The sequence below is a fragment of the Pseudomonas sp. WS 5027 genome (genome assembly GCF_012985695.1).
Taxonomy (GTDB): domain Bacteria; phylum Pseudomonadota; class Gammaproteobacteria; order Pseudomonadales; family Pseudomonadaceae; genus Aquipseudomonas; species Aquipseudomonas hygromyciniae.
In genome coordinates, this window is record NZ_JAAQWU010000024.1 from 55,920 (window position 1) to 96,566 (window position 40,647).

Annotated in this window: 48 protein-coding genes, 5 tRNA genes and 2 pseudogenes (1 of these 55 cut by a window edge); 13 read left to right on the forward strand and 42 right to left on the reverse strand. The window is 59.4% G+C overall.

The genetic code is table 11. The annotated features are described in order from the left end of the window. On the forward strand, positions 1-872 hold the 3' portion of the coding sequence (locus HBO09_RS24150; RefSeq protein ID WP_169998079.1) for a DUF1835 domain-containing protein. Its footprint begins 376 nt before the window's first position; 872 of the gene's 1,248 nt are visible here — the last part of the coding sequence; its start codon lies beyond the left edge, outside the window; it ends in the stop codon at positions 870-872. Here HBO09_RS24150 and HBO09_RS24155 read toward each other — a convergent pair. The 4 genes from HBO09_RS24155 to HBO09_RS24170 form a co-directional block, all read right to left on the reverse strand. Further along, on the reverse strand, positions 856-1,743 hold the full coding sequence (locus HBO09_RS24155; RefSeq protein ID WP_169998077.1) for an alpha/beta hydrolase-fold protein: 888 nt from the start codon (positions 1,741-1,743) through the stop codon (positions 856-858). The two genes, HBO09_RS24150 and HBO09_RS24155, sit on opposite strands and share 17 nt — an antisense overlap. Continuing rightward, positions 1,743-3,974 carry a TonB-dependent siderophore receptor gene (locus HBO09_RS24160; protein WP_169998075.1) on the reverse strand — a complete coding sequence of 744 codons (2,232 nt, stop codon included), beginning with the start codon at positions 3,972-3,974 and terminating at the stop codon, positions 1,743-1,745. Before HBO09_RS24160 ends, HBO09_RS24155 begins: the two co-directional genes overlap by 1 nt. Before the next feature lie 98 nt (positions 3,975-4,072). Then, positions 4,073-5,413 carry a sensor histidine kinase gene (locus HBO09_RS24165; RefSeq protein WP_169998073.1) on the reverse strand — a complete coding sequence of 447 codons (1,341 nt, stop codon included), beginning with the start codon at positions 5,411-5,413 and terminating at the stop codon, positions 4,073-4,075. Beyond that, positions 5,413-6,111 (reverse strand): response regulator transcription factor, encoded by a 699-nt coding sequence (locus HBO09_RS24170; RefSeq protein ID WP_169998071.1) that lies wholly within the window; start codon positions 6,109-6,111, stop codon positions 5,413-5,415. The genes HBO09_RS24165 and HBO09_RS24170 overlap by 1 nt, the downstream gene beginning before the upstream one ends. A 302-nt stretch (positions 6,112-6,413) precedes the next feature. Between HBO09_RS24170 and HBO09_RS24175 the strand changes: the two genes are divergently transcribed. Continuing rightward, entirely contained in the window at positions 6,414-7,487 is a 1,074-nt protein-coding gene (locus HBO09_RS24175) for a major royal jelly family protein (protein WP_262381325.1), read from the forward strand. A gap of 199 nt (positions 7,488-7,686) precedes the next feature. Here the strand turns inward: HBO09_RS24175 and HBO09_RS24180 are convergent, their stop codons facing one another. The 14 genes from HBO09_RS24180 to thrS all read right to left on the reverse strand — a co-directional run bounded on the left by HBO09_RS24180 (position 7,687) and on the right by thrS (position 16,683). After that, positions 7,687-8,004 (reverse strand): hypothetical protein, encoded by a 318-nt coding sequence (locus HBO09_RS24180; protein WP_169998188.1) that lies wholly within the window; start codon positions 8,002-8,004, stop codon positions 7,687-7,689. 5 nt (positions 8,005-8,009) lie between these two features. Further along, positions 8,010-8,171, reverse strand: coding sequence for a hypothetical protein (locus HBO09_RS24185; protein WP_167362655.1), 162 nt, complete (start codon positions 8,169-8,171; stop codon positions 8,010-8,012). Between the two features lie 93 nt (positions 8,172-8,264). Next, a complete protein-coding gene (locus tag HBO09_RS24190; RefSeq protein WP_169998067.1) occupies positions 8,265-8,510 on the reverse strand; it encodes a hypothetical protein in 246 nt (81 codons plus the stop codon). Positions 8,511-8,535: 25 nt separating this feature from the next. Then, entirely contained in the window at positions 8,536-8,862 is a 327-nt protein-coding gene (locus HBO09_RS24195) for a DUF2388 domain-containing protein (RefSeq protein WP_169998065.1), read from the reverse strand. Positions 8,863-8,932: 70 nt separating this feature from the next. Next, the gene (locus HBO09_RS29070) at positions 8,933-9,133 is read right to left on the reverse strand and encodes a hypothetical protein (protein ID WP_262381326.1); all 201 of its coding nucleotides are present in this window, start codon (positions 9,131-9,133) and stop codon (positions 8,933-8,935) included. Between the two features lie 95 nt (positions 9,134-9,228). After that, positions 9,229-9,305: transfer RNA gene (locus tag HBO09_RS24200), tRNA-Pro, on the reverse strand. A gap of 90 nt (positions 9,306-9,395) precedes the next feature. Then, positions 9,396-9,752 (reverse strand): MerR family transcriptional regulator, encoded by a 357-nt coding sequence (locus HBO09_RS24205; protein WP_003174972.1) that lies wholly within the window; start codon positions 9,750-9,752, stop codon positions 9,396-9,398. Continuing rightward, entirely contained in the window at positions 9,733-10,035 is a 303-nt protein-coding gene (gene ihfA / locus HBO09_RS24210; RefSeq protein WP_002553164.1) for an integration host factor subunit alpha, read from the reverse strand. The genes HBO09_RS24205 and ihfA overlap by 20 nt, the downstream gene beginning before the upstream one ends. Before the next feature lie 3 nt (positions 10,036-10,038). Continuing rightward, complete coding sequence (pheT, locus tag HBO09_RS24215; RefSeq protein WP_169998063.1) at positions 10,039-12,417, reverse strand: phenylalanine--tRNA ligase subunit beta; 2,379 nt, start codon at positions 12,415-12,417, stop codon at positions 10,039-10,041. 26 nt (positions 12,418-12,443) lie between these two features. After that, positions 12,444-13,460: a phenylalanine--tRNA ligase subunit alpha gene (gene pheS / locus HBO09_RS24220; RefSeq protein ID WP_003203624.1), complete on the reverse strand. Its 1,017-nt coding sequence runs from the start codon at positions 13,458-13,460 to the stop codon at positions 12,444-12,446. 108 nt (positions 13,461-13,568) lie between these two features. Next, positions 13,569-13,925 (reverse strand): 50S ribosomal protein L20, encoded by a 357-nt coding sequence (gene rplT / locus HBO09_RS24225; protein WP_003174975.1) that lies wholly within the window; start codon positions 13,923-13,925, stop codon positions 13,569-13,571. 29 nt (positions 13,926-13,954) lie between these two features. Then, positions 13,955-14,149: a 50S ribosomal protein L35 gene (gene rpmI, locus HBO09_RS24230; RefSeq protein WP_002553160.1), complete on the reverse strand. Its 195-nt coding sequence runs from the start codon at positions 14,147-14,149 to the stop codon at positions 13,955-13,957. 60 nt (positions 14,150-14,209) lie between these two features. Next, positions 14,210-14,761, reverse strand: coding sequence for a translation initiation factor IF-3 (gene infC / locus HBO09_RS24235; RefSeq protein ID WP_169960276.1), 552 nt, complete (start codon positions 14,759-14,761; stop codon positions 14,210-14,212). Further along, positions 14,761-16,683: a threonine--tRNA ligase gene (gene thrS, locus HBO09_RS24240; protein WP_169998061.1), complete on the reverse strand. Its 1,923-nt coding sequence runs from the start codon at positions 16,681-16,683 to the stop codon at positions 14,761-14,763. Before thrS ends, infC begins: the two co-directional genes overlap by 1 nt. A gap of 351 nt (positions 16,684-17,034) precedes the next feature. On the opposite strand from thrS, the gene HBO09_RS24245 reads away from it, so the two are divergent. Both HBO09_RS24245 and HBO09_RS24250 read left to right on the forward strand, forming a co-directional pair. Continuing rightward, on the forward strand, positions 17,035-17,346 hold the full coding sequence (locus HBO09_RS24245; protein ID WP_169998059.1) for a hypothetical protein: 312 nt from the start codon (positions 17,035-17,037) through the stop codon (positions 17,344-17,346). 289 nt (positions 17,347-17,635) lie between these two features. Beyond that, entirely contained in the window at positions 17,636-17,848 is a 213-nt protein-coding gene (locus tag HBO09_RS24250) for a cold-shock protein (RefSeq protein ID WP_007905882.1), read from the forward strand. Positions 17,849-17,920: 72 nt separating this feature from the next. On the opposite strand, the gene HBO09_RS24255 is transcribed toward HBO09_RS24250, so the two are convergent. Both HBO09_RS24255 and HBO09_RS24260 read right to left on the reverse strand, forming a co-directional pair. Continuing rightward, positions 17,921-18,241 carry an I78 family peptidase inhibitor gene (locus HBO09_RS24255; RefSeq protein ID WP_169998057.1) on the reverse strand — a complete coding sequence of 107 codons (321 nt, stop codon included), beginning with the start codon at positions 18,239-18,241 and terminating at the stop codon, positions 17,921-17,923. A gap of 149 nt (positions 18,242-18,390) precedes the next feature. Then, entirely contained in the window at positions 18,391-18,696 is a 306-nt protein-coding gene (locus tag HBO09_RS24260) for a hypothetical protein (RefSeq protein ID WP_169998055.1), read from the reverse strand. Between the two features lie 136 nt (positions 18,697-18,832). Between HBO09_RS24260 and HBO09_RS24265 the strand changes: the two genes are divergently transcribed. Continuing rightward, positions 18,833-19,045: a hypothetical protein gene (locus tag HBO09_RS24265; protein ID WP_029294233.1), complete on the forward strand. Its 213-nt coding sequence runs from the start codon at positions 18,833-18,835 to the stop codon at positions 19,043-19,045. A gap of 19 nt (positions 19,046-19,064) precedes the next feature. Here HBO09_RS24265 and HBO09_RS24270 read toward each other — a convergent pair whose 3' ends face one another. Genes HBO09_RS24270 through HBO09_RS24300 form a run of 7 tightly spaced genes read right to left on the reverse strand, consistent with a single transcriptional unit; the run spans position 19,065 to position 26,031 of the window. Beyond that, positions 19,065-20,093 carry a nucleoside hydrolase gene (locus HBO09_RS24270; RefSeq protein ID WP_169998053.1) on the reverse strand — a complete coding sequence of 343 codons (1,029 nt, stop codon included), beginning with the start codon at positions 20,091-20,093 and terminating at the stop codon, positions 19,065-19,067. A 28-nt stretch (positions 20,094-20,121) separates the two neighbouring features. Then, the gene (gene rbsD / locus HBO09_RS24275; protein WP_169998051.1) at positions 20,122-20,523 is read right to left on the reverse strand and encodes a D-ribose pyranase; all 402 of its coding nucleotides are present in this window, start codon (positions 20,521-20,523) and stop codon (positions 20,122-20,124) included. Then, positions 20,520-21,437 carry a ribokinase gene (gene rbsK / locus HBO09_RS24280; protein WP_169998049.1) on the reverse strand — a complete coding sequence of 306 codons (918 nt, stop codon included), beginning with the start codon at positions 21,435-21,437 and terminating at the stop codon, positions 20,520-20,522. Before rbsK ends, rbsD begins: the two co-directional genes overlap by 4 nt. A gap of 22 nt (positions 21,438-21,459) precedes the next feature. After that, positions 21,460-22,482 (reverse strand): LacI family DNA-binding transcriptional regulator, encoded by a 1,023-nt coding sequence (locus HBO09_RS24285; RefSeq protein ID WP_169998047.1) that lies wholly within the window; start codon positions 22,480-22,482, stop codon positions 21,460-21,462. Positions 22,483-22,485: 3 nt separating this feature from the next. Then, positions 22,486-23,463 (reverse strand): ABC transporter permease, encoded by a 978-nt coding sequence (locus tag HBO09_RS24290; RefSeq protein WP_169998045.1) that lies wholly within the window; start codon positions 23,461-23,463, stop codon positions 22,486-22,488. After that, the gene (locus tag HBO09_RS24295; RefSeq protein WP_169998042.1) at positions 23,460-25,013 is read right to left on the reverse strand and encodes a sugar ABC transporter ATP-binding protein; all 1,554 of its coding nucleotides are present in this window, start codon (positions 25,011-25,013) and stop codon (positions 23,460-23,462) included. Before HBO09_RS24295 ends, HBO09_RS24290 begins: the two co-directional genes overlap by 4 nt. 58 nt (positions 25,014-25,071) lie before the next feature. After that, positions 25,072-26,031 (reverse strand): sugar ABC transporter substrate-binding protein, encoded by a 960-nt coding sequence (locus HBO09_RS24300; RefSeq protein WP_169998040.1) that lies wholly within the window; start codon positions 26,029-26,031, stop codon positions 25,072-25,074. Positions 26,032-26,098: 67 nt separating this feature from the next. Between HBO09_RS24300 and HBO09_RS24305 the strand changes: the two genes are divergently transcribed. From HBO09_RS24305 to HBO09_RS24320, 4 genes are all read left to right on the forward strand, one after another. Next, complete coding sequence (locus tag HBO09_RS24305; RefSeq protein WP_169998038.1) at positions 26,099-26,311, forward strand: hypothetical protein; 213 nt, start codon at positions 26,099-26,101, stop codon at positions 26,309-26,311. 236 nt (positions 26,312-26,547) lie between these two features. Then, on the forward strand, positions 26,548-27,636 hold the full coding sequence (locus tag HBO09_RS24310) for an asparaginase (RefSeq protein ID WP_169998036.1): 1,089 nt from the start codon (positions 26,548-26,550) through the stop codon (positions 27,634-27,636). Between the two features lie 206 nt (positions 27,637-27,842). Continuing rightward, positions 27,843-28,094 carry a DUF1654 domain-containing protein gene (locus tag HBO09_RS24315; protein ID WP_169998034.1) on the forward strand — a complete coding sequence of 84 codons (252 nt, stop codon included), beginning with the start codon at positions 27,843-27,845 and terminating at the stop codon, positions 28,092-28,094. Between the two features lie 4 nt (positions 28,095-28,098). Continuing rightward, positions 28,099-28,788 (forward strand): endonuclease I family protein, encoded by a 690-nt coding sequence (locus tag HBO09_RS24320; RefSeq protein WP_169998032.1) that lies wholly within the window; start codon positions 28,099-28,101, stop codon positions 28,786-28,788. Between the two features lie 37 nt (positions 28,789-28,825). Here the strand turns inward: HBO09_RS24320 and HBO09_RS24325 are convergent, their stop codons facing one another. Next, a complete protein-coding gene (locus tag HBO09_RS24325; RefSeq protein ID WP_240357223.1) occupies positions 28,826-29,200 on the reverse strand; it encodes an SPOR domain-containing protein in 375 nt (124 codons plus the stop codon). Between the two features lie 247 nt (positions 29,201-29,447). Between HBO09_RS24325 and csrA the strand changes: the two genes are divergently transcribed. The 3 genes from csrA to HBO09_RS24340 all read left to right on the forward strand — a co-directional run bounded on the left by csrA (position 29,448) and on the right by HBO09_RS24340 (position 30,461). Continuing rightward, positions 29,448-29,642 (forward strand): carbon storage regulator CsrA, encoded by a 195-nt coding sequence (gene csrA, locus HBO09_RS24330; RefSeq protein WP_007920550.1) that lies wholly within the window; start codon positions 29,448-29,450, stop codon positions 29,640-29,642. Positions 29,643-29,852: 210 nt separating this feature from the next. Next, positions 29,853-30,119 (forward strand): hypothetical protein, encoded by a 267-nt coding sequence (locus HBO09_RS24335; RefSeq protein WP_169998030.1) that lies wholly within the window; start codon positions 29,853-29,855, stop codon positions 30,117-30,119. 90 nt (positions 30,120-30,209) lie between these two features. Next, the gene (locus tag HBO09_RS24340; protein ID WP_169998028.1) at positions 30,210-30,461 is read left to right on the forward strand and encodes a hypothetical protein; all 252 of its coding nucleotides are present in this window, start codon (positions 30,210-30,212) and stop codon (positions 30,459-30,461) included. Here the strand turns inward: HBO09_RS24340 and HBO09_RS24345 are convergent. The 6 genes and pseudogenes from HBO09_RS24345 to HBO09_RS24365 form a co-directional block, all read right to left on the reverse strand. Further along, entirely contained in the window at positions 30,448-31,128 is a 681-nt protein-coding gene (locus HBO09_RS24345; protein ID WP_169998026.1) for an HAD family hydrolase, read from the reverse strand. The two genes, HBO09_RS24340 and HBO09_RS24345, sit on opposite strands and share 14 nt — an antisense overlap. 98 nt (positions 31,129-31,226) lie before the next feature. Then, complete coding sequence (pcp, locus tag HBO09_RS24350) at positions 31,227-31,865, reverse strand: pyroglutamyl-peptidase I (protein ID WP_169998024.1); 639 nt, start codon at positions 31,863-31,865, stop codon at positions 31,227-31,229. 7 nt (positions 31,866-31,872) lie between these two features. Beyond that, entirely contained in the window at positions 31,873-32,823 is a 951-nt protein-coding gene (locus HBO09_RS24355) for a DUF979 domain-containing protein (protein ID WP_092231387.1), read from the reverse strand. Beyond that, positions 32,820-33,545, reverse strand: coding sequence for a DUF969 domain-containing protein (locus HBO09_RS24360; RefSeq protein ID WP_169998022.1), 726 nt, complete (start codon positions 33,543-33,545; stop codon positions 32,820-32,822). Before HBO09_RS24360 ends, HBO09_RS24355 begins: the two co-directional genes overlap by 4 nt. Positions 33,546-33,807: 262 nt before the next feature. Next, positions 33,808-33,924, reverse strand: a pseudogene (locus HBO09_RS29075) (acid phosphatase); the annotation flags it as partial. Between the two features lie 97 nt (positions 33,925-34,021). Further along, positions 34,022-34,098: transfer RNA gene (locus tag HBO09_RS24365), tRNA-Val, on the reverse strand. Between the two features lie 184 nt (positions 34,099-34,282). On the opposite strand from HBO09_RS24365, the gene HBO09_RS24370 reads away from it, so the two are divergent. After that, positions 34,283-35,566, forward strand: a complete 1,284-nt coding sequence (locus HBO09_RS24370; protein WP_169998020.1) for an FAD-binding oxidoreductase — start codon at positions 34,283-34,285, stop codon at positions 35,564-35,566. 165 nt (positions 35,567-35,731) lie between these two features. Here HBO09_RS24370 and HBO09_RS24375 read toward each other — a convergent pair. The 8 genes and pseudogenes from HBO09_RS24375 to HBO09_RS28685 all read right to left on the reverse strand — a co-directional run. Continuing rightward, positions 35,732-35,808 (reverse strand) — tRNA-Asp (locus tag HBO09_RS24375). Positions 35,809-35,913: 105 nt separating this feature from the next. Continuing rightward, a tRNA-Asp gene (locus tag HBO09_RS24380) sits at positions 35,914-35,990 on the reverse strand. Between the two features lie 55 nt (positions 35,991-36,045). After that, positions 36,046-36,121: transfer RNA gene (locus HBO09_RS24385), tRNA-Val, on the reverse strand. A gap of 107 nt (positions 36,122-36,228) precedes the next feature. Continuing rightward, the gene (locus tag HBO09_RS24390; protein ID WP_169998183.1) at positions 36,229-36,993 is read right to left on the reverse strand and encodes an SDR family oxidoreductase; all 765 of its coding nucleotides are present in this window, start codon (positions 36,991-36,993) and stop codon (positions 36,229-36,231) included. A gap of 11 nt (positions 36,994-37,004) precedes the next feature. Further along, complete coding sequence (locus HBO09_RS24395; RefSeq protein WP_169998018.1) at positions 37,005-38,216, reverse strand: O-succinylhomoserine sulfhydrylase; 1,212 nt, start codon at positions 38,214-38,216, stop codon at positions 37,005-37,007. A 66-nt stretch (positions 38,217-38,282) separates the two neighbouring features. Further along, positions 38,283-39,788 (reverse strand): amidophosphoribosyltransferase, encoded by a 1,506-nt coding sequence (gene purF, locus HBO09_RS24400; protein ID WP_169998016.1) that lies wholly within the window; start codon positions 39,786-39,788, stop codon positions 38,283-38,285. 41 nt (positions 39,789-39,829) lie between these two features. Further along, complete coding sequence (locus tag HBO09_RS24405; protein WP_070995080.1) at positions 39,830-40,387, reverse strand: CvpA family protein; 558 nt, start codon at positions 40,385-40,387, stop codon at positions 39,830-39,832. 144 nt (positions 40,388-40,531) lie between these two features. After that, positions 40,532-40,647, reverse strand: a pseudogene (locus tag HBO09_RS28685) (IS110 family transposase); the annotation flags it as partial.

The following is a 40,647-nucleotide window of genomic DNA, read 5'->3' on the forward strand; positions in this document are numbered from 1 at the left end:
TCCAAGCCTTGCCCGACGAAGCCTACCGGGCGACGCGGGCGCGCTTCATCAGCCAGGCGTTTACCCTGGACATGGCAGATGCCGCTCGCCGCCTGGACGATGAATACACCCATCTCAAGGAACTGGGCAGCGCCGATCACTGCGTGTTGTGGTGCGAGGCGGATGGCTATGACCAGTTGTTTTTGATCCGTGCCCTGGCAGGTCTTGACCATACACCCACCAGGCTGGAGCTGATCGAAGTCGACCACATACCCGGCGTACAACGCTTTATCGGTATCGGCCAATTGGCGCCGCAGGTATTGGCTTGGCTCTGGCCTCAACGTCGGCCGGTCGACGAGCCAATGCGCCAGTTGGCGCAGCAGGCGTGGGCGGCCTATTGCGACAGCTCGCCCGTGGCCCTCGCGCAACTGGCCCGCGCCCCCCACCCCGCCTTGCCCTTACTGGCGCCGGCACTGCGTCGGCAGTTGCAGGAGCTGCCCGGCGCGCAGGATGGCTTGTCGCTGACCGAGCGCCTGGCCCTGGAGTATCTGGCCGAAGTCGGCCCCACGGCGTTTGCCCGGGTGTTCGCCGAGCTGATGGCCAAGCGAGACCCCCTGCCCTTTCTCGGCGACATGATGTTCCACGCCCTGATGCGGCCGCTGATCGACGGCGCCGATCCTTTGCTGACGGAGTCCGACGCCGACCGGCCATGGCCTGAACGTATATTGGCCCTGACGCCGCTGGGCGTCAGGGTGCTGAATGGCCGCGCGTACTGGCCCGATCACGCAAGCCACCCGCGTTGGGTCGGTGGCGTGCAGATCGCGCCCGGCCAACCGCACTGGACGATTGATGACAAGGGCATGCCCGCCTGGCGGGCTAACGCCCCTGGCTGAGCACCTGCAGGGTATAACGCAAGGATGCTGGCAACATCGGCCCATGCCCCAATCCGGTAAAGGTCAGGTGGTGCACGTGTAGCCCATCCACTTGATGGAGCGTGCCCAGCAACGCCTTGAACGCCGTGTCACTGGCCTCTTTGGCCGGCGACACGGCGCTCGGGCTGGCCGGTTCAAGGTCGCCACGCATCAGCAACAGGCGGGGCTGGCTGCCCTGCAAGCGTTGCGCCAGGCCGTGGGCCTCTGCCGTCATCAGCCCCGGGTGCCACCATAACGAAGGACTCGCGGCCGCGTAGTCGTCGAAGGTTTGTGGGCGCGTCAACAAGGCATGCAGCACCAGCAATCCACCGTAGGAGTGGCCCCACAGCAATTGCCGCTGCGGGGTGATGCCCAGGCGCTGATTGATCAGCGGGCGAACGGTCCCGATCAGCAGATCAAGAAACACATCCGCACCGCCACTGGGCACCGTAGTCAGCGGGTCCCGTTGTTCGGCGGCGCTGCCGACTTTCGGCGTGTAGTCGAAGGTGCGTGCAGCACGTTCAATGCGCAGCGGCGTGGCATAGCCCACGGCGATCAGCACCGGTGGCGCCACACTGTGCGCCAGTTGATCCAGGCTCTGGCTATCCAGCGCAGCCATCGCGGCGTTGCCATCGAGCAAATACGCCACCGGGGTGGCGTCACTCACCGTCGGCGGCTGCCCCAGCCAGATCCGGTAATGGCGGGCGCCATCGACCGAATCCAGCTCCAGGCTGCTGAACCTATAGGCACTGGCTTGGCGCAACACCGGCGCATCCATCAACTGATCCGGCGCGGGCCGGGCAACCGCGAGCTGGGCGGTCAGCAGCAGCGCCAGGCTGATCCAGCGCCCCATCAAAAGGACGCCGTCAGGCTGGTGTACAAAGTGCGGCCGGACTGGTTATAGGTCGCGGCGCCCGCCCCTTCGATATTGGCCACTCCCTGGGCATTGCCTTCGCGCCACAGGCGTTTGTCGAACAGGTTATCGACACCGGCCGTCAGGCTCAGGTTCTTGCTCAACGCGTATGTGCCGCTGACGCCGGCAATGGCATAGGGCGACAGTTGGTTGTTGCCCGAACCCGTCACGCGCTCGCCGTGGTAGTCGTATTTTTTCGGGGTCTGCTTGCCGTACCAGGCCACGCTCATTTGCAGGGACAGGTCATCGCTGGCCTGCCAGTCGAGCATCGAGTTCAAGGTGTACTTGGGCGCGACAGACAGCACATCGCCGGTCTGCTTGTTTTTCGATTGCAGCATGTAGGTGAAGTTGTTGGTCCAGTTCAACTGCTCGGTCAACGGCAGCGCCAGGGTGCCTTCCAGCCCTTCGACCAGGGCCTTGGGCACGTTTTCCCACTGGAAGATGCTCGCGTTGGCCGTGGTGCCGGTGCCACCGCTGGCGTTGCCGACCGGGGTCAGGCCCGACTCGATTTTGTTTTTGTAGTCGTTACGAAAGTACGTCAGGCCCGCCACGACCCCGTCATTGCGGTACTCGATCCCCAGTTCCTTGTTGACGCTGGTTTCGGCGTCCAACTCGGCATTGCCTTGCAGGTAGCAACTGGTGGTCTGCCCGTAGCAACCCTGGCCGTTGCTGTACAGCAAGTAGTTGGGGTTGAGCTGGTAGAGGTTGGGCGCCTTGTAGGAACGGGCGATCCCGGCTTTCAGGGTCAGGGTGTCGGTGAGCACCTGGGACAGGTTCAGCGATGGGCTCCAGTTATCGCCCACGATGTCGTGGTGGTCCAGGCGCAGGCCGGGGGTCAGGCGCGTGCCGGGGCGCAGTTCGATGTTGTCTTCGACGAACACCGAGAAAATCCGCGCCGAGGACGAACTGCTACGGTTGGTCCCGGCCAGCCCCGGCACGCTGCCGCCGGCGGTGGTGGTTTGCACGTTGGAGCTGGGGTCATCCAGTTGCTGCTCGACCCACTCGGTGCCCACGGTCAGTACCTGGTCCACCCCGGCATGCAAGGGCAGGCTGAGTTCGCCGTGGGCGGTCAGGTCGCGCAAGACGCTGGTATTGAAGTTGCTGCTGGAGAAGATCCCTTCGGTGCCGCCCGCCAAGCCCTCACTGATCCGGCTGTTGCGGGTCTTTTCGTATTGCAGGTAGGCCAGGCTGGTGCCCAGGTCCCAGTCGCCGCGATGGGTCACGGCGTAGGTCTGGCGGTACATCACGTTGGTCTCGTGGCCGAGCAGTTTTTTCACATTGGCGTTGCTGTTGGTGTTCTGGGTGTCACCGGTGTAGATGTTGCCCTGGCGGCTGAAGCCGGCTTCCAGGTCCAGGGTTTGCTCAGGCGTTATCTGCCAGCTCAACAGGCCGTTGACGTCCTTGTTGCGCACCCCTTCGCGCCCCGCCGGCAAGGTGCCGATCTGGTTAGCGGTACGTTTGGATTCATGGCCGCTGTTGATGTCGGCGTCGTCGGCATTGGTTTTCGCCACGTTGCCGTATACCCGGTAGCTGAGGGTGTCGGTCAGCGGGCCGTTCAGGCCGAAGTTCATGCGCTGGGTCTCGCCTTCGGCGCTGTGCTGGGCGAAGTTGTGATAGATCGTCGCTGAGCCGTGGGTCTCGGTGCCGGGCTGCTGGGTGATGATGTTCACCACGCCACCGGCGGCGCCATTGCCGTAACGGGCGGCAGCCGGGCCACGGATGACCTCGATGCGCTCGACCTGGTCGGCCGGCACCCAGTTGCTGTCGCCACGGCTGTCACGCTCGCCGCGCCAGCCATAGCGCACGGAGTTGCGGCTGCCCACCGGCTTGCCATCGACCAGGATCAGGGTGTTTTCCGGGCCCATGCCACGGATATCGATCTGCCGGTTGTTGCCTCGCTGGCCGCTGCTGGAATTGCCCGTGAGGTTGACGCCGGGCATGGTGCGGATGATGTCCGACAGGTCATTGGCCGGTGGGCGCTTCTTGATGTCTTCGGCGGTGATGATCGACACACCGGGCGCCTGCTTGATCTCTTCCTGGGCCGTGCCCAGTACGGTCTGGGTTTGCAGTTCAAGACGCGCGGGGGGCTCGGGCTCGGCGGCAAAGCTGCTGGCGGGCAGCAGGCTGCAAATACTCAGGGCTAGCAGGGACAGGGGCGGCAGGCGGTGCATGAAAGGCTCTCCGGAACGTCAAGCCCACCGATAGCGGTAGGCCAGCAATGACCGCAGATGATAATTAGATGCAATTGCGAGTAAAGAACATTAACTTTCTAAACATTTGCCGCCACCCGCAGGTGCATGCGCAAACCTTGCGTGCCGTGGCTGGCCCACAACTGGCCGCCCTGCAGTTCGATAGCCCGCCGGGCAATGCTCAAGCCCAGGCCAAAGCCGGTACCAGGCGCACCGTCCAGGCGCAGGTAGGGTTCAAAAATCCGTTCCAGGTCGGTTGCGGCAACGCCGGGGCCCTGGTCTTCGACGGTCAGCAGCCACGTATCGCCTTCACGTACGCCGCTCAAACGAATCACACCGCCTGGGGGTGAATGGCGGATCGCATTGCGCAGGATATTTTCCAGGGCCTGGGCGAAGCTGTTGAGGTGAACCCTGACTTCGCACGCACCGTCCACCTCGCACACCAGCGCCTGCAATGGCCAGTCGGTCTCGAAATGCGCATCCTGCACCAGCGCTTCCCACACCGAGGCCACCCGCACATCCTCGGCCTCCAGGCGCGGCTTTTCGGTATCCAGCCAGGCCAGGTTGAGGGAGTCATCCACCAGGCGCCGCATCTCCTCGACTTCCCGCGCCAGCCGTTGCTCCAACTGCTGGCGCGCCAAGCCGCTTTCACTGGCGATTTTCAAGCGGGCCAAAGGCGTGCGGATTTCATGGGACAAGGTGCGCAACAGCTGGCGCTGCTGCTGCAGGCTCTGGCGCAGGCGCTCGGCCATATGCTCGTAGGCACGCGCCAACTCACCCAGCTCATCACCGCGACGGGTCACGGCACTGCTGGCCAGCGGCGCCAAATCACCGGCACGCAGGGCGTTGGCGCGCTCACGCAATTCGTTCAACGGCAACACCAGGTGGCGATACAGCAACAGGCCCAGGCCCAAGGCCAACACGACCGGCACCACCCCGTGGGTAAACAGGTGCGTCCATGGCGTGAGCCCCGGGGGCAGCAGGCGCTCGGGCAGTTGCATGACCAAGCGGCCACGCTCCGGATGTTGCGCGAAGGCAATGCTGACATAGGGCAGTTCATCCTCCAGGCGCTTGCTCATGGGCCAACTGGGCTTGCGCATAAAGGTCAAATGGCTGACCTCGGCCGCCGTCAGCGGCTGTGTGCCGAGGCTTTGCAGGAATGGGTCGAGCACACCCACCCAAGTCTGCTCACGCTGTTGCAGGGCCTGGCGCCATTGCTCCACAGCCTGGGCGTCGCCGGTGGCGGCTATCTCTTCGGCCTGGGCGGCGTAGGCAGTCAGGACGTCGCGGTCGGGCTGCTCAAGAAAATAAGTGCTGCGCTCGACCTGCAAGCCCCAGCCCCACACCAGCCAGACCAGCAGCAGGCAGAAACACACTTGCAGCAGCGCCATTTTCCATAACAGTGGGTGCCGGCGCCGCATCAGCTCAAGCCTTCACACAGCAACACATACCCCTGATGCCGCACCGCCTCGATGCGCACGCCCTGCAGGTTGATCGCCGCCAGCTTGCGCCGCACATTGCACACATGCACATCCAGGCCTCGATCGAGCCGTGTATAGGCGCGATGCAGTACATGCTGATACAGGAACGCTTTGGACAGGGGTTCGCCGGCATGCTCATGCAGCGTGGACAGCAAGCGGAATTCCGAATTCGTCAGACCTGCCGGGCATCCGTTGAACATCACATCCCGAGCGCTTACATCCAGATCCAGCAGTGCTGGCCTGAAGACCCGAGTGCCGCGATCAAGGGCCACCCGCCGCAGTAGCGCGTCGATCCGTACATCCAGTTCGGCGAGGCTGAAAGGCTTGGGCAGATAGTCGTCCGCGCCCTGGCTGAATCCGCTAATGCGATCCTGCTCCGCGCCCAGGGCCGACATCAGAATCACCGGCGTGCCCCGCTCGCTGCGCAAGCGCGACAGCACCTTCAGGCCGTTTTCGTTGGGCAGCATGATATCCAGCAGGATCAGCTCGACCGCTGGGTCCAGCGCCATGTTCAAGCCTTGGTCACCACGATGAGCGCTGCTCAAGGTGAAACCACGTCGGCTCAGATGGGTACAAAGATGGGTGCACAGCTCAACGTCATCCTCGATGACCAGGATGCGCGCGGAAGAAGATGGCATAGGTAGTGGATGATAACTGTTCACAATTAGGCCAGTTTCTCACTCGTAGAAACATTGCGCAACGAACAGCGCGTGTTGTGCTGCGCGAGGGCTGATTATCAATATTTTGAAGAAACTGAATGCATCGAACCTGGGCTTTTTCAGTTAAACACCAGCAATCAAGCTATCTCCTCGTTAGGTCACTTCACCGGATGCAGGAGAATCATCATGTTCAAAGCCACCGTCAGCCAGTTCATGCAAACCCTCCATAAACGCCTCACAGAGTTATGGGATACCTGTGCCCGCGCAGGGGGTGCACGCTCATGACCCGCTTGCTGCTGGGCGCAGCCATGCTGGCACTGCTTGCCGGGTGCAGCACCGTCAAACAGCCCGAACTGGACGTCGCCGTGCAAAGCTCCGGGCAGATCTGGAATGCCGTAGCGCACTACAGCGGCCGCACATTTCTCTCGGGGCCACGCTGGACCGGGACCCAGGGGCCGCAATTAACGGCAGTTGATCAGAATGGCCAGCGCAGCGCCTACCCAAACAGTGCCTGGAACAACTGGACGCCTGGGTTGGATGCTGCCAACGCCTTTGTGAACATCAATGCCTTGCGCCTGGAAGGCAACAAACTATGGGTGGTAGATACCGGCTCGCCCGAGTTCGGTGGCAACCCCGTCCACCAGGGCGCGAAGCTGGTGTGTATCGATCTGCTTACCAATCAGGTGGTTCGGACCTACTTCTTCGGAGCGGATATCGCCACCGCCGGCAGCTACGTGGATGACGTGCGCTTCAGCGCCGGCATGGCCTTCCTCACCGATGCAGGAAATGCCGGGATTATTGTTGTGGATCTGCAAACCGGCGCTGCCCGCCGTGTACTGAACCAGCACGCCTCAGTCGTCGCCCGGCCTGACCGGGACTTGATCCTCAGCAACCAGGTGGTCAAAGCCCCTGACGGCGAACCCCTGCGCGTCAACGCCGACCCGCTGGAAGTCAGCGTTGACGGCGTCTGGCTGTATTACGGCCCGCTGCAAGGCCCGTGGTCCAAGGTACGGATCCAAGACCTGGCAAACCTGGCCCTGACCCCGCAGCAACTGGCGGCCCGGGTGGAATTTTTTGCCGATATCCCGGCAACCGGTGGGTCGGTCATGGATGCACAGGGCAACCTGTACTTTTCCGACCTGGCACACGATGCCATTCGTGTGCGCCGCACGGACGGACAAATCGAAACCCTGATCGAAGACAAGCGCCTGCATTGGGTTGACGCCCCGTTCCTGGACCCGGACGGAACACTGTGGCTACCCACACCACAAATGGACCGGGTCGCGCTGTTCAACAAGGGCCAATCCCTGGTGCAGTGGCCGGTGGGGGTTTATCGCTTATCGATACATCGCTGATCAGCGCCCATGCAAATTGCTTAGCGCTTTCACATCCCTTTCACAGTCGGGCGCCTAGGGTGGTCCCAGCTCCTAGTGAAAACCTTTAAGCCCGCACTCCCCATCGCGGGCTTTTCTTTGTCTGGGATTTAGCTGAAAGCTGGGGGCCCCTATCCACACGCCCGGCCCAGCATCTGCATGCAGGGCCAGGAAAGTGCAACTACAGCAATACCGTAGCCAGCATCCCCAGCGCGCCCAGGCAAAAGCCAATCAATGCGCCGCGCCCAGGGGCTTCATGGAACAGGGCCCAGACCACCACAGGCTCCAGCAGTAGCAAGGAGGTGACGGAGACCACGGTGACGACCCAGATATCACCGACCACCACATACCCCAGCCAATAGGCCCCTAGCAGGCAGAACCCGGCAAAGCACATCAGCAGCACCGGCATGACGAATGCCTGCCATGAACCATCGCCAGCATGGGCCAGCCGAGCGGTGACTACCTCGCTGTAGATCGCACAAAACTCACCGATCACCATCAACCCTAGAGCAAAAACTCCGAGTAGTTCTTTGGACATATCAAAAACTCCTTCGTATTCAGCGCAATGTTTTTCAGCTCCCAGCGCGCGATGCCGCTCACCAGGGAGTTGTTGCAGTGATACGAAGCAGCCTTGAACAGGCCTGAATTACCGAAGTGCTTTTCCATGCTCATGTCCTTCAACGGGTGTGAGTCGGCACGGCCCAAAAGGGCGCGAGCCTGATCATACGTGCCGTCAACCGCACTGGACAACCAGCATCTTTAGGTCGCCAGCACCGCCTCATGCGGGGTTTCAGACAGGATCGGGGGCGGCGGGATGCTGTCAGTCAGTTCGGCATCTGTAGTCTCCAGACCCCGAGCGATGGTGTAGCCCTGGATCATCTCGGTGACTGACTCACCAACCCTATGCGCGCCCAGTAACTCGCCGCTGTGCCCATGGCAATCGCCTCGGTGATCGCACTCCTGCGAAGCAACGGCGCGAGCTTCATGACCGGGGAAGTGCAGCATGTGAATGGGGGATTAAATAACCCCGTCAGCCTGCGGCTGCGATTGCCAGGGCCAGTTGCGCGTCAGACATCAGCGCAGGCTTGTAGGTCGAGCGGTAATACCTGCACGCCTGCTCGAACTGCGCACCACGGATCTCGCCATCGGAACCAATAAACGCCAACGCATCACTTTTGGATGATTTGAAAAGCTCTGGAATGTAGGACGTTCCTGCGGTGGCTCCCGAGGTGATTACGAAAGGCGCTACCGAGGTGAGCATGAGCGCCCCCTGGAACGGGTTATTGTTCTCGGCGGCCGAAGCCAGATTGCCAATCGACGCCAGGAAGGCGATTGCCAGGGGTTTGCACAAATCCATCAGTGATTGCTTCCTTGTGTTCAGATGGGTGCCACGATAACAGAGCTGGGTGGTCGTTCTACCCCACTCCTTATACGTGCCTGTTATAAAAATGGTTTAGCGCTATCAGCTCGAGTACCGCTACGAAAACACAGAGCATGACGAAGCCAGGACCGCAGACCCGCTTGCGCTTGGATGGGCCATCCCCTGACAAGATCGCACCGGTGTAGCAGGTAAACACTAAGAGAAGCCCCAGCAGGATGTAGAATCCTTGTGTTCGCCATTGGGTCATGTGTCCATGCCTGTGGTTATGGCGCGGGTTTTGCGCAGGCACAAAAAAGCCGATCTAGCTGATCGGCTTAAGTGTCTGATTTTACTCAGAAAATATGGTCGGGACGGAGTGATTCGAACACTCGACCCCTAGCACCCCATGCTAGTGCGCTACCGGACTGCGCTACGCCCCGACTAGGCGTGAAACTGGGTTCGCTTCGTAACGAAGCGATCAGGAATATACCGCAAGCATTTGAAATGTGGAAGTATTTTAAAGGCTTGTTTCACTTCTTCAAAACAACCAGCACATCTTCCAGTTCGGAGATCATCTGGCGGATCAGTTGCTTGTATTGGGTGGTGTCGTCTTTGGCTTCATCACCGGACATACGCTGACGCGCGCCGCTGATGGTGAACCCCTGGTCGTACAGCAACGCACGGATCTGTCGGATCATCAGCACATCCTGGCGCTGATAATACCGACGGTTCCCAGTGCGTTTGACGGGGTTGAGTTGAGGAAACTCCTGCTCCCAATAGCGCAGCACGTGCGGTTTTACCGCACATAGCTCGCTGACTTCACCGATGGTGAAGTAGCGTTTGCCTGGGATGACGGGTAGCTCGTCGTTATGACTTGGTTCCAGCATAAGCCTCAACTCGGGCCTTCAACTTCTGCCCTGGACGAAAGGTGACCACACGGCGAGCCGTGATCGGGATTTCTTCTCCCGTTTTTGGATTGCGGCCAGGCCGCTGGCGTTTGTCCCGCAGGTCAAAATTGCCGAAACCGGACAATTTGACCTGTTCGTTGTCTTCCAGAGCGTGCCTGATTTCTTCAAAAAACAGCTCGACCAATTCCTTGGCCTCGCGCTTGTTCAGACCCAACTCTTCGTACAGACGTTCCGCCATCTCAGCTTTCGTCAAAGCCCCCATACGTCACTTCCTTAACGTGGCGTTCAACCTTTGTTCGAGCGAGGTGAGGATATTTTGCGTAGTGGTATTCACCTCATCGTCATTAAGAGTGCGCGATGGATGCTGCCAGGTCAAGCCAACTGCAAGGCTTTTTCTATGCGGATCAATGCCTTTACCCTGATAGACGTCAAATAGCCTGAGGTCCGTCAGCCATTCGCCTGCATTTTCTCGGATTACTTCCAGCACGGCGCTGGCTGCTACATCACGATCCGCCACCAGGGCCAGGTCACGACGTACTTCCGGGAAACGCGACAGCTCGCTGAATTTTGGCATCTTGCCAGAAGCGACTTCAGCCAATACCAACTCGAAGACGAAGACCGGACGGTCGAGACCGAGGGTTTTCGACAGTTCAGGGTGGATAGCACCAACGAAACCGACCAGGCGACCTTCGCGCTCGATACGCGCAGTCTGGCCTGGGTGCAACGCTGGGTGGCTGCCTGGAACAAACGCGAAGGCATCCAGCGCACCGGCAAAGCCCAGGACCGCTTCCACGTCGGCCTTGACGTCAAAGAAGTCCACTGGGTCGCGCCCCTGTGCCCAACCTTCCGGCAAACGGCTGCCGCAGACCACACCGGCCAGCATCGGCTCTTGCTTCAGGCCATCCAATTGGCCGACAAAGCGCAGGCCGCTTTCAAACATGCGCACACGATCCTGCTGACGGTTCAGGTTGTGGGAAAGCGCTTTCACCAGGCCCGGCCAAAGGGATGAACGCATGGCCGCCATGTCGTTGGAGATCGGGTTGGCCAGCAACAGCGGCTCGACACCCGGGTTGAACAGCTCGAATTGCTTGGGATCGATGAAGCTGTAGGTCACGGCTTCTTGATAACCACGGGCGACCAGCAGACGGCGCAGCTCTGGCAGGTGCGCACGAGCTTCAGCCTTGGGCTGCGGGGCCAGGCGCGCTTGCGGGTAACGAACCGGCAGGCGGTTGTAGCCGTACAGGCGGGCTAGCTCTTCGATCAGGTCGACTTCAAGGCTGATATCGAAGCGATGGCTTGGCACTTCTACACGCCACTGCCCTGCCCCATCAGCGCTGATGCCCAGGCCAAGGCTGGTCAGCAGACGCACGATTTCCGCTTCTTCAATCACCAGCCCAAGCATTTGCTCGACGCGCTGGGCGCGCAGTGTCACCGGTGCAATCGAAGGCAAGTGTTGCTCGCTGACGGTCTCGATGATCGGGCCAGCTTCGCCACCGGTGATTTCCAGCAACAGGCCGGTGGCCCGTTCCATGGCTTCACGGGCCAGTTGCCAGTCCACGCCACGCTCGTAGCGGTGCGAGGCATCGGTGTGCAGACCGTAGGAACGAGCCTTGCCCGCCACAGCGATCTGGTCGAAGAACGCGCTCTCAAGGAACACGTCACGGGTCGTTGCGGATACACCACTGTGCTCCCCCCCCATCACACCGGCAATCGCCAGGGCGCGGGAGTGGTCGGCGATCACCAGGGTATCGCTACGCAGGGTGACTTCCTGGCCATCGAGCAAGACCAGTTTTTCGCCCTCCTCGGCCATCCGCACACGAATCCCACCGTTGATTTCGGCAAGATCGAAGGCGTGCAGCGGCTGACCCAGTTCCAGCATCACGTAGTTGGTAATGTCGACGGCTGCGTCGATGCTGCGCACGTCGGCGCGACGCAGGCGCTCGACCATCCACAGCGGAGTCGGCTTGGACAGGTCGACATTACGGATCACACGGCCCAGATAACGTGGGCACGCATGCGGTGCCAACACTTCGATCTGGCGCACTTCATCGTGCACCGCAGGCACAGCGGCAACCACTGGACGCGTGACCGGAGCGTTGTACAACGCGCCCACTTCACGGGCCAGGCCGGCCAGGGACAGGCAGTCGCCACGGTTCGGGGTCAGGTCGACCTCGATGCTGGCGTCTTCCAGGTCCAGGTAGACACGAATGTCCTGACCCACTGGCGCATCGGCCGGCAGTTCCATCAGGCCATCATTGCCTTCACCAACCTGCAACTCCGCTTGGGAGCACAGCATGCCGTTGGACTCGACACCCCGCAGCTTGGCTTTCTTGATCTTGAAATCACCGGGCAGCTCGGCACCGATCATCGCGAACGGAATCTTCAGGCCCGGGCGCACGTTTGGCGCTCCGCACACGACCTGGAAGGTTTGCGCCCCATTGCTGACCTGGCACACACGCAACTTGTCGGCGTCCGGATGCTGCTCGGTGCTCAGCACCTCGCCCACCACCACACCACTGAAAACACCGGCGGCCGGCGTAACGCTATCGACCTCAAGGCCGGCCATCGACAGACGAGCAACCAGCTCATCGCGATTTACCTGCGGGCTTACCCAGCCACGCAGCCATTGTTCACTGAATTTCATCCTGCTCTCCTAAAGGTTCGTTACGACTAGCGAAATTGCGCGAGGAACCGCAAGTCGTTGTCGAAGAACAGGCGCAAGTCGTTCACGCCGTAACGCAGCATGGCCAGACGCTCAACGCCCATGCCGAAGGCAAAGCCCGAGAACTCTTCCGGGTCGATCCCGGACATGCGCAGCACGTTGGGGTGAACCATGCCGCAACCCATGACTTCCAGCCAGCCAGTCTGCTTGCAGACACGGCAGCCTTTACCGCTGCACATCACGCATTCCATGTCGACTTCGGCGGATGGTTCGGTAAATGGGAAGTACGACGGACGGAAACGAACCGCCAGCTCTTTTTCGAAGAACACCCGCAGGAATTCTTCGATGGTGCCTTTGAGGTCGGCGAAATTGATGTCGCGATCAACCAGCAGGCCTTCGACCTGGTGGAACATCGGCGAGTGGGTGATATCGGAGTCGCTACGGTACACACGGCCAGGGCAGACGATGCGGATCGGCGGCTGCTGCGACTCCATGGTGCGGACCTGTACCGGGGAGGTATGGGTGCGCAGCAACATGTTCGCATTGAAATAGAAGGTGTCGTGCATCGACCGGGCCGGGTGATGGCCTGGGATGTTGAGCGCCTCGAAGTTGTGATAGTCGTCTTCAACCTCAGGGCCTTCGGCAATGCCGTAGCCGATGTGGGTAAAGAACTGCTCGATACGTTCCAGAGTCCGGGTAACCGGATGCAGACCGCCAGAGGTCTGGCCGCGGCCAGGCAGGGTCACGTCAATGGACTCGGCGGCGAGCTTGGCCGCAAGATCGGCCTCCTCGAACAACGCCTTGCGCGCATTGAGAACCTCTGTGACACGCTCCTTGGCAACGTTGATCAGCGCGCCGACTTGCGGGCGCTCTTCTGCCGGCAGATTGCCCAGGGTCTTCATCACCTGAGTCAATTCACCTTTTTTGCCAAGATAGTGAACCCGGATTTGCTCCAGGGCATTGATATCTTCAGCGCTTTGCACAGCCTCAAGAGCTTGAGCGACCAGCGCGTCCAGGTTTTCCATGTACAGACTCCAGATACAAAATAGGGGAAGAGCTTGAAGGCTCTTCCCCTATTTATGACGTTTACCACCTTGGACTACGGAGTAGCCCAGGGTGACTGTCGGGGGTACTTAAGCCAAGGTGGCTTTAGCTTTCTCGACAATCGCAGCAAACACCGCTTTTTCGTTCACGGCCAGTTCAGCCAGAACCTTACGGTCGATTTCGATGGACGCTTTTTTCAGGCCAGCGATGAAACGGCTGTAGGACAGACCGTTAACACGAGCACCAGCATTGATACGGGCGATCCACAGAGCGCGGAACTGACGTTTTTTCTGACGACGGTCACGGTAGGCGTATTGGCCTGCCTTGATTACCGCTTGCTTGGCAACACGGAATACGCGTGAACGCGCGCCGTAGTAGCCTTTAGCGAGTTTCAGAATTTTTTTGTGACGCTTACGGGCAATGACGCCACGCTTTACACGAGCCATGAGTTACTTCCTCTATTCTTGATCCAAAATTAACGAAGGCGCAGCATGCGCTCGACTTTTGCCACGTCAGACGGATGCAGCAAGCTGCTACCGCGCAGTTGACGCTTACGCTTGGTCGACATTTTGGTCAGGATGTGGCTCTTGAAAGCGTGCTTGTGCTTGATACCGTTAGCAGTTTTCAGAAACCGCTTAGCAGCACCACTTTTAGTCTTCATCTTTGGCATGTTCGGATACTCCGCATTCAGTTGATAAACATAATCAGAAGGCCTGCCGTGCCCTATTGATTACTTCTTCTTTTTCGGGGCGATGACCATGATCAGCTGGCGTCCTTCCATCTTAGGATGCTGTTCGACGGAACCGTACTCCAGCAGGTCAGCTTCAACCCGCTTGAGGAGTTCCATACCCAGCTCCTGGTGGGCCATCTCACGGCCGCGGAATCGCAAGGATACCTTGGCCCTGTCCCCATCACTCAGGAAACGTACCAGGTTGCGCAGTTTTACCTGGTAATCCCCTTCCTCCGTCCCTGGACGAAACTTGATTTCTTTAACCTGGATCTGCTTCTGGTTTTTCTTGGCTGCGGCAATCTGCTTCTTCTTTTCGAAGATCGATTTGCCGTAGTCCATCAGCTTGCAGACAGGCGGTACAGCATCGGCGGAAATTTCCACCAAATCGAGCTTGGCTTCTTCAGCCTTAAGAAGCGCGTCTTCAATTGACACAATCCCAAGCTGCTCACCCTCAGCCCCAATTAACCGAACCTCGCGTGCCGAGATATTCTCGTTGATCGGGGCTTTCGGTGCAGCTCGTTTATCTTGTCTCATTTCACGCTTAATAGTAATTACTCCGAATCTGGGCGACCACGCCGGGAAACCGCTTGCGCGAGGAACTCAGCGAACTGGGCGACGGGCATCGAGCCCAGGTCAGCACCTTCACGAGTACGCACAGCGACAGTCTGCATCTCGACTTCCCGATCTCCGATAACCAAAAGATAGGGAACCTTGAGCAAAGTATGCTCGCGGATTTTAAAGCCGATCTTTTCATTTCTCAAGTCGGACTTGGCACGAAACCCGCTTTCGTTGAGTGTTTTTTCCACTTCAGCGGCAAAATCGGCCTGTTTATCAGTGATATTCATGATCACTGCCTGGGTCGGAGCCAGCCACGCAGGGAACGCGCCCTCGTAGTGCTCGATCAGGATCCCGACGAACCGTTCGAACGAGCCGAGGATCGCCCGGTGCAACATAACCGGGTGTTTACGGCTGTTGTCTTCGGAGACGTATTCGGCTCCCAAACGGATCGGCAGGTTAAAATCGAGCTGCAGAGTACCACACTGCCAGACGCGACCGAGGCAATCTTTCAGCGAGAACTCGATCTTAGGACCGTAGAACGCGCCTTCGCCCGGCTGCAGATCGTACGCAAGGCCCGCACTATCTAGCGCTGCGGCCAGTGCGGCTTCGGCGCGATCCCACAATTCGTCGGAGCCGACGCGTTTTTCCGGACGAGTGGACAACTTCATTTCCACTTCGGTAAAGCCGAAATCGCGATAAACGTCCATGGTCAACTTGATGAACGCGGCGGATTCAGCCTGCATCTGCTCTTCGGTGCAGAAGATGTGGGCGTCATCCTGAGTGAAGCCGCGCACGCGCATGATGCCGTGCAGCGCACCCGATGGCTCGTTACGGTGGCAAGCACCGAACTCGGCCAGGCGCATCGGCAACTCGCGGTAGCTCTTCAGGCCTTGGTTGAACACCTGCACATGGCACGGGCAGTTCATCGGCTTGATCGCGTAGTCGCGGTTTTCCGACTGGGTGGTGAACATGTTGTCGGCGTAGTTGGCCCAATGCCCGGATTTCTCCCACAGGCTGCGGTCAACAACCTGGGGAGTCTTGATCTCCAGGTAACCGTTGTCGCGCTGAACCTTACGCATGTACTGCTCAAGTACCTGGTAAAGGGTCCAGCCGTTCGGGTGCCAGAACACCATGCCCGGCGCTTCTTCCTGGAGGTGAAACAGGTTCAAGCGTTTACCGATTTTGCGGTGGTCGCGCTTTTCGGCCTCTTCGATGCGCTGGATGTAGGCGGCCAACTGCTTCTTGTCAGCCCAGGCGGTGCCGTAGATCCGTTGCAACTGCTCGTTCTTCGCGTCACCGCGCCAGTAGGCACCGGACAACTTGGTCAGCTTGAACGACTTGAGGAAGCGCGTGTTCGGCACGTGCGGACCACGGCACATGTCGACATATTCTTCGTGGTAATACAGGCCCATGGCCTGCTCGTCCGGTATGTCTTCTACCAGACGCAGCTTGTAGTCCTCGCCACGAGCGGTGAACACGTCGATCACTTCGGCGCGCGGCGTGACTTTCTTGATGACGTCGTAATCTTTCTCGATCAGTGCATGCATGCGCTGTTCGATGGCTGCCAGGTCGTCCGGAGTAAAAGGACGCTCGTAGGCGATATCGTAATAGAAACCTTCTTCGATGACCGGGCCGATCACCATCTTCGCGGTTGGATACAGCTGCTTGACCGCATGGCCAATCAAGTGCGCGCAAGAGTGGCGAATGATCTCCAGCCCCTCTTGATCCTTGGGCGTGATGATTTGCAGGCTGGCATCGGAGGTGATCAGGTCGCTGGCGTCAACCAGCTTGCCGTCGACCTTGCCGGCTACGGTGGCCTTGGCCAGGCCTGCACCGATGGATGCGGCGACCTCGGCTACGGAAACCGAATGTTCGAATGTACGTTGACTGCCGTCGGGAAGAGTAATAGTTGGCATGGCGCCTCCTCTCCTAGTGGTGACCCCTACCAAAGGTCACGTGGGTTGGGATGAGCCAGTACAAGATCCAACACCAGGCCGCTCATTGCTGAACGCCTGCCTTACAGCGGCAGGAGCCTTTCGGCCAACCGATAATCGAACCAGAGTGACTGGAGTTAAACAAAAAGGAACCTGGCAAGGAAAAAGCCAGGTCGAGGATGCTAGCACAGATGAACGGTCATGGCGCGGCCCAGCAGCCTGGTAGCGACAAACCCCAGGCTTTTGCAGCCAAAAATGAACTTGGGCTGTACGGCAGGCCTCAAACACACTGAAAATCGCCGTCCGTCCTATCGACTCAAGGAGCATCTCACCATGCGCAGCACCTCGATCTTCGCCCTAGCCGCTTCCCTGGCCCTCTTCTCCATTGGTGCACACGCCGCCGCGCCCTCCAACTGGCCTGCGGGGGCTCGCGATGCCTTCGTTAACGACTGCAGCGCAGCCGCCAGCCAGAACGTTGATGCCAAAACCGCCAAAGACCATTGCGAATGCGGCGCGGACAAAATCAACGCGGAATTGAGCACTGCGGAAATCAAGGAACTGATGACCAACCAGAACGCCAGCCCGGAGCTTAAAAACAAAGCAGTCGCGGCTATTTCGTCCTGCAAGGTCGTGAAGAAAAAGTAAGCGCGGCGAGAAATCAGCCCACCAAAATGGCCTGAAAACCCTCTGAAAACTGCTATTTCGCACAATTTACACAGCTTTTACGGCTTTTTTTACTAGCTGATATTTCGTACCAAAGCCCCGTAAACCGGGGCTTACAGCCAGCCAAGGCACTGAAGAAAACGCGATTGATTAGCAAACGGTGCCTTGGGGGGGCTCCCAAGCCGAACATTTCGACTATGATAGCCCAGTGTGCCCAGTTGGCCTGAGCAGCACAGCACTACTGAAAATATATGTTTCTTGGAGATACACCATGTCTAATCGCCAAACCGGCACCGTTAAATGGTTCAACGATGAAAAAGGCTTCGGCTTCATCACTCCTCAAGGTGGCGGTGACGACCTGTTCGTACACTTCAAAGCTATCGAAAGCGACGGTTTCAAAAGCCTGAAAGAAGGCCAAACCGTTTCCTTCGTGGCTGAGAAAGGCCAAAAGGGTATGCAAGCTGCACAGGTTCGCGCAGAGTAATCTCTACGCCAATCAAAAAAACCCCGTCCATGTGACGGGGTTTTTTATGGGTGATGCAAAAGCGCTGTGTTATCAGCCGCAATTGACGCGGGTGATCACCAGGTTGTCATCGGTATTGAGGTTCAGGCGATCTGAGCGGTATTCGAGGGTGATCATATCGTTGGGCTTGAGAATGCGTGCATTCTGCGCACCAGCACGGGTACGGGCCTGCTCCAGCAATTGCGGCGAGGCTTTCTGGCCGACTGCAAACGCCGCAGCCTTCGATTCACAGCGTGTATGAACAGGCTCAGCCGCAGCCGTGTCTTTGGCCGGCTCAGAGGTACCCGCAGTGCTGCAGCCCGCCAGGACGGCTGCCGCCAACAAGGTACCGAATGATGCGAGCTTCCAAGGCATGAAGCCTCCTTTGATAAAAAAATGGACAGAGATCGTGCGACCGTGATTTGGCCAATTGGTTTCAGAATTGTCACAATTGGCCGTAGGCGAGTCTGCCTGACTCGGCGTCATGGCCTGACGAATCAATCGTCACCAGATATGAACAAGTGTCAGTAGATGTCGATGTAGTCAAAAGGCGGGTTTGGCCAGTTCTGTTTCAGCGCATTGTAAATCTGCATGACCCACACCTCGTCGCTGGCCGCCACGCTACCGACATAACCGGACCCTGCCGCCCAGGTCTCCAAGCGAAACCGCAACCCTTCGATATCACTCCCGCCTACCACCCCAGAAGAGATGTAGGCCAGGCCACCCTGGGTGACCCGCAGTTGCGTGTGCTGGTCGTCGCTGGCACTGGCAATCATTTGGCGAACGGCTTCCAATGTGAGGCTGTTGGGGTTGTTCAAATCGATGTACACGCGGCTTGTCCTGGCAATTAAACAGAGCGCCAGTGTCGCACAGCGCTCCCCTCATGCCTAAGTAGCAGTGCCAAACACTGCGCAAAATGGTTAACTCCCCATGCCAGTCCAGCCCTAAGCGAGCCGCGAGAACCCGATGACCATCGTTACCATCAATGCCGATATCAAAGCCAAATGGCCTCAAGGGCAAAGTTCCTACAGCCCAGGCAGCCCGGAAGAATTGGCAATCATCGGCATAGACCTGCTGGTCAAGGAACTGGGCACCCAGGCCGCACAGGCCTTTATCGGTCAGATATTCGAGAAATACCCGGCCGACCATATGGGGGTCGAAGACCCGCTGCGCGAATAGAAACCAACCGGCAGGCGTCTTACTTCAGGCGCGCCAGGCGCTCAGTGAGCAGGTCGAAAAAGCCCTGGGCATGACCATTTTCAACCCAGAATACGTTCTTATCCTGCTTGAGGCCGTCGTACCAGTCGACGATGGTCTGGCCGAACGTTGGGCCTTCGCGACTATCGACCACCATGTTGACCTGGCGTCCGGAGAACAGCTCAGGCTTGAGCAGATAGCCGATTACGGTGGCGTCATGCACCGGGCCGCCCTTCAGACCGTAGTGCTCCATATCGCCCTTAACGTATTCATTAAGAATATCGCCCACCACCTTGCTGGCGTTGTTGTTCAGGTCGGCGATCTTCTTCAGACGCGCCTCACTGGTCAGTATTTTGTGGGTCACGTCCAGCGGCAGGTAGGTCAGCTTGACGCCACTTTTAAGGACAATTTCAGCGGCGACCGGATCGGCAAACAGATTGAACTCGGCCACCGGGGTAATGTTGCCGCCATTGAAATGCGCGCCGCCCATGACCACCACTTCCTTGATGCCCTGGGTGATTTCCGGCGCCTGGGTCAGCGCCAGAGCCAGGTTGGTCTGCGGGCCAAGCATGGCGATGGTGATGCTATGGGGCTTGGCGGCGCTCAGGGTGCTGATCAGATAGTCGACCGCATTGCCGTCGGCCAGGCCTTTTTTTGGTTCGTGTACGGTGACACCGGAAATGCCTTCCTTGCCGTGAATATTCTCGGCATAGATCGGCGTGCGCAGCAGCGGCTTCGGCGCACCGGCATACACAGGAATCTCTTCACGCCCTGCCCACTCGCGAGCCAATCGCGCATTGCGCGAGGTCTTGTCCAGGCGCACGTTGCCGGCCACCGTGGTCAACGCACGAATGTTCAGCTCCTCTGGCGAGGCCATCGCAAACAGCAACGCCACCACGTCGTCGGCGCCCGGATCGGTATCGATGATCAGGTCGATTTTTTCCGCCGCCTGGGCGCTTGCAGCAGTTAGCACGGACAAAAGCAGCACACTCCGAAACAGGTGTCGCAGGGTTGGGGTTCTACGTTGCATGACGCACTCCTTGTCATTGTGGGAAATGCTAGAAAGTCACGCCAGACACCAGCGCGATATTACAGTAGGGCTGACACTCGCCAGTACGCACCACCGCGCGCGCCTTGTGACTGAGCAGCTTGAATGCTTCATGGCTGAGCAGGCGCCGCTCACCCAGGTCGCCCGGGTCCAGCGCATTGAGATCAGCCAGCGCCGGCGGCTGCTTGTGCAGGATTTCTTCGGCCAATACGTGGCTTTCAACCTGCATCTCCGTGAGCACAATGCGCAGGGTGCTGATGAAATCAGGAATGCCCTGGGTCAGCGCCAGATCGATCAACTCCACACCCGGCGGCACCGGCAGGCCGGCATCGCCGATCACCAGGATGTCGCCATGGCCGAGGGAGGCGATCAACCGCGACAGGGCAATATTGAGCAATGGGGTCTTTTTCATGGGCGAGCAAAGCCTTGAACGTCATGCAACATGGGAATGGAGGGTTGCGCCCCGGCACGGGTGACCGACAGCGCCGCCGCGACCTGGCCAAAACGGATGGCCTCGGCCTCGCCCTGCCCGTTGGCAAGTGCTGCGGCAAAGCCGCCGACAAAGGTATCGCCCGCCGCCGTGGTATCCACTGCCTGGACCTTGGGCGCCAGCAGATGCTCGAAACCCTGGCCATCGGCGAAAAGCGCGCCTTGCGAGCCCAGGGTCACAATCACCTTGCCCGCACCGGCGTTTAACAGATGCGTAGCCGCAACCTTGGCCGAGTCCAGCGAGTCAACCGGCACACCGCTCAAGGCCGATGCTTCGCTTTCGTTGGGGATCAGGTAGTCGATCGCCGCGTACCAGTCTGCCGGCAACGGCCCGCTGGCAGGCGCCGGGTTGAGGATCACCGTCTTGCCCAATGCGCGAGCGCGCTTGAGGGCATACCCCACGGTGTCCATGGGCACTTCGAGTTGGCAGACAACCACCTCGGCCGCCTGCAGCACAGCGTCAAATGCCAGCAGTGACGCGGGTGTCAGTTGGCCGTTGCTGCCAGCCACAATCACGATCGCATTCTGACTGCTGTCATCCACCACAATCAGCGCAACACCGCTGGAGCCCTCTACCTCGCTGACGGCCTGGCAGTCGATTCCCTCCACCAACAACGCGTCACGCAACTGGGCGCCATAGGCATCGCTGCCCACGCAGCCGATCATCGCCACGTTAGCCCCCAGACGCGCCGCAGCCACCGCCTGATTGGCGCCCTTGCCGCCCGGCACGGTGGCAAACGACTGGCCGACCAGGGTTTCACCGCCGCGAGGCAGCCTACTGGCGCGGGTCACCAGGTCCATGTTCAGGCTGCCTACTACCACTACTTTTGCTGGCATACATCAATACTCATCAATTTGTTCAGCGGTTTGAGGCAAACACGGCAGCCAATGGCGCCGTTGACTCACGCAAGACAATGCTCGGCGTGACAATGCGCTGGTCAGCCGGTAATTGCGGTGTCGCAATCCGCCGCAATAACAACTCCGCCGCCATTTCCCCCAATTGCAGGATCGACTGGCCCACGGTAGTCAACGCGGGGTAGACATAACGGCTCATTTGAATGTCATCAAAACCAATCACCGACAGCTCGGCAGGCACCCGCAGGTTGCGTTCGGCGGCCGCGCGCAACACACCGAAACCGATCATGTCGTTGCCGGCGAATATCGCGCTGGGCGGATTATCCGCCAGCAATTGCACCGCTGCCGTATAGCCACCGGTACTGGTGAAATCGCTTTCCAATACCCGACTGGCAGGCACAGCGACCCCGGCCTCCTGCAGCGCCCGCTGGTAGCCGGCCAGACGCATCTGTGCCACACGCGTGTGCGCCGGCCCGCCGATACAGGCGATGTCCCGATGCCCCAACTCCAGCAAATGCCGGGTCGCCAGGTACGCGCCCTGCTCATGATCGATGCGCACCAGATCCACATCGACGCCCTCCAGGCCCCGGTCGACAATGACCATGGGCGTGCGCACCGCCTTGAGGCCAGTCGCCAGGCCACTGTCATCGCCACCAACCGAGGTAACGATCAGGCCATCGACGCGCTTCTCCAGCAGCACCCGCAAATAGTTGCGCTGTTTATCGGCGTTATCATCGGAATTGCACAGGATCACGCAGTAGCCATTGCGCTCGCAGTAATCCTCGATGCCCCTGGCCAGCTCCGCGAAATACGGGTTGAGGCTGTTGGGCACCAGCAGGCCGATGGTCGCGGTGGTCTTGGCCTTCAGCGAACGGGCGACCGCGCTGGGCACATAGTCCAGCTGCTTGATCGCGGCTTCGACCTTGAGCCGCACCGGTTCGCTGACCGGGCGCGTCCTGTTCACCACATGGGAGACCGTGGTGTAGGAAATGCCCGCAAGCGCCGCCACATCCTTGATGGTTGCCATGTCTTAACCCCGCCGGCTTGCACGTTGACTGCGGTAGGTGTCCAGCACCACGGCAATCACAATAACGGCGCCGGTAATGATGCGCTTGGTCGGCTCGGTCGCGCCGATCTGCGCCAGGCCGGCTGCCAATACAGAAATGATCAACACCCCGAAGAACGTGCTGATCACCGAACCACGCCCGCCCATCAGGCTGGTACCGCCAATCACCACTGCGGCAATCACCTGCAACTCCAGGCCGGAACCGGCATTCGGGTCAGCCGCCTCCAGGCGGGAGATCTGGAACAGTGCCGCCACACCAGCCAACAGCCCCATGAGACTGAACACCAGGATCTTGTAGGGTTTTGGATTGATCCCCGCCAGACGTACTGCTTCTTCATTGGTGCCGATGCCGATCAGGTAGCGCCCAAACACAGTACGCGTCAGCACTGCCTGGGCGACGATAATCACCAGCAGCGCAATAATGAACGACGGCGAGATACCGAAGGCCACCGGGTTGGACAGCCAGGCGAAGGAGTCGCCGATATAGGCAGTGCGCGACCCTGTCATCTGGTAGGCCGCGCCACGGGCCATTTCCAGCACGCCGAGGGACACGATGAACGACGGAATACGCCAGGCCACGGTGATAGAGCCGGTGATGGTCCCGGCCAGGGCCGCACAGCCCATGCCGAGCAACGCCGCCGGGACTACGCTCCAGCCCCAGCCGAGGATCGCCACGCTGACCGCAGACGCGGCCAGGGCTAGCACCGAGCCCACCGACAGGTCGATGCCGCCAATGATCAGGATGAACGTCATGCCCACCGCCAGCACCATCAGGTCGGGAATCTGGTTGGCGATGGTGCTGAAGGTGTCATAGGACCAAAAGTGGCTGCTCAGGGCCGAGAACAGCGCAATCATGGCCAGCAACGCGCCGGCCAGGCCCAGATAAGTGCCCAGGCCGTAGAAATTGCCGCCGGCTTTTACGGGTGGAGTTGCTGTTTTCATGGGGTTGTCCTGGGCGCCGCTTCGTTGAGCAGCGCGTCACGTTTCTGATAGCCGGCAAATGCGGCGGCAAGCAATTCATCCTGGGTCCAGCTGTCCCGCTCGAAGGTCTGGATCAAGCGTCCGGCAGACAGCACGCCGATGCGGTCGCAGATCAGCATCAGTTCGCGCAGGTCGCTGGACACCACCACCAGCGCCTTGCCCTGGCGGGTCAAGTCGCCAAGCAACGCATAGATATCAAATTTGGCGCCGACGTCGATGCCGCGGGTTGGCTCGTCGAACAGCATCACCGCGCAATCGCGCTCCAGCCAGCGGCCGATCACCACCTTTTGCTGATTGCCGCCCGACAGCTCGGACACCAATTGCGCTGGGCTGGAACTGCGGATACGCATGGCGTCGATCTGCCGCTTGGCCAGCGCCGCCTCATCGCGCCCATTGACCAGACCGGCGCTGGACACCTTGGCCATATTGCCCAGGGCCGTGTTGGCACTGATGGACTGGCTGAGCAACAGACCCTCGCCCTTGCGATCCTCGGTGATCAGCGCAATGCCGTGACCTACCGCATCCACCGGCGAGCGAATGCTCACCGCCCGGGCCGGCGAGCCGAGGGCGACCGTGCCACTGTCGGCCAGGTCGGCACCAAAGATCAGGCGCAGCAACTCAGTACGGCCAGCGCCGATCAATCCGGAAATGCCGTAGATTTCACCGGCGCGCACTTCAAAGGACACATCACGGACCTTGTCCGAACGGGTCAGGCCCGTGACCGTCAAGGCAGGCGCGCCAATGGTGCGCGGGCCGAGATCGATGTGCTCGCCCAACTCGCGACCGACCATCAACGTGACCAGTTGCTCGCTGTTGTAATTGGCCATCGGCTCGACACACACCAGTTGACCGTCACGCAGCACCGCAATGCGCTGGGCCACACGGGCCAGTTCTTCCAGACGATGGGAGATGTAGATAATTGCCACGCCCCGCGCCTGCAGACGGGTGATTTGCTCAAACAGCATCTCGACTTCACGGGCAGTGAGCATCGCCGTCGGTTCGTCGAGGATCAGCACATGGCAGTCGCCGATCAGGTTGCGGGCAATCTCGACCATCTGTTGATGGCCGATACCCAGGCTGCCGACCAGGGTGTCCGGGTCGATGGCATCCAGCCCCACTTGCGCCATGGCCTCAATCGCGGCCTTGCGCAGTTGCTTGCGGCTGATCCAGCCACCACGACTGGGCAGGTTATCGAGGAACAGGTTTTCGGCTACGGTCAGGGTCGGCAGCAGATTGAGCTCCTGCATCACCATGCGGATCCCCTGCTTTTCCGCCTGGGTGCGGCTGGCCGGGGCATAGTCCTGGCCGTTGAACTGCATCTGCCCGGTGGTGGGTGTAACCAGCCCACCGATGATCTTCGACAGGGTGCTTTTGCCCGCGCCATTCTCACCGGTCAGGGCCAACACCTCGCCGCGATTGAGCGTCAGGGTGATGTCAGACAAGACGGGCTGGGCATAGGTCTTACCGATACCGCTGACCGAGAGGACAGTGGTCGGTGCGGAAGATGACATAGGAAAATCTCCAGGCGCCCGCTCGACGTGAACGGGCGCTGTAGTGCGCAGCCAGGGATTATTTCTTGAGGACGAGCTCTACGGGCGTTTCGATCACGCCATCCACGGACTCGACTTTTTCACCCTTGACCAGCTTCAGCGCGTTCTGGATACCAAACACCGCCTGCTGCGCAGCCGCCTGGTCGGCGGTGGCCAAGACGCGACCGTCTTCGAGCATCGGCTTGATCGCGGCGATGTTGTCGTAGCCAATCACCTGGACCTTGCCGGCCTTGCCCGCTGCACGCACCGCAGAAACGGCACCCAGGGCCATATTGTCATTACCGGCCAGCAGCGCCTTGAGGTCTGGGTATTCGCTCAGCATGGCGGCTGCGACCTTGTTGCCCTGGTCGATTTCCCAGTTACCGGACTGCACGGAGACAATCTTCATGCCCGCCCCCTCCATCGCATCCTTGAACCCGGCGGTGCGTTGCTGGGCGTTGGTGGTGGTCGGCACACCTTCGATAATCCCGACCTTGTCACCGCTCGCCAGTTGCTTGGCCAGGTGCTCGCCGACCAGACGCGAACCCTTGCGGTTATCCGGGCCTACAAAGGGAACCTCGAAGTTTTTGCTTTTCAGCACTTCGGGGTCGAGGCGGTTATCAATGTTGACCACCTTGATCCCGGCATCGGCGGCTTTCTTCAGTACGCTGACCAGGGCCTTGGAGTCGGCGGGCGCGATGACGATTGCGTTGACTTTGGCGAGGATCATCTGGTTGACGATATCAATCTGGGCCGAAGTGTCGGTTTCGTTCTTGATCCCGTTGGTGATCATGTCGAAATCGGCGGCATGGGCTTTCTGATAGTCCTTGGCACCGTCTTGCATGGTGACAAAAAACTCATTGGCCAGGGATTTCATCACCAGGCCGACCTTGGGTTTGGCGGCGGTGTCATCAGCGAATGCAGAGGAAAGAGGCAGGGCAGCGGATGCGGCAGCTAGGACGGCGGCAGCCAGCAAACGTCCAGCGAATGGCAGCTTCATGGGTTCACTCCGATCTTATGATTATTTTGAGCAACGCTTGCACCTTCACCTCACTCATGGAGTGCCCGTGAAACATCTCGCAAACGTTTGCGCTAAACAAACTATGAGAAGCCAGCTGAATTTTGTCAACGAAAGAAACGAGCTTTTTCCTCGCAAGCTCTACTTCCTGCCCTACAGCTCGACCACCTCATGGCTAAACATTCGGGCCGGGCGACCGTTCTCTAAAACGACAGATCTGCAGCAGCATTTCGGAAGCGTCCTGCTGATTTTTCCAGAGTGATTTTCGGACAACCGAACGCCGAAGCCGCCAGCGTTCGGAAATTCGGACGCGAGTTGAAAAAGAGAAATTTAAAAAACACAAAATAATGTTTTAAATCAATAAGTTAAAATCAAACCCCAAACAAAATCCGGCTGGTACAAATCCTGCTCTTAATCAGCACCTTGTGGCGCTCAGCGCAGCCCGGGGTGTTCTGGATGAACCTGCACACGCACTCATCAAAACTAGAGAGAAAAATAATGAAATCTGCACTCAAGAACTTTGTTCCGGGCGCCTTAGCCCTGCTGCTGCTCTTCCCGGTTGCCGCCCAGGCCAAGGAAGTTGAATCCAAGACCAAGCTGTCCAACGTGGTCGTGCTGGCCACTGGCGGCACCATTGCCGGCGCTGGCGCCAGCGCGGCCAACAGCGCTACCTACCAGGCGGCCAAGGTCGGTATCGAACAATTGATCGCCGGCATTCCGGAGCTCAGCCAGATTGCCAACGTGCGTGGCGAGCAAGTGATGCAGATCGCTTCCGAGAGCATCACCAACGAAAACCTGCTGCAACTGGGTCGTCGTGTCGCCGAACTTGCCGACAGCAAGGACGTGGACGGCATCGTAATCACCCACGGCACCGACACCCTCGAAGAAACCGCCTACTTCCTGAACCTGGTGGAAAAAACCGACAAGCCAATCGTCGTCGTGGGTTCCATGCGCCCAGGCACTGCCATGTCCGCCGACGGCATGCTGAACCTGTACAACGCCGTGGCCGTAGCCGGTAGCAAGGACGCACGCGGCAAAGGCGTGCTCGTGACCATGAACGACGAGATCCAGTCGGGTCGCGACGTGAGCAAGATGATCAACATCAAGACCGAAGCCTTCAAAAGCGCTTGGGGCCCCCTGGGCATGGTTGTAGAAGGCAAGTCCTACTGGTTCCGCCAGCCGGCCAAGCGTCACACCATGAACTCGGAGTTCGATATCAAGAACATCAAGAGCCTGCCGGATGTTGAAATTGCCTACGGTTATGGCAACGTCAGCGACACCGCCTACAAAGCCCTGGCCCAAGCTGGCGCCAAAGCCATCATCCATGCCGGCACCGGCAATGGCTCCGTACCGTCCAAGGTAGTGCCTGCCCTGCAGGAACTGCGCAAGGAAGGCGTACAGATCATTCGTTCTTCCCACGTCAATGCCGGTGGTTTCGTTCTGCGCAACGCTGAACAGCCTGACGACAAATACGACTGGGTCGTAGCCCATGACCTGAATCCGCAGAAAGCCCGCATCCTGGCCATGGTCGCCTTGACCAAGACCCAAGACAGCAAGGAACTGCAACGGATGTTCTGGGAATACTGAGTCACTGATACAACCCTTGTAGGAGCCGGCTTGCCGACGGTGGCGTCCCTGAGACCGCCATCGCTGGCAAACCGGCTCGCACAAAATCCTCGCTGCACACCAATCCGCGTAAACCGTTGTCACACGGACTTCTTGAATTTTAAGCAGTTGCGAATTTTCTCACAGTTAAATACTGTATGTTCGTACAGCTAATTAAGGACTCCTCCGTGGCCAAGCCCTCCTCCGCAGCACCGACACCTCCCGACGCCTACCAACGCCTGGCGATCCGCGTGCAAAAAGTCATCAATTCCACCAACGCCCAAAAAAACAAAGCCGCGTTGATTTTTCGCCTGCCCGAGGAACCAGAGGACGAGTGGGCACGACTACTGGAGGAAATCGCAGAAAACGACAACGTCACCCTCGCCTATCGCGATGATGGTGGCGTGCAGATTTTCTGGGTCGTACCGAAGGAAGATTGAGTCAATGAGTGTCCGTTTTATCGCCCTGTTCTGTGTATTTTTTGCCAGCGTCGCCCACGCCCAAGCCCCACGCACCTTCAGTGAAGCCAAGAAAATCGCCTGGAAACTCTACGCGCCCCAATCCACGGAGTTTTATTGCGGCTGCAAATACACGGGTAACCGGGTAGACCTGAAAGCTTGTGGCTACATCCCACGTAAAAACGCGAACCGGGCGGCGCGCATCGAGTGGGAGCATATTGTCCCCGCCTGGCAGATCGGCCATCAACGCCAGTGCTGGCAAGACGGCGGACGCAAAAACTGCACGCGTACCGATACTGTCTTCAAGCGCGCGGAGGCTGACCTGCACAACCTGGTCCCGAGCATCGGCGAGGTCAACGGCGATCGCAACAACTTCAGCTTTGGCTGGTTGCCAGTGCAGAGCGGGCAATACGGTTCATGCCTGACTCAAGTGGACTTCAAGGCCAAGAAGGTCATGCCCAGGCCATCCATCCGCGGCATGATTGCCCGGACTTACTTTTACATGAGTAAACAATACGGTCTGCGCCTGTCGAAACAGGACCGCCAGTTGTATGAAGCCTGGAACCGAACCTATCCCGTGCAGCCCTGGGAGCGCCAGCGCAATCAAACGGTGGCGTGCGTGATGGGGCGCGGCAATGAATTCGTCGGCCCGGTTAACCTGAAAGCCTGCGGCTAAACCCGAGCGGGATCGTGGATCCCGCTAAACCCTCATATTACTGGCGGGCCTTGTGCTCGATCACCAGTGACTCGGCGTCGGTCTTCTTCTTTTTCACCAGCCTTTCCTGCAACTGGACCTGGCGAGCCTCGGCCTCAGCCTTGCTGGCGAATGGCCCCAACAGCACCAGATCCTTGCCGTCTTCCTTGGCCAGATAGAACGTGAAGCCGTTTTCCAACAACCAGGCGGTCAGGTCAGTCAGCGCCTGCAATTTGTTGTCGGGCGAGCGCACCAGGATGTCCCACTGCACAGCGGCAACCGCAGGCGCCTGGGCCTTGGCGGCTTCAGCTTTGTCTCGGGGGGTGTCGAGATTGGGCCCGTCACCGCATCCTGCCAACGCCAATACCACGATTGCCATCGCTACTTTACGCACCGCCTTGCCCCTTTAATGATCAAAGAGGCAACTTTATCATTCGCCGCCTATTCTGGCCGTCATAAACGTTGGCTTAAACATTGCGAAGGATGTTTCCCAGACCTGTATGATGGCGCCATGGGAATTAATGCCGCCTCTATGCGTCCTAAAAGAGGCAGCCACAGGGAAGCGCTTCACAGTAAGCTATACATAACCGACATCCGCCCTGTTAGAACATGCGTCCTTCAAAGCAATCAAGGAGAAGTCCATGCTGATACTCACCCGCAAAGTCGGTGAAAGCATAAATATCGGTGATGACATTACGATCACCATTCTGGGCGTTAGCGGCCAGCAAGTAAGAATCGGCATCAATGCTCCCAAAGATGTTGCCGTGCATCGCGAAGAGATTTACCAGCGCATCCAGGCAGGCCTGACTGCACCGGACAAACGCGAAACACCTTGAAGCCCCCCCAGTAGCCAGCCCGCTCGTCCCCTGTAACGGCTGGCGAAAGCCCCTTGGCCTGTCTACGGTATTCCGTGATCAGCGCAGCATTCGCGCCAGGCCCAGCCACTTGCCATCCCCCCCAGCTCATCCACGGAACTTGCTGGCCGTTTAACAGACAAATCCCTCCAGGAACGTTACAAAACCTTACAGTGCCCTCGGAGCGCGTTAATGAGGCGATCCCGCAAAGAGCCCTATACCCGTAAATCCTGGATGATCGCCCTAGTGATTGCCCTGGCCTTCGTGACGATCGGGTATGGCCTCAGGGTTTACATGGAAGGCACTACCACCGCCCAGGATGCCAATTCGTGGCCAGACCTGGCGCTGTTTCTCGGTGGTTATCTGTTCTGCTTCTGCCTCAAGCCCCTCCAGGCGGCGATCCAGCGAAAACTCAGTCGTCGAGCGTTTCGCCAGGCCCGCCAGAAAAACCCCTCTTAAAGCAGCGATTGGATCCTATAGGTAAATCAGGAGGAACTATCCGCGTCGGTAGTACCCATACCCATATCCTCCATAAAAAACGTTATCGATATGGACATAGAACATAACGCCAAGAACCTACTGTCCCTGATCGCACAACTCTCAGCCGACCATCCAAAGTCTTCCACTCAATTGCACGGCAAGCACGAGGAAGTCCTCGCGGGTCTGCGCCAACTTTATCTGCTGCGACTGATCACGGGCACCATCACCCACGGACGCATCAGCGATCCATTGGGCTACCAGTGGGCGGCCGCCGAAAACATTCTGCTGACCAAGCGTGGCAAGGCATTCAAGTCGGTGTAGAGGGCTGCAAGCGCAGTAAGCCGTCGGCGTCGCACTGGACATGTACACGGTCATAACTGGCAATCGTCGGATGATCCGTCACCATCGGCACGCCATGCGTCGAGGCCACCACTATGACGTCTGCACCCGCCGCCTCACCGGCGCGGATCCCCACCGGCGCATCCTCGAACACCAGGCACTCACCTATCGGCACCCCCAGACGCTGGGCGCCCAGAAGGTAGCAAGCCGGATCCGGCTTGCCGCTGACCACATCCTCAGCCGTAATCATGACGGCCGGCGGCACCAGGCCTGCCGCGTGCATACGGCGCAGGGCCAGGGCCTTGGGCGCAGACGTGACCACGGCCCAGCGGTGCGCAGGCAAGCTCTGCACAAATGCCACGGCGCCAGGGATTGCCACCACACCCTCCACGTCCTCGATCTCGGCCTCGGTAATCCTCCGCGCCTCAGCCTGTGCGTCGACCCCTGGCAAGGCTTGGCGGCTGATCGTATCGATAGCCCGGACGCCATGGATGGTGCCCAAAAATGCCTCGACATCCAGCCCGTGGCGCCGCGCCCAGGCAGCCCAAACCCGCTCTGCGGCAGCAATAGAGTTGAGTAGGGTGCCGTCCATATCAAACAGAAATGCACGGTACTGACGATCAAATACGGCCGGTTCTTTGACGGACACTGCTGGGTTTCCTCTTGTGCTCGTTGCCCGCTGTCGGGCCCTGATGCAATCTACGGATCGGCCCAGGCCTTGTAAACGAAGGATGACGCGTCAGGCCTTCAGCAAACCTGGCCGCCGCTCTCGGGGATATCACGCGGCGTATTCCAAGCGGCCAGCAGCGCAACCCTCAGCCCTTCAACCGTAGCCTCCAACGCCATCGAGAGCTGAGACCCAGCCCCCTGCCCTGGCAGAAAAGGAACATGGATAAACCCACTGCGCACGCCAGACCCTGCCAAGGCATGCTGCAAGCTGTAGAACACCTGATTACACACAAAGGTGCCCGCCGTGTGTGAGACCGAAGCCGCGAATCCGGCCTCACGCACCGCCTTGACCATAGCCTTGACCGGCAGGGTGCTGAAATAGGCCGCCGGCCCGTCAGGGATCACCGCCGTATCGATAGGCTGGGCTCCCAGGTTGTCCGGGATTCGCGCATCGTTGAGGTTGATCGCCACTCGCTCAATGGAAATATCACTGCGTCCAGGTCCCAGGCCGGTGGCAATTACCAGTTGCGGCTGATGCTCGGCCAACAACTGATTCAAACAGACGCTGGCAGTAGCAAAGGCACAGGGCAATTGTCGGGCGATGATTGTCACGCCTTCTTGCAATTGCACCCCGTCCAACAGACGCACAGCCTCCCAGGACGGGTTGATCAGGTCTTGATCGAAGGGCTCGAATCCCGTCAGCAGCACCGTAACCATCACCACCTCACATCAGCACATAAAGAAGGACGATATTGACCAGCAACATCATCAACGCCGTGGGCATCTGTGCCTTGATCACTGCGTTTTTGTCCGGTAACTCCAGCAGCGCTGCCGGCACAATATTGAAGTTCGCCGCCATCGGCGTCATCAGCGTGCCGCAGTAGCCGGAAAACATGCCGATGGCCGCCATCACCGCTGGATTGCCGCCATAAATCCCCACCAGCACCGGTACACCCACTCCGCCGGTCATCACCGGGAACGCGGCAAAACCGTTGCCCATGATCACCGTAAACAGGGCCATGCCCAACACATAGACCATCACCGCCACCAGCTTGTAATCCAGGTTGATGTAGGTGGTGGTGACATGAGCCACGGCCGTACCAACGCCGGCCTCGTTAAACAGCAGGCCGAGCATCGCCAGCATCTGCGGCAAGACCATGGCCCAGCCCAAGGCTTCGGTCAGGCGTCGCGATTCACGCAAGGCCTGCACCGGCGTGTCGCGGGTCAGCCAGCAGGCCAGGCCCAGGGCGATCAGGCAGCCGAGGCCGAGGGACACGAACGTGGTGTTTTTCGGGTCCAGCAGCGGTACGCCGCCAATCTCGACGTTCTTGAGCAGCACAGAGCCGATCACGGTGGTCAACGGAATGGCCAGGGCCGGAATAAACAGTTTATGACCCAGCCGGCCGGCGCTGGCACGGGAGGCTTTGTCATGCAGTTCGACATGAGCGCCACGCCCCACCCCGCCGAGCCCGGCGATCAACGCCATCAGCACCACGCCGACGCCCACCACCACCGACGGCAGGTGCTCGCCCACTAGGAACGGGATGGCAAACAGCAGCCAGAACAATGCACTTGACCAGCGCTTGGGGTGCGTGCGGTCAGCCAGGATCATGCCCGCGGTAATCAGCAACAAAACCCCGGCGAGCCAATACAGATATTGGATAGAAATGATCATTGCGCGGCCTCCGGCTGAACGCTGGCGGGCGCAGAGGCTGTCAGTTCGCGGGTCAATCTTCGGTCAAAGCGGTGCAAACGTATCGCGTGCACAATGAACGCACAAATCGCCGTGGGGATGCCCCAGACCGCAATATGCAGCGGTTCGACATCGATGCCTGAGCCCAGCAGGAAGGTATGCATCAAGGCAATCGCACCAAAGGCCACGAAGATATCTTCACCAAAAAACAGCCCGACGTTGTCCGTGGCGGCACACATCGCCAGGACCTTGTGCCGCACCTTGTCCGGCAGCTTGCCGAAACGTTTCTCGGCAGCGCCTTCCGCCATGGGCGCCAGCAACGGACGCACCATTTGCGGGTGCCCGCCAAGACTGGTCAGGCCCATGGCCGCTGTGGACTCGCGAACAAACAGATAGATGATCAACAGACGCCCGACGGTGGCGCGCTCGAAGCGCGCAATCCAGTTCTGCGCGTGCAGGCGCAGGCCATGGCGCTCCAGCAGGCCGATGACGGCCAGGGGCAGCAGCAGGATAAGTTGCAAGGCGCGGGTCTGCAGGAAGCCATCGCCCATGGTGGCGAGGATTTTTTCCAAGGGGAATTGCGCGGCAAATCCGGTGGCAATCGCCGCCGCCGTCACCACCAGCAACGGATTGAAGCGCAACACGAAGCCGACCACGATGACGAGCACGCCAATCAGCGGCCAAAGGTTCACAACAGTTTGCATGGCGTTGAGTCCTTGATTGCGTGCTGCGACGCCTGCATCGCTGATAAGCAATGGCGGGGAGCCCGACGCGGATTTTTATTATTGACCGGGTAGGTCGAGGGTCATTGGCGGGCATCTTTGCTGCTTGGAGCGGAGGGTGTCCAACAAGAAAAATTGTTGCTGCAAATCAATAAAGTTTGTGAGGGGATGGCAGGCAATTACAGGCATGCCACGATTTGCTTGGTTCAAATCGTGGCATGCCCTGCCGGGTAAACCTGGTTGATCAGGGCTGCCAAGCTCTGGACGCAGCTGCGGCCTTGAATTTGGCGCTGTTTTGCGGTGTGGCTGGTGGCTCGGAATCACCAAAAATAGCTTTAAGCCAGTGCCCATCGGCAGGGTTGGCGTTTTGAGGTAGGAGCTTTGCAAATCGCACGCAACAAAAAAGGGCCCACCTTTCGGTGAGCCCTTCTAGACCGCCCAGCAGAGCGGATTTTGTTTGGTAGGCGCGATTGGACTCGAACCAACGACCCCCACCATGTCAAGGTGGTGCTCTAACCAACTGAGCTACGTGCCTGCTGTGAGGCGGCATTCTACGGAATTCCCGAGGGGTGTCAACACCTTTTTTGCAGCTAAGCCTATGAATATGCGAATTTTTTATTTTTTCCCGGCGATGCTGCTTTTTCCGGGTGGCTGGCAGGGCATTTTCAACTGAGGTAGGATCGGCGCACTCGTAAAAAATATAAAACAGAGGTTCCAGTATGGCGAACACCCCCTACCCCCAGTCGTATTACGCCGCGTCCGCCAATGCGGTTCCTCCCCGGCCAGCGCTGCAAGGTGAAGTCGAAACCGATGTGTGCGTGATCGGCGCCGGCTATACCGGGTTGTCGAGCGCGCTGTTCCTGCTGGAGAACGGCTTTCGCGTGACGGTACTGGAAGCCGCCAAGGTAGGTTTCGGTGCATCGGGGCGCAACGGCGGCCAGATCGTCAACAGCTACAGCCGTGATATCGATGTGATCGAACGCAGCGTCGGCCCTCAGCAGGCGCAGCTATTGGGACAAATGGCCTTTGAGGGCGGCAGGATCATTCGTGAGCGGGTAGCCAAATACCAGATTCAGTGCGACTTGAAGGACGGTGGTGTATTCGCTGCGCTCAATAGCAAGCACATGGGCCATCTGGAGTCACAGAAGCGTTTGTGGGAGCGCTACGGCCATACACAGCTGGAGCTGCTCGACGAGCGACGCATCCGCGAGGTGGTGGCCTGTGAGAACTACGTGGGCGGCCTGCTGGACATGAGTGGCGGGCATATCCATCCGCTCAACCTGGCATTGGGTGAAGCGGCGGCCGTGGAGTCCCTGGGCGGCACCATCTATGAACAGTCCGCCGCCGTGCGCATCGAGCGTGGCGCCAACCCTGTCGTCCATACAGCCCAAGGCAAGGTGAAGGCTAAATTCATCATCGTCGCCGGCAACGCCTACCTGGGCAACCTGGTACCCGAGCTGGCGGCCAAGTCGATGCCATGCGGTACACAAGTGATTACCACGGCACCTCTGGGGGATGAGCTGGCTAAAAACCTGCTGCCACAGGACTTCTGCGTCGAAGATTGCAACTACTTGCTCGACTACTACCGACTGACCAGCGACAAGCGCCTGATCTTCGGCGGTGGCGTGGTGTATGGCGCGCGGGATCCGGCGAATATCGAAGCAATCATCCGACCGAAGATGCTCAAGGCCTTCCCGCAGTTGAAGGATGTAAAAATCGACTACGCCTGGACCGGCAACTTCCTGCTGACCTTGTCACGCCTACCCCAGGTTGGGCGCATCGGCGATAACATCTACTACTCCCAGGGCTGTAGCGGCCATGGCGTGACGTATACGCACCTGGCCGGCAAGGTACTGGCCGAAGCCCTCAGAGGCCAGGCGGAGCGTTTTGACGCGTTTGCCGACCTGCCGCACTACCCGTTCCCAGGCGGGCAACTGCTGCGCACACCATTCGCGGCAATGGGCGCGTGGTACTACGGGCTGCGGGACAAGCTGGGCTTCTGATCGACACCCCTGTAGGAGCTGGCTCGCCGGCTCCTACAGGCCTGATGATCAAATCACAGACACAAAAAACCCCGGTCTTTCGACCAGGGTCTTTGCTATCGATCCAATCAAGCATGAAGCTTGCCTTGGCGCTCTCGGGGTGTTCAGTGGACCCCGGAACAGATATGGCGCAGCGGACGGGACTCGAACCCGCGACCCCCGGCGTGACAGGCCGGTATTCTAACCGACTGAACTACCGCTGCGTATCGCTCAGACTGCTGAAGTGTCACCTTCAACCGCCTTCAAACATCTGACTGAGTAGCCTTGGCTGTTCAATCTCAAATCCGAAACATCGGACCTGGAAAATATGGCGCAGCGGACGGGACTCGAACCCGCGACCCCCGGCGTGACAGGCCGGTATTCTAACCGACTGAACTACCGCTGCGCGTCGGTGCAACCTTTAACGTTGCGTCTTGCCCGAAGGCAAAACTCTCAAGAAGTGGTGGGTGATGACGGGATCGAACCGCCGACCCTCTGCTTGTAAGGCAGATGCTCTCCCAGCTGAGCTAATCACCCTTTGCTTCGTTGAGGCCGCGAAATTTACGCAGATAGCGGACCTAAGTCAATAGCCTGCTTGAAGTTTTTCTGAAAAAGACAAAATCAAGTCAAGACAGCTCCCCACCCTACTCGCTGTAAATCATCTTCTTGCTCATGCCGCCATCCACCACGAACTCTTGCCCCGTCACAAACCCAGCGCTGCGCGACAGCAGCCACGCCACCATGGCCGCCACATCCTCAACCGTCCCCACCCGGCCCGCAGGATGCTGCGCATGATCGACATCACTCAACGGCTCTGCGCGGCGCGCTGCAGGATCACGGGCATCGATCCAACCAGGACTGACAGCGTTGACCCGCACCTCCGGCCCCAGACTGATGGCCAGCGCATGGGTCAGGGCCAGCAGGCCACCCTTGCTCGCCGCATAGGCCTCGGTGTCCGGCTCCGACTGCCGAGCCCGCGTAGAGGCCAGGTTGACGATAGAACCACCATGGGCACGCAGATACGGTGCACAGTGCTTGGCCAGTAACATCGGCCCACTGAGATTCACCGCCAACACCCGATTCCAATAAGCCAGGTCCAGGCTATCCAAAGTGATATTGCGCGGATCAGCCACCGCGGCATTGCACACCAAGGCATCCAGGCGCCCGAACTGACCGAGCACTTCAGCGACCCCACGGGCCACCTGCTGCTCATCGGCCACGTCCATGGTGATAAACCAGGCATTATCGCCCAACACCTTGGACACTTTGGCGCCCCGCTCGCGATCCAGATCGGCCAGCACCACCTGCCAGCCTTCGCTGACCAACCAGGCAGCGATTCCCAGGCCGATACCCCGTGCCGCGCCCGTTACCAGCGCGACTCGGCCATTACTGGCGCCAGCCGCCTCCAGGGACCACTCGATCACAAGGCAGCCAGCCCGCGAGCCAGGTCAGCCTGCAAGTCAGTCACGTCTTCCAGGCCCACTGCAACGCGGATCAGGCTGTCGCGTATACCGGCCGCTTCACGCTCATGCGGCGCCAGGCGCCCATGGGAGGTGGTGCCTGGATGGGTAATGGTGGTTTTGCTGTCACCCAGGTTGGCGGTGATGGAAATCAGACGCGTAGCGTCGATAAAGCGCCATGCACCCTCTTTGCCGCCCTTGACCTCAAAACTGACCACCGCACCGAACCCGCGCTGCTGACGCTGGGCCAGTTCGTGTTGCGGGTGACTCTTCAAGCCGGCGTAGTGGACTTTCTCGATGCCGTCCTGCTGCTCCAGCCACTCGGCCAGGGCCTGGGCGTTGGCGCAATGAGCCTTCATCCGCAGGCTGAGGGTTTCCAGGCCCTTGAGGAAAATCCAGGCATTGAACGGGCTCAGCGTCGGGCCTGCAGTGCGCAAGAAGCCCACCACTTCCTTCATCTGTTCGCCACGGCCGGCCACTACGCCGCCCATGCAACGGCCCTGGCCGTCGATGAACTTGGTGGCCGAATGCACCACGATATCTGCACCCAGCTTCAGCGGCTGCTGCAGGGCGGGCGTGCAGAAGCAGTTGTCCACCACCAGCATCGCCCCCTTGGCGTGCGCGACTTCGGCGAGGGCCGCGATATCTACAAGCTCTGCCAACGGATTGGACGGCGACTCGACGAACAGCAATTTGGTATTGGCCTTGATGGCCGCCTCCCAACCAGAAAGGTCCGCCAGCGGTACGTAGTCGACTTCAATGCCGAAACGCTTGAAGTACTTCTCGAACAGGCTGATGGTCGAACCAAACACGCTACGCGATACCAGCACATGGTCACCAGCACTGCACAGACTCATGACCACCGCAAGGATGGCCGCCATGCCCGTTGCTGTGGCGACGGCCTGCTCTGCCCCTTCCAGCGCCGCGATGCGCTCTTCAAAGGCGCGTACCGTCGGGTTGGTATAACGGGAGTAGACGTTACCCGGCACTTCGCCAGCAAAGCGCGCCGCCGCGTCTGCCGCAGTGCGGAACACGTAGCTGGAAGTGAAGAACATCGGGTCACCGTGCTCGCCTTCCGGCGTGCGGTGCTGGCCGGCGCGCACAGCCAGGGTATCGAAAGCCACGCCATCGAGGTCGCTGTCCAACCGACCGGCATCCCATTCCTGACTCATGCTGCCACTCCTTCACTCAATTCTTTATTTAAGATACAAAACCGGCCCCTCAGGGCCGGTAGTCAATCAGTTGTTGTACAAATCGATGATCGCACTGACCGCCTGGGTCTTGATCTTCGAGGAGTCGTTACGCGCCTGCTCGATCTTGTTCAGGTAAGCCTCATCGACGTCACCGGTCACGTACTGGCCATCGAAGACCGCGCAATCAAAATGCTCGATCTTGATCTTGCCGCCGCCAACCGCCTCGATCAAGTCAGGAAGATCCTGATAGATCAGCCAATCAGCGCCAATCAGGTCAGCCACATCCTGGGTCGAACGATTGTGCGCAATCAGTTCGTGGGCGCTCGGCATGTCGATACCGTACACGTTCGGGTAACGCACGGCAGGCGCAGCGGAACAGAAGTACACGTTCTTCGCCCCGGCTTCACGGGCCATCTGGATGATCTGCTTGCAGGTGGTGCCGCGCACGATGGAGTCATCCACCAACATCACGTTCTTGCCGCGGAACTCCAGCTCGATGGCATTGAGCTTCTGGCGTACCGACTTCTTGCGAGCCGCCTGGCCCGGCATGATGAAGGTGCGGCCGATGTAGCGGTTTTTGACGAAGCCTTCGCGGAACTTGACGCCCAGGCGGGTGGCCAGTTCCAGCGCGGCGGTGCGGCTGGTGTCCGGGATCGGGATCACCACGTCGATGTCGTGCTCTGGACGCTCGCGCAGGATCTTCTCGGCAAGCTTCTCGCCCATGCGCAGGCGCGCCTTGTACACCGAGACACCGTCAATGATCGAATCCGGACGCGCCAGGTACACGTGCTCGAAGATACACGGGGTGAGCGTCGGATTGATCGCGCACTGGCGAGTGTGCAGCTTGCCATCTTCGGTGATGTACACCGCTTCGCCCGGGGCCAGGTCGCGCACCAGGGTGAAGCCCAGTACATCCAGGGATACGCTCTCGGAGGCGATCATGTACTCGACGCCTTCGTCGGTATGACGCTGGCCGAACACGATAGGACGGATGCCATGCGGGTCACGGAAACCGACGATACCGTAGCCGGTGATCATTGCCACGACCGCGTAGCCACCCACGCAGCGGTTGTGCACGTCAGTCACTGCGGCGAACACGTCTTCTTCGGTTGGCTGCAACTTGCCGCGCTGGGCCAGCTCGTGGGCAAACACGTTGAGCAGCACTTCCGAATCGGAACTGGTGTTGACGTGGCGCAGGTCGGATTCGTAAATCTCCTTGGCCAACTGTTCAACGTTGGTCAGGTTACCGTTGTGCGCCAAGGTAATGCCGTAGGGCGAGTTGACGTAAAACGGTTGAGCTTCGGCCGAAGTCGAGCTACCGGCAGTCGGATAACGCACATGGCCAATACCCATGTGCCCGACCAGGCGCTGCATGTGACGCTGATGGAACACGTCACGTACCAGGCCATTGTCCTTGCGCAGGAATAACCGGCCGTCGTGGCTGGTCACAATACCGGCAGCGTCCTGGCCGCGGTGCTGGAGGACGGTTAGCGCGTCATACAGCGCCTGATTGACGTTCGACTTACCGACGATACCGACGATGCCACACATGCGACGCAACCCCTACTTAATGAATCTTGACTGAACACTACTTACTGCGGCGCGTTGCCCGGCAAGAGGTGTTCCTTGAACGGAATATCAGCGGGTACGCTGATACCGCTGGCCAGCCACTGACTACTCCACCCCAATATGAGGTTCTTGGACCAGTCTGCAACCAATAGAAATTTTGGCACGAGACTCGACTCCTGCCACCAAGCATCCTGCTGTACCGGGCCCAGGCTCAACAGCCCGACCGCAACGACCACCAGCAACGCGCCACGCGCGGCACCGAAGGCCATGCCAAGAAATCGATCGGTCCCGGAGAGGCCGGTGACACGTATCAATTCGCCGATAAGATAATTGACCATTGCCCCCACCAGCAGCGTGGCGATGAACATGATGGCGCAGCCCGCGATGACGCGAGCCGAAGGTGTTTCGATATAGCCGGCCAGGTAAACGGCCAGGGATCCGCCGAACATCCAGGCGACGACTCCTGCAACGATCCAGGTCAGCAGCGACAATGCTTCTTTGACGAAGCCGCGGCTTAGACTGATCAATGCGGAGATGGCGATGATGGCTACGATCGCCCAATCAACCCAGGTAAATGGCACAGTGCAGCCTACAGACGGATAAGGCGGCGCATTTTAGCAGAGCGCTGGGCTATCGGTAAGCGGTGTTTGGCAGTCCATTGCAAATCAATGAGTTGTGGCATGCCAACCCAATCTCAAGACAGTCAGAAACCAATGTGGGAGATTCTATGTTGCAGGTAAACCCTGCAACCTTAAGTTCGGTTGGTATTCGCTCTGGTTTTTCATCAGCGCGAATGCCACCCGGCAGAGCTTGCGGGCGAGGATTACCAGGGCTTGGGTCA

What these genes read in the sequence shown, in the direction of transcription:
- HBO09_RS24155 (WP_169998077.1), bottom strand. Translation starts at nt 1,743, where the DNA reads ATGGGGCGCTGGATCAGCCTGGCGCTGCTGCTGACCGCCCAGCTCGCG.
- HBO09_RS24160 (WP_169998075.1), bottom strand. Translation starts at nt 3,974, where the DNA reads ATGCACCGCCTGCCGCCCCTGTCCCTGCTAGCCCTGAGTATTTGCAGC.
- HBO09_RS24165 (WP_169998073.1), bottom strand. Translation starts at nt 5,413, where the DNA reads ATGCGGCGCCGGCACCCACTGTTATGGAAAATGGCGCTGCTGCAAGTG.
- HBO09_RS24170 (WP_169998071.1), bottom strand. Translation starts at nt 6,111, where the DNA reads ATGCCATCTTCTTCCGCGCGCATCCTGGTCATCGAGGATGACGTTGAG.
- HBO09_RS24175 (WP_262381325.1), top strand. Translation starts at nt 6,414, where the DNA reads ATGACCCGCTTGCTGCTGGGCGCAGCCATGCTGGCACTGCTTGCCGGG.
- HBO09_RS24180 (WP_169998188.1), bottom strand. Translation starts at nt 8,004, where the DNA reads ATGGTGATCGGTGAGTTTTGTGCGATCTACAGCGAGGTAGTCACCGCT.
- HBO09_RS24185 (WP_167362655.1), bottom strand. Translation starts at nt 8,171, where the DNA reads ATGGAAAAGCACTTCGGTAATTCAGGCCTGTTCAAGGCTGCTTCGTAT.
- HBO09_RS24190 (WP_169998067.1), bottom strand. Translation starts at nt 8,510, where the DNA reads ATGCTGCACTTCCCCGGTCATGAAGCTCGCGCCGTTGCTTCGCAGGAG.
- HBO09_RS24195 (WP_169998065.1), bottom strand. Translation starts at nt 8,862, where the DNA reads ATGGATTTGTGCAAACCCCTGGCAATCGCCTTCCTGGCGTCGATTGGC.
- HBO09_RS29070 (WP_262381326.1), bottom strand. Translation starts at nt 9,133, where the DNA reads ATGACCCAATGGCGAACACAAGGATTCTACATCCTGCTGGGGCTTCTC.
- HBO09_RS24205 (WP_003174972.1), bottom strand. Translation starts at nt 9,752, where the DNA reads ATGCTGGAACCAAGTCATAACGACGAGCTACCCGTCATCCCAGGCAAA.
- ihfA (WP_002553164.1), bottom strand. Translation starts at nt 10,035, where the DNA reads ATGGGGGCTTTGACGAAAGCTGAGATGGCGGAACGTCTGTACGAAGAG.
- pheT (WP_169998063.1), bottom strand. Translation starts at nt 12,417, where the DNA reads ATGAAATTCAGTGAACAATGGCTGCGTGGCTGGGTAAGCCCGCAGGTA.
- pheS (WP_003203624.1), bottom strand. Translation starts at nt 13,460, where the DNA reads ATGGAAAACCTGGACGCGCTGGTCGCTCAAGCTCTTGAGGCTGTGCAA.
- rplT (WP_003174975.1), bottom strand. Translation starts at nt 13,925, where the DNA reads ATGGCTCGTGTAAAGCGTGGCGTCATTGCCCGTAAGCGTCACAAAAAA.
- rpmI (WP_002553160.1), bottom strand. Translation starts at nt 14,149, where the DNA reads ATGCCAAAGATGAAGACTAAAAGTGGTGCTGCTAAGCGGTTTCTGAAA.
- thrS (WP_169998061.1), bottom strand. Translation starts at nt 16,683, where the DNA reads ATGCCAACTATTACTCTTCCCGACGGCAGTCAACGTACATTCGAACAT.
- HBO09_RS24245 (WP_169998059.1), top strand. Translation starts at nt 17,035, where the DNA reads ATGCGCAGCACCTCGATCTTCGCCCTAGCCGCTTCCCTGGCCCTCTTC.
- HBO09_RS24250 (WP_007905882.1), top strand. Translation starts at nt 17,636, where the DNA reads ATGTCTAATCGCCAAACCGGCACCGTTAAATGGTTCAACGATGAAAAA.
- HBO09_RS24255 (WP_169998057.1), bottom strand. Translation starts at nt 18,241, where the DNA reads ATGCCTTGGAAGCTCGCATCATTCGGTACCTTGTTGGCGGCAGCCGTC.
- HBO09_RS24265 (WP_029294233.1), top strand. Translation starts at nt 18,833, where the DNA reads ATGACCATCGTTACCATCAATGCCGATATCAAAGCCAAATGGCCTCAA.
- HBO09_RS24270 (WP_169998053.1), bottom strand. Translation starts at nt 20,093, where the DNA reads ATGCAACGTAGAACCCCAACCCTGCGACACCTGTTTCGGAGTGTGCTG.
- rbsD (WP_169998051.1), bottom strand. Translation starts at nt 20,523, where the DNA reads ATGAAAAAGACCCCATTGCTCAATATTGCCCTGTCGCGGTTGATCGCC.
- rbsK (WP_169998049.1), bottom strand. Translation starts at nt 21,437, where the DNA reads ATGCCAGCAAAAGTAGTGGTAGTAGGCAGCCTGAACATGGACCTGGTG.
- HBO09_RS24285 (WP_169998047.1), bottom strand. Translation starts at nt 22,482, where the DNA reads ATGGCAACCATCAAGGATGTGGCGGCGCTTGCGGGCATTTCCTACACC.
- HBO09_RS24290 (WP_169998045.1), bottom strand. Translation starts at nt 23,463, where the DNA reads ATGAAAACAGCAACTCCACCCGTAAAAGCCGGCGGCAATTTCTACGGC.
- HBO09_RS24295 (WP_169998042.1), bottom strand. Translation starts at nt 25,013, where the DNA reads ATGTCATCTTCCGCACCGACCACTGTCCTCTCGGTCAGCGGTATCGGT.
- HBO09_RS24300 (WP_169998040.1), bottom strand. Translation starts at nt 26,031, where the DNA reads ATGAAGCTGCCATTCGCTGGACGTTTGCTGGCTGCCGCCGTCCTAGCT.
- HBO09_RS24310 (WP_169998036.1), top strand. Translation starts at nt 26,548, where the DNA reads ATGAAATCTGCACTCAAGAACTTTGTTCCGGGCGCCTTAGCCCTGCTG.
- HBO09_RS24320 (WP_169998032.1), top strand. Translation starts at nt 28,099, where the DNA reads ATGAGTGTCCGTTTTATCGCCCTGTTCTGTGTATTTTTTGCCAGCGTC.
- csrA (WP_007920550.1), top strand. Translation starts at nt 29,448, where the DNA reads ATGCTGATACTCACCCGCAAAGTCGGTGAAAGCATAAATATCGGTGAT.
- HBO09_RS24335 (WP_169998030.1), top strand. Translation starts at nt 29,853, where the DNA reads ATGAGGCGATCCCGCAAAGAGCCCTATACCCGTAAATCCTGGATGATC.
- HBO09_RS24340 (WP_169998028.1), top strand. Translation starts at nt 30,210, where the DNA reads ATGGACATAGAACATAACGCCAAGAACCTACTGTCCCTGATCGCACAA.
- pcp (WP_169998024.1), bottom strand. Translation starts at nt 31,865, where the DNA reads ATGGTTACGGTGCTGCTGACGGGATTCGAGCCCTTCGATCAAGACCTG.
- HBO09_RS24355 (WP_092231387.1), bottom strand. Translation starts at nt 32,823, where the DNA reads ATGATCATTTCTATCCAATATCTGTATTGGCTCGCCGGGGTTTTGTTG.
- HBO09_RS24360 (WP_169998022.1), bottom strand. Translation starts at nt 33,545, where the DNA reads ATGCAAACTGTTGTGAACCTTTGGCCGCTGATTGGCGTGCTCGTCATC.
- HBO09_RS24370 (WP_169998020.1), top strand. Translation starts at nt 34,283, where the DNA reads ATGGCGAACACCCCCTACCCCCAGTCGTATTACGCCGCGTCCGCCAAT.
- HBO09_RS24395 (WP_169998018.1), bottom strand. Translation starts at nt 38,216, where the DNA reads ATGAGTCAGGAATGGGATGCCGGTCGGTTGGACAGCGACCTCGATGGC.
- purF (WP_169998016.1), bottom strand. Translation starts at nt 39,788, where the DNA reads ATGTGTGGCATCGTCGGTATCGTCGGTAAGTCGAACGTCAATCAGGCG.